A 55,506-nucleotide genomic window follows, 5' to 3' on the forward strand; every position below is an offset into this window, starting at 1 on the left:
TTTTGTTTGGGGGGTTTAAAATTTTTTTTTTGTGGGTTTTAAAATTTTTATTTTTTTTTGTGGTGTTGTTAATGTCGCTAACGACATTCCGAACGCGCCCCACCGCAATGGACGGGCGTGTGGGGCTACGCCCCGGCTTGCTGCCGCAGGTTGCACGAAAGCGTGCCGTCCTCGACGCTGGCGGTTCGTCGCCTGTACGTCACGAAGGACGGTTCACCGACACGCCGCCCGGCCTTGCAATGGAGCTTCCACGCCACGCCTCACGCAAAGGGCCGCAAGCAGCAGTAGGGACGCTTTCACCTTGTCGCTGGGCATTGTCCTTGCCCGTGTCAGGGCGCAGGCCGGTGAAGCCGTCGCGCGGGGATGCCGAGTCGGCCATGCCTCCATTCGGGAGCGGGCGGCCAGTACGTCCTTGTGTTGTTGTGAATCCTGGCGGTGGCTGGGCTTCATGGCCGCAACCTTCCAGCGAAAACAATTCCCCCTGCGCTGCGCGCATTCCTCGCGGGACAAATTCTTTTCGCTTCCAGGTTCTCCACGGTGTTGCGACCGCTGCGCGGTGCGGCCAGCCCATCCCCCGCCGGACGGATCACAACAAGGACGCACTGGCGCGACCTTGTTCAACCCGAAAGGAGAAATCATCATGGCTAACATCGGCACCTTCACCGCAGAGAAAGACGGCTTCACCGGCCAGCTCCGCACCCTGACCCTCAACTTCAAGGTCAAGCTGGTTCCCAACGACAAGGGCGAGAACGAAAGCGCCCCGGACTTCCGCCTGCAAGCGGCCGGCCACGACTTCGGCGCGGCGTGGAAGAAAACCAGCGAGGCCGGGCGGGATTACCTGTCGGTGGCCATCGACGATCCTTCATTCCCGGCGACGGTCTATGCCCGCCTGATCGAAGGCGAGAATGACACGCACGACCTCATCTGGTCGCGCAGCAAGCCCAAGGCGGCCTGACGGCCGCCCACCGCGCCCCGCCCATTGCGGCGGGGCGCGGTGCTGCTGATCGCAGCATCGCACGCACAGGGTTTCGGCAGTTGCCCCATGTCCCGCATGTCCAAGGCCAGCATTGCATTGGTGATGGTCGAATGGCTCGAAGCCCGTGGCAGTAGGAACAGCATGGCGTGTCGGCGCATTGCGCCGCCGGGCTTTCGGGCTGCGCCCCATGCCGCCAATGGCGTCATGTCCATTCGGCTTCAATCCCTCACGCCTTCGCGCCTGGCGGCGCTGCGCGCTCCGCTTGCGGGCATTCAGACGCGCTAGGGCGCGTCGCGCTCTTTCAGCACGGCCTCGAACTCCTGGCGCACCCGCGCCAGCAGTTCGTCGGCCTTGTGCGTGTCGTCGCCGGCGTAGGCCAGCGTCAACAGCGTCAGCGGATGCACTTCCATGACCTCGCACAGCTCGGTCAGCTTGTGCAGGGTCGGACTTTTCAAGTCGCGCTCCAGCGTACTCATATAGGTGCGGCTGGACACGTCGGAGAACGCTTCCTGGCTCAAGCCTCGCGCCTTCCTGACTGTCCGTATTGCCGTTGCCAATGAGTGTTTCGCTGTCACTAACTTGGTTTCCCCATAAAAACCAAGATGACAGCCCATTGCGCCCTATAGGGCTACAATCTATAGTGTTCATTCATGGCTGAAAGGCCCGCTTTCGTGCTTTTACGGAAATCCGCAGATGCGGATTCCGACAGAACCGGGGAATCGCATCCGTGTCTTTCCGGCTTCCGACAATTCCGCTTCGGCGCTTCTGTTCTTCTACGGATGCGATGGCTTGCACATCGGTGCTTCCACACGAATGCACGGATGCGTTTCGGCAGTTCTGCGCTTCGGCACCAAAGCGCATTCGCGCATCGTCGGTTTCGTGGAGAAGCTGCCCATGACCCTGCCGCTTGTCACCGCTGATGAACGCGCCCGGCTGCTGGCCCACGGCGCGGCGCTCGCCGCTGGTCAGCGGCTCGACCCGCTGCCCGTGGTGCGCTTGTTCACCCCGGACGCGCATGTGACCTGGCTGCTGGTGTCGCTCGACCCGGCGGATGGCGACACGGCCTACGGCCTGATCGACCTCGGTATCGGTATGCCTGAGCTCGGGATGGTCAAGCTGTCCGACCTGGCGGGCATCGTCGGGCCGCGCAAGCTGCCGGTGCGGCGGGATCGGTATTTCCAGGCGGTGCGCCCGTTATCGGAGTACGTCCGGCTGGCGCAGGAGAACGGCGCGATCACGGACTGATGAAAACCAGCGCGGCCTAGCCAGCCGGGGCGCATCGTGACTATTTCAATCTTGATCAAGACCGTGCAGGTCTGAATCCGCATTCTTGCACCGAAGTGGTGCGATCCTGTTGAAAACAGTCCTGATCTTGGGCGCGGGCTGCGGCACGGTGTTCGGTGCTGCGCGTCATTTTCCTGAAGGCGTAGCCGTCGCATTCAGACGATTTCCGCAACACGCAGAGCCAAATGGTCTTGACACCGACAGTTACAGCCTAACCAATTTTGATGACGACCTGATGGCATTTCGATAGTTCCCGCATCGCGGAAATCGTGGCGACGCATCCCAAACAGAGGGAGGTTTCGCCATGACTGATCGCAGCGCCGAACACTGGTATCCGACAGCGGCCTATCTCTACGTTCTGCACCTTGACGGCCCTGCGCTGGCGTGGGAATACCTGCGCCGAAATCCCGACTACCGCCGCGACTGGCTGCGCCGCCGCCGCCGGCCGGACACGGCGCAGGCGTGGGGCCTGCGCCTGCTGGAAGACCCAGCCCTGGATGCGCGCGACGCGCATCCGGCCTGGTTTCCCGATCACGATGCCGTCGTGCAGGTTTACCCGGACGATGACCCGCCACCCGAAGCCCATGCCTTCGAGTTCTGGCGCGTCCCTGGCCGCAAGCAACTGATCCACGACGGCAAGCGCCTGGTGCTGGTGTCGCATTGGCCCGGCTGCTGCCTGCGGCTCGCGCTCGCGCCGGGCCTGGAAGACGGCATGGCCTACCTCTACGCCACCCGCGCCTGCGCCACGCCCTGCGCGCGCTATCGCACGCTCGCGTCCGAGCTGGACGCATTGGCCGTGGCCACGGTTGCCACGCCTGCGGCGGCGGCCCGTTCCAGGCCCACGACGGCCGCGGTGCTGGAACTGCACACCTTGCAGACGCTCGACGCGACCCTGGCGGGCGCGTCATTGCGCGAAGTGGCCGAAGGGCTGTTCGGCGCCGATGCCGTCGCCGCCGACTGGCACAAGGACAGCGCCTTACGTGCCCGCGTGCGGCGGCTGGTACGTCGTGGCGATGCGCTGATGCGTGGCGGCTATCGCCGCCTGGCACAGCTTCCGCCGCCGTTGCAGTAGGGGGGGACGTTTCGCGTCCCCCGTAGATCGTCCCTTAGCAAGCAGCCTCGCTTTCTTGAAAGTGCCTCTAACCGGCCGCGTGGTGTGGCCGGGCTTGATGGAGGTACATCCCATGCGACCCGCTCCCTTGCGGCCTGCCGCCGCTGCTGTCGCTGCGCCTGCGCAGCCCCAACGCTACCTGACCAACGACGAAGCCGCCGAGTACCTGCGCCTGTCGCCACGCACGCTGGAGAAACAGCGCGTGATCGGCGGCGGCCCGAAGTTCCGCAAGTTCGGCCGCCGCGTCATGTACGCGGTGTCCGACCTCGATGCCTGGGCCGACCAGCGCAGCTACGAGGCGACTTCCGACCCGGAATATGCCGAACGCCACGCGGGCGATTACCGTGATGGCCGCTGATCGCTGGCGCGTGGGTGGCCGTCGCCATGTCCAGCCCGCCAGGGCAAGCCTTGCAGCGCGAACAGCTCGACCTGTTCCGCGCGCTGCCGGGCGACATGGCACCCCGCGACAGCCAGGACTTGATGGCCTTTCCGTTCTTCTCGCTGGCGAAGTCGCGGCGTACCGCGCCGATCGACTTCCGCGCCGGCGGCATCACCATCCGCGTGGAGGGTACGCAGGAGCACGGCATCGCAACGATATGGGATGCCGACCTGCTGATTTGGGCCGCCTCGCAGATCGTGGAGGCGCGCGACGCGGGCTTGCGCCCGTCGCGCTGGATACGCGCCACTCCCTACGAGATCCTGCGCTTCATCGGGCGCGGCACGTCTCTCAACGACTACCTGCGCCTGAAAGCCGCGCTCGACCGGCTGCAATCGACCACGGTGGCCACGTCCATCCGCGAAACCACGGGAAGGCGATTGCATCGCTTCTCGTGGATCAACGAGTGGAAGGAACTGGCCGATGCCAGCGGCGTGCCGCTGGGCATCGAACTGATCCTGCCGGACTGGTTCTATGCGGGCGTGCTCGATGCCGCCTTGGTGCTGACCATCGACCCAGCCTATTTCCGCTTGAAGGGCGGGATCGAGCGCTGGCTGTACCGCCTGGTGCGCAAGCACGGCGGCAAGCAGCCGGGCGGCTGGCAATTCGACTTCCGGCACCTGCACCGCAAGTCGGGCAGCGCTGCGCGCTTCTCCGACTTCGCTTACGACCTGCGCGTCCTGGTGGCGCGGCAGTCGCTGCCCGGCTACGTCCTGGGCATCGAGCGAATGCCGGACGACGGACAAGAACTGCTGACCTTCCGGCCCGTGCTGCACACGGCACGGGGATAACTCGTGGAAAAGGTGTGGACGGCCTCGTGCTATCAGGAGTACCGGGTATCGTGCTATCGGGAGTACGCCTATCGTGCTATCAGGAGTACGAAAACGCCGGAAAGCCAATAACGGCGCGGGTTTGCGGCCCCTCTAACTTCCCTAACAAGAAATACATAACTTTTAGTAGAAGCGCGCCGTTTCGGTGGACAACCGAGAAACGGCACGGCGAACAGCGTTTTGCACGGCAGGTAAAGCCCGGCTTTCCAGCAGGGAGGGCCGCGCCATGATCCTCGCTCTGCTCAACCAGAAAGGCGGTGTCGGCAAGACCACGCTCGCCACGCACATCGCGGGCGAACTGGCGATGCGCGGCCAGCATGTCGTCCTGCTCGATGCCGACCCGCAGGGTTCATCCCTGGACTGGACGCAGCGCAGAAGCCAGCAAGGCTTGCCACGGCTGTTCAGCGCCGTGGGCCTCGCACGCGAAACGCTGCATCAGGAAGCGCCAGAACTCGCCAGGCGGGCCGATCACGTCATCATCGACGGGCCGCCGCGCATCGCCGCCTTGGCGCGCTCCGCGCTGCTGGCGGCCGAGCGCGTGCTGATCCCGGTGCAGCCCAGCCCCTACGACCTCTGGGCCAGCTCGGAAATGGTTTCGCTGATCCGCGAGGCGCAGGTGTTCCGGCCGCTGCTCCGCGCGGCCTTCGTCATCAACCGGCGCGTCAGCACCACCATCATCGGGCGCGAGGCGCGGCAATCGCTCGCCGAACAGCCGCTGCCCGCGCTGCGCTCGGAGGTGCATCAGCGCATCGTCTTCGCCGACAGCGTGGCCGCTGGCCGGCTCGCACGCGAGACAGCGCCCGACAGTGCCGCCGCCCGCGAAATCACCGCCCTGGTGGACGAACTGCTGCGGTGGCCGACATGACAGCGCAGCAGCCACCCAACAGCAAACGCACGGGCAAGCGCGTCGGCATCGGCGCACGTCCGCCCGCGAATCCGCACGCCGAGGCGTGGATTCGTCAGGGCGATGCCGACGCGCTGGGCAAAGGCGACCTCTACACGGCCCGCCTCACGCTCGACATCACGCCCGCCATGCGGGCGCGCATCAAGGTGTCGGCCTTCACGCAAGGCGTGACCGTGGCCGACCTGCTGCGCGGCCTGCTGGAGCGGGAGTTTCCGCCGGAGAACACACCATGAACGCATTCGCTTGGCCTGCCGCGAACGCGGCACCGGCTGCGCCGCTGCCTGCGCTTTCGGCACTCGCCGGACAGGCCGGCAATGTGCCGCTGACGCGCGTTTCGCTGGCCTACCTCGAACATCGCTTCAAGCTCTACCTGCGCTTCGGCGAACCGGCGCGCACGCTTCAGCTCGACCGCTGGCGGCGCTGCGCGGTGTTCCTGCCGGGCGCGATGCTCTGCCGCATCCGCTGGCAGGCCAACGACTACGGCACGATCCGCTGGCAACTCATGGTGATGCAGGCTTGCACACCGCTGGACGCGGCGCAGCGCATCCCCGGTGTTCAGCCGGGCGCGCGCTTGCTCCTACACACCGAAGGCGATGCCAACGTGCGCGCCGTGCTGGAGCGCATCGACGGCATCGAGGCGCTGGGCATCGCTGCCATCGACGTGTCGCCGGCGTACTGGCGCACGCTGGGCAACCGTCTTGCGGCTCGCCTTGCGCTGCCCGAATACACCACCGAGCGGCATACCGCCTGGCTGGCCGGGAAGGTGCTGCCATGACCGCCCCGACCACCACACCCAACGCGCCCGACGTGGCGCCGCGTCCTCGCTCACGCCTGCGCGCTCGCATCGTGCTGGCGACACTGGCCGCCATCGGCTTCGCTGCGCTGGCCTGGGCGGCTTTCGTGTCGCCGCTGCCGCGTCTGACCTACAACCCGTCCGACAGCGTGGCGGTCGGCTGGTATCGCATTGACCCGTTCGACCCGCGCACCGCCTCGCTGCCACGTCCGTTGTCCGTGGACAGCATCGTGCTGGTGCCGCTTCCGGCCACGGCTGCCGCGCTCGCTGCGCAGCGCGGCTACCTGCCGACGCGCGTTCCGCTGCTCAAACGTGTGGGCGCGGTCGCGCCGCAACACGTCTGCATCGTCGCCGGTCAGGTACGCATCGACGGCGTGCCTTCGGCCGCCGTACTGCCCGCCGACCGGCTGGGCCGGGCGCTGCCGTCCTTGCAGCTTTGCCGCCGCCTTGAACCGGGCGAACTGCTCCTGTTGAGCGTGACGAATCCAGCATCGTTCGACAGCCGCTATTTCGGCCCGGTCAGCGCATCCGCCGTGATCGGCGTTGCGCATCCGGTGTGGCCGGAGATACGCCCATGATGGCCGCCGATTCGCTGCGCTCTGACGTGCCATCGGGCATGTCGTTCTGCTGGCTGCTTCAGTGTCGCTGCGCCTGTCGTGCCGGTGCATTCGCACCGCACGTCGCGCAGCATCCGGCGCAGCCGTCCAACGTTCAGGCGTCTTGCCTCGAACGCGCCCGGCCTGCGGCCATTGGCGCTTTCGCCGGCGCGCTGTCTGTTCACGCAGCAGCGCCGCCGGGCCGCCGTTGCCTGGAGCGACAGCGAAGGGCAAAGGCGGAAGGCAAGACAAAAGGACGCGGCACCTGGCCGCGTCGAAAGCCAGTCAGCACATGGGGGGAACGCGGCACGGAGCGGCTTCGCCACCGTGCCGCGTTTGGCGCGAGGGTCGCGCCAATGCTGGCATGTCCGCGTGCTTCGCACGACAGGACACGCCCAAGCTTGCGGGGAGCGCAGCCATGACCGACAGCCGCGACGACGACTTTCGCGTGCGCCCCAGCGCCCCGAAGAACCGGGGCAAGGGCCAGGGGCAGAGCTTCGTTTCCAAGGTGCTCAAGCAGGCCGGCAAAGCCAGCAGCGGCAAGTCGGCAGTACGCCGTCCTGGCGCGGCTGGCACCGGCCAGCGGCCCGGCTCTCGGCTCGGACGTGGCCACACGGCGGCGCGCTTCGCCGGGGCGAAGCTAATGCCCATGTCGCGGCGCGTGACCATCAAGACCTTGCTGGTCAATCACCAGCGGGCCAGCCCGCAATCGCTCGCCAAGCACCTGCGCTACATCGAGCGCGACGGCGCGGGTCGCGATGGCGAACCGGGCCGGGGCTACGGGCCACAGGCCGACGAAGCCGATCTGGACGCCTTCAAGGAACGCTGCGCCGACGACCGGCACCATTTCCGCTTCATCGTCTCGCCCGAGGACGGGGCCGAGCTGGACGACCTGCGCACCTACACCCGGCATCTGGTGAGCCGCATGGAAGCCGACCTGGGCACGCGGCTGGATTGGGTGGCGGTGGATCACTGGAACACCGACAACCCGCACACCCACCTGATCGTGCGCGGGCGCGACGACACCGGCAAAGACCTCATCATCGCGGGTGACTACATCGCCCACGGCTTCCGCCATCGCGCCGCCGAGCTGGCGACCGAGTGGCTGGGGCCGCGCACCGAACTGGAGATTCAGCAGACCTTGAGGCGCGAGGTGGAACAGGAGCGGTGGACGAGCCTGGATCGCACCTTGCAGCGCGAGACCGGCGAGGATGGCCGGGTGCATGTCGAACGGCTCAACGAGCCGAGGTTGCAACGCCAGCGCCTGCTGCTGATCGGCCGCCTGCAACGCTTGCAGCGCCTGGGCCTAGCCGACGAGGTGCAGCCCGGCACCTGGGCCATTCATGCCGATGCCGAGAAGACCTTGCGTGCCCTGGGTGAGCGTGGCGACATCATCCGAACGATGCAGCGGGCCATGAGCGGCCAGCCGCGTGAGCTGGCGGTGTTCGAGCCGGGCGACGATGGTCGCAGCCTCATCGGCCGCGTGGCCGCGAAGGGGCTTGCCGATGAGTTGCACGACCGAGGCTATCTGATCATCGACGGCACGGACGGTAAGGCCCACTACGTTGCACTGAACGCCCGCGACGAACTGGCGAACTATCCCACGGGCGCTGTGGTAGAGGTGAAGGGTTCGACTGAGGTGCGCACGGCCGACAAGAACATCGCCTCGCTGGCGAGCGATGGCCTGTACCGCACCGATCATCACCTGGTAATCGAGCAGGGCCGGGCTACGCCCGGACGCGACCCGCAGGAAGTCGTCGCCGCTCATGTCCGGCGGCTGGAAGCCCTGCGCCGGGCTTGCATCGTGGAGCGCGTGGCCGAAGGGCTATGGAAGGTACCGGACGACCTGGCCGAGCGTGGCCGCCAATACGACGCGCAACGGCTGGGCGATGTAGCCGTAGAGCTGAAATCACACCTTCCTATTGAACGGCAGGCCCGCGTCATCGGCGCGACTTGGCTTGACCAGCAACTGATCGGCGGTGGCCGTGGGCTGGGCAACTTGGGCTTTGGCGGTGATACCAAGCAGGCCATACAGCAGCGAGCCGATTTCCTCGAAGAACAGGGGCTGGCACAGCGCCGCGGGCAGCGCGTCATCCTCGCGCGCAACCTGCTGGGCACGCTACGCAATCGGGAACTAGTGCAGGCCGCGAAAGACATTGCGGCGGAAACCGGCCTAGAGCATCGCCCGGTGGCCGACGGGCAGCGCGTAGCCGGTATCTACCGGCGTTCCATTATGCTCGCCAGCGGGCGCTACGCGATGCTCGATGACGGCATGGGGTTCAGCCTTGTGCCGTGGCGGCCGGTAATTGAGCCGCGACTGGGACAACAGCTTGCCGCAAAGGTTATCGGCGGAAGTGCCTCTTGGGAACTTGGACGAAAGCCCAGTATCGGTATCAGTTAGATATCAAGGGAAGCTGAGTACCAGGCGCAGTCTGCTTGGCTGCTGTGATTCTTCTTAGAGATTCAATCAATGCCATAAACTCCTTGGATTGCCTCAGTGCTTCGCCTCCCGCAGTTTGCAGGTCCAAGACATCCGTAGCCTCGATCGTGAAGGCTGTGGGCACGCGCAGCAGCGAATGCCGGATCTTGTCGTCCGGCACGTCGTTCAGACTTACGCTTACTACGTAGATTTCTGCGTCGGCCGCAAAGGGGCTGTCCGCTTGGCCACGGGTGCGGACAATCTCGGAACGCCAGTGTTGCAGGTCGTCGTTAAGCATGGCCAGCGTCACCTGGGTCTCGCGAGCGCCGGCACCGAAGATCAGCGACTCAAGTACTTGCGTCGTGCTGGGAACTCGGTCGCTACTGTCCACTCTCTCGCTCAGTCCTCGTTCGGAGTTCACCGTCACCAACACGAGTCGGCGCAAGCTTCCGGGCTTGACCTCCGAGAAATTGGCGCTCATTGAGCCCGAAGCTACTAGCCGGTCTAGCATCAGACGTACGCCGAGGTTGTCGGAGACACCACCGTCCACGAGGTGGATATAGGGCCGATCGTGCGCATTGAGGTAGCTGTCTATGCCGCTTTGCAGGATGCGTGATCTGTAATTTTGCCCTCTGACAGGCAAAGATCGGAGAGGCGGCGGACAGGTATTGGCGTTGTTTCGCACCGTTACGGGCGACAGCACCAGCGGTACTGCCGACGAGGCCGCCACCGCGAAAGACAGCGGCGTTGCATCGAGGTCGGAACAGATTAGCCGGAATTGCTCGGTGGTGAAATCGAAAGGGGCACCGGTCGTGAGGTCGGTTGCCGTGATCATCAGTTCGGGCGCGCCCGGTCGTCGGCGCACGTCACCAAAGGTGCGGCCTTCAAAAAGTTCGTCCAAGCGTTGAGCCAGGATCTGGCTGCGCCCAAACCAAGGTGAAGTTAGTCTATAAAGACGCTCAGGCCACAGAGCTTCACGTATGAGTCGCCCCTCAAAAGGCACAAGCAGAAAATCCGGCTCGAAACGAGTCAGCGTGGCATCGCCGAAGGCCGCGAAGTGCGCGGCAAGGATGCTGCCCCCCGACACTCCGCTGACCAGGAACACCTGATCCAACAGAGTGGTCTCCTGGCCCTCTAGCGCGAAGCGTGTGGCCTTGAGTTCGCGCAGCACGCCCAGGCCGAAGGCCGCCGCCCGAGCGCCCCCGCCTGACAGTGTCACCGCTACAACCACCGGTTGGTTGACCTCCGACGGCCTGATGCGTTGGTCGTTCTCGGCGAGAGACATTAAGGCGGCGTCGGAAAGTGTCGGGTTGATCCAAGGACGGTAAGTGGAACACCCTGTCAGAACTACCGTTGCCAGCACACCGGCCAAACTCCATCGTGTGAATTTACACACCTCCAGGCGCTTTACCTCTGCAAGCAGCACCACGCAGCGTTTCGAATAGACAAGAACGAGAAACGCCGGCAATTTTGCGACGAAGCAGAGCCACTCCAGAATGCTGCAGACGTTACAAGAACGGCACCCTACGAATCCCCTTGATGAGGCTCCTCGCGATCCGCGCGAAGTTATGGAATAGCAGCTATTCACGAGCCAGCACTTCTCCAAGCGCTATTGATCCGTTCAAGGCAGGTGGTGATTGCAGACTTTGCATGCCCGAGCAGTGTGTAGGAGCCTTTGAAATCCGCGAGAGCGTTGCCGTGCTCGAAGCAGCTAGCAGCAGCCACCCGACGATCTGTTTGTTCATCTACTGCCTCAAACTCCAAACTAGCTCCCCCAGTTGTCACTGGTCCAACAAGCAACGTCGTTAGGGTGTTGACTGCTCTATTGGGCGTCTCAATGGTCGTAATTGCCACACGCACACGTATGCGGCCTGACGATGCGGGAGCTTCGGACTTAGTTTGGAGATGTCGCAGTTCACTGTTGACGTGATCGAGAAGCTCTCGCACTTGCTCAGCTTCAAGCCCACCTATGCGTCCAGTTGCCGTCACTACCTGAGCATCCTCGACTAATATTTCCCGGTAACGACTGGGTTCAAAGCCTGGCGCCTTGAAGAGCAGAACATTTTCGTACTTCGTTTTTCCCAATACATCGTAATCACCAAGAAACCCTGATCGAGTCATTCCGTTTGAAGCACAGCCAGATAAGGTTGCCGTGAGGCCTGCCAGCAGCACAAAATGGATTAATGAAATAGGGCGTTTCATATATATTTTCATTTATCCCATTTTCAGACAGACGATGCCAGCAACAACCAGCGCAATTCCAACCCAACGTATCAAGGAGGCGGTATCGCCGAACACATACACGCCCACGAAAAACGCGCCCAGCGAACCGATGCCGGTCCAGACCGCATAAGCTGTTCCTATGGGGATCTGTTTAAGAGATAACCATAGGAAAAAGCCGCTGGCTGCCATACAGGCAACTGCAATCGCCGGCCCCACGTAGCGCATCGCTGCATTGGCCGCACCCATCTTGAGGCCTAGTGGCCAACCGATTTCGAACAGGCCGGCAATCAGTAGAACCAACCATGGATTCCATGACAACGGGTTCATATATTTCTCCAAATCTATTCAGTGAAAATTGATTATCAAAGCATCAAAGCATCAAAGAATAGGCAGTAGGCGGTCAATTCGCTCTGCTTCTGATTTCTTCTTAAACTCTCTGATGGCGAGAATCTGTCTCCCCGATCTCTCCGGCCACGAGAGAGATCGGGGGAAGCGTGTGGACAGTTACGCTGAGGGATCAGACCGGTTGCACTGGTTGTTGTACCGCCTCGTGACTCCGTTTGCTGCCCGGCCACTTCATTCCGAACAGCACCTCGTAGAGCAACGGAATCAGGCCAAGCGTCACGAGCGTGCCAAGTGCGAGACCACCGATCATGCCGATGGCCATGCCCTTCCACAGCGGCCCCGCAAACAACATCAGGGGCACGAGACCCGCGATACAGGTCACCTTGGTCATCACGATTGGACGCAGCCGCTGCATCGCAGCTCCCACCAGGGCTTCATGTCGGGCGAGACCTTCCGAGAGGCCGTGTTCAATTTGTTCGAGCAGAAGAACGGCGTTGTTGACGATGATTCCGAACAGCGCAAGCACCCCGAATGTCGCCATGAAGCTGAAAGGAGTGCCTGTTGCCTTCAGTGCAATCACGACCCCAATCAACGTGAAGGGAATCGTTGCGAGAATCACGATCAGCTTGCGGAAGGAGTTGAACTGCCAGATGAATAGCAGCAACATCGCCAGAAGAGCGAACGGCATGTAGTGCGTGAGCGATGCATTCGATTCAGCCGATTCCTCAATTTCTCCACCAAGCTCTATGGCATAGCCTGCAGGTAGTTCAATTGCGGCGATCCGAGGTGCGAGGTGATCCACGATCTCTTGCGCGGTGTATGCGGTGTTCTGCCCCTGAACTGTGACTGTACGAATGAGATTGCGGCGCTGGATCACAGACGGCTCGCTAGCGAGCGTGACATCGGCCACTTGCGCCAGGGAAACCGGCTGGCCACCCGACGCTGGATAGATGGTCGTCGAACCAACGTCCGCAGTGCTGCGCCGATCATTGGACGTCCCGCGCATCACGATTGGCACGCTGGTATCGCCATCTCGGATCACAGAGATCGACTGGCCGATGTAGCGGGTGCCAAGCCAGGCAGCTATGTCGTCGGTGGTGACGCCAGCACGTCGCGCACGATCTTGATCGACCCGAACATCGAGACGGCCGACACGGGTATCCCAGTTGTTCTTGATGTTGGCCGTACCTGGCAGCTCCCGTAGCGCGGACTCAATTTTCGCCGCCGCATTCATCAGCACCTCATGATCCGGCCCACTGACCCGGTAGACGGCTGTGCCGGCTTCGGTAGTGCCTAGCGAGAACCGCTGAGGCTCTGCGCGTACATCTCCATGATGCTGCGCGAAGTAAGCCCGAGTTCGGGCAATCACGACGTCAATGTTGGTGCCTGCCTTGACCGTCACGACAAAGTACGCGATGTTCGATGCTGGCAATGGGGGATTGAGCCCAAGGATGAAGCGCGGCCCACCGTCAGCGACGTAGCCAATGTGATCCGTGATTTCGGGGTTGATTTCTTGATCACCGAGCCAGCCGCTCACTTCCTTCACTTTGGCAAGAGTGAGCCGTGAATCCGTTCCAGGGGCGAGCTGCACCGGTATTTGGAATTGAACTCGGTCGGACTTCGGCAAGAAGTCGTATGGCAGTGTCGTGAATCCGTACAGAGCTACGGCCAATGCACCCGTCATCACACCAACGTAGATCGCCTTGTGGTCAAGCACCCACTCAAGCAACTTGCGATAGCCGCGATAGAAGCGTGTGTTGTAGGTTTGCGCGTCATTCGCCGGTTGATGATGCACTTTGGTGAAGTGGTAGCACAGCAGTGGAGTGACGGTCAGACACAACAGCCAAGATCCGAGTAACGTGAGCGCGAGGACAATGACGAGAGAGCGCAGATACTCACTCGTCGCACTCTGGCCGAAGAAGAACGGGGAGAAGGCGATGACGATAACCAATGAGGACGTCAGCAGCGGCAGTGCGAGGGTACGACCCGCTTCGAGACAAGCCTGTTTGCGGTCTTCACCGGCTGCCAAGCGCCGTTCAATGTCTTCGGCAATCACGATGCCGTTGTCTACCAAGAGCCCCAAAGCGATGATGATGGCTGCCATCGAAACACTTTGCAGCTCGATGTTCAGCGCGCGCATCACGATCAGTGCCCCCAGAATGGTAAGCGGCACGATCATCCCGACGATGAATCCTGTGCGCCATCCCAGGAAAAGGACGACGACGCCGAGCACGATGACAATCGTTTCGATCATCACCTGGTTCATCTTGCCCATTTCACGTTTGACGACGTCTGCCTGGAATGTCACATAGGAGAGCTCGAAACCTGCGGGCAGAAGTTTCTCAAGCTCGGCCACACGGGATTTGAGGGCTACGCCGAATTGCTCCACGTTCTGGCCCGAGGTCATGGACACTGCCATCACTACGGCAGGCTGGCCCTTATAGACTGCAGCAGACTCGGGAGGATCTGCAGGTTGTACCTGCACGCGCGCAAGCTCTCCCAGTGAGATTGAAGGAGCAGGCGAAGCACCGCGCGCACCCTGAGCTTGCGCCATCATGATCGGCAACGCGCGCAGCGAAGCGGCGTCGCGAACCTCTCCACTAACAGCCAGCGAAGCGTTGATGCCACCGATGGCGATTTGCCCGCCTGAAAGCACGACGTTTTGTTTAACGAGTTGATCGATCACCCCTTGTGGGGTCAATCCAAGCTGGGCTAGTTTTGGTCGATCAAATTCGAGATAGACGCGCTCTTCCTGCAAGCCGTAGAAGCTGATGCGATCAACGCCGGGAAGCGCGTATAGGCGATCGCGCATCTCTTTCAACGACACACGCATTTCGCCCATGGAGTAGCCCGGCGCGGTCACCGCAATGGAGGCCACGGCAACACGGCCGAAGTCGTCGTTGACAAATGGCCCCAACGTACCCTGTGGAAGCAGAGGCTGAGCATCGGCAACCTTCGCGCGAACGCGCTGCCATATGGGGGCTAGGTCGGTGTACCGCTCCCAGATCGTGACCTGTATGACGGCCCCGCCCGCGCGAACGGTTGTGGTTACACGCTTGACCTCGGCCAGCTCCCGCAAACGCTCCTCGATCGGACGCGCGATCAACTGCTCAACACGTTCGGCTGGCATGCCAGGGTTCAGAACGGCAACAACCGCATCTCGAATCGTGACCGATGGCTCTTCCTGCGAAGGGAAATTGAGAAACGTGGCAATGCCGGCAACAAGAATGATGACCGCGGCAAGGTAGGTGAGTCTGCTGGCGCGCAGCGCCATTTCTGTGATCTTCATAGCGAAGTCTTCCTGTAGCGGGTCAGCGTCCGGCCAATTGGGTCGTGGCCTTGAGTGGGGTGACTTGTTGCTCGTTCGTCAGCCAACTCGCGCCAGCCGCGACTACCATCTCGCCGCGCTTCAGGCCGCCCACAACGCGAACGTTGTCGCCGCCTGGCTCGCTCTGGAATTGCACTTCCCGGCGGTGCACCTTCTTTCCGGTCACGTCATATACAAACACTGCGGCTTGTCCTGCTTTCTCACTGAGCACCAGTGCCGAATAGGGAAGCATCAGACGATCTGGTGAGGCATCCTTCGCTTCCGGTGCCTTCAGCAATACTTGAACGGCAGACCCGGGTCGAAGACTGCGCGCAAGAGTAGCATCTTGAGGAACGAGCACGACAGGTAAAAGTGAGCCATTTTCAGCACGCAAGCCGATGCGTTGTACCGAAGCACGAACGGGACTTGCTGACTCGCTCAGGCGCAGTTCGGCGACCTGCCCAATTTTGATATTTGCCGCCTGGGTCGTCGATGCAGTCGCAAGGACTTCTACGCCGCTGCGTAGTCCATCCACTTGAAGCACCGGCGCTCCGGCTGCAATATCTGTGAACGGCAGAGCGAGTTTCTCCGCGACGACGCCGTCGAATGGCGCATGAATGGCGGCCCCCCTTCGCGCACGCTCGGCAAGGCCGAATGCGGCCTTTGCATTGCGCACCTGGCCTTCAGCTGCAACCAACTGTGCTTTCACACTCTCGAATGCAGCCGGGGAGATTACGTTGCCCTCAAGCAGCCCCCTTTGCTGCGTTGTCTGCACGATTCTGTCTGCCAATGCGGCTTCCGCAGCAGCGAGTGTCGCCCGAGCCTGTTCTAGGCGGAGTTGCTCGGGCTGAACATCCAACTCAGCCAGAAGCTGTCCGCGAGAGAAGCGATCTCCCACGTCCACATGAAGCTTGCTGATACGCCCGCCAGTCTCGAACCCCAAGGTACTCCGCTCACTGGAGCGAGCTAGACCACTCAATTCAATGCGATTGGCCACAGAACCTACATCCCCCACCGTGAGCAGCTTGACCGCTCGCGGTGGATCGGAAGCAGGCTCCTTCTGACTACCACAGCCGGCAAGCGATGCGAGCAGAACAAACGCGAGGCCGACTTTCTGCATTTGCCAGGACTGGGATTTAAAGGGAGTGCAAGACACGGGAAGGCCTTTCATCAGCGTTTATCAATAGGGGTGAGTTCCAGTTCGCCGCGGGCGAGCGCCTGGAGGGTGTGCATGAGTCGAGAAAGGTCTTCGGCAGCAAACGTCGGAAAACCCATCATTTCGGCGAGGAAGACTCCGTCCAAGGCAAATAGAACGATTCCGGCGATATCGGTGCCGCGTGGAGATTTGCTCGCGTTCTCGTACTGCCTGCGGTACCAGCCGCGCACAGGCTCAAGCAGCGTGGGGTCTTCAGCCACGGCCGCCAGCAATGCAGCGCTCATCTTTTGCATCCCGCCGTCAGGCATAGCCGAGACCTGGCTGGATAGCCAAGGGTCTGGATCGCCGACGAATGGCAGCTCTCGCTCTTCCTGCCCGCCATTAAACGCCGAGACCTGGTCATCAATAATCGTGAGGAGCAGATCGCGCTTGGTCTTGAAGTGGTACAGGAACGCACCTTTGCTCATTCCTGCCCGTGCAACGACCGCGTCAAGCGTTAGGTGCCCGGCACCTCCCTCCATGACTACGTCACGCGCAGCTTGAAGGATGCGCTCCCGTGTTTGTTGCGCTTTCTTAGAGATGGAGGGGGCTTCAGCGCCGTTGTCCGCCGAATGCGACTCCTCTGGGCTTGATTTCATACGAGTTGCCATGGTGAAACTCCAAAGATGCTTGATTTTTGAACCGTCTGGACGGTATAGTACACGCCATGAACTATGCCCGTCAAGACGGCCTCCTCAATTCACAACCTAGTGGCTCAACATGTCCGATCCCTACGCCCGCCGCGGCCTTACTGCTGTTGCATTCCTATCGATCACGCTTCTCGCCGCGTGCAGCCACTCGCCTCACAGGGTGGAGACATCACGCGTTGAGGTTCCGGCCAAATTCATGAACGAAGCGGGTCTGGCTGTGCAGCAGGTGCCAGCACAAGCACTCCCGGCCGAGTGGTGGACGGCGTACGGTGATCCGCTGATTGACGCGCTGGTGCGCAACGCGCTGGAGCACAACACCGATCTCGCTATTGCAAGAGCGCGGATTGATGAAGCTGTGGCGATCACCCGACGTACACGCGCTTCAATGTTCCCTAGCTTGGCGCTCACGCCCCAAGCAACGCGCGCGCGCGACTTTTCTTTGGCACCGACCATCAGCAGCGATGCCAGGCTTCCGCTGTCGGCTTCATGGGAAGTTGATCTAGCGGGCCGCCTCTCGCATGCCGCTGATGGCGCACGGATGGACGCAGTTGCTGTCGAACAGAACTGGTTCGCGACACGTTGGCAGATCGCCTTTGAGACAGTGTCCGCTGCACTGCAGCAGCGGCAGGCGGCAGAGCTGGAAGATCTGGCAAAAGAGCGACTTCAAGTCGCCGAGCGCCTTGAGCGTCTGACAGAGCAGAAGTTCAAGGCAGGTCAAGCTACGGGCTTTGACATTGAACGCACGCGTTCCGAGGTCATCGCCCTCCGGGTGGAGCAAGAGCAGTTGCGACGCGTACGCGGCGAAGCAACGCATGCCTTGGATGTGCTCGTTGGCCGGATTCCGGGGGCGCTTGGCAGCGGTCCTGCGCTTGCCTCTCTCACCATGCCCGATTGGACTCCCAGAAGCGTGCCAGGCGAATTGCTGCAGCAGCGCCCCGACGTCAGAGCCGCGCAGGCGCGTCTTGCAGCGGCGACGGCGCGATGGAACGCAGCAGAAGGCGAGCGGTTCCCCAAACTTGTGCTCGATTTGAGTGGTGGGCGCCAACGCTTCGAGAACAACGGAACACGTGTGGCAGGGAACATTTTCTCTCTGGGCTTGGGTGTGACGCTTCCGATCTTTGACGGTGGAGCAATACAAGCGGGAATCGACGAGGGCTCAGCACGCAGTCGCGGCGCACAGGCTGACCTGGAACGCACGGTTTTGCTTGCGCTTCAGGATGTGGAGAACGCTTATCTGGGCTGGCAGACCCAGCGGACTTCTCTGCAGCATCAGGTCGATGGTCTTGTCGTCGCTGATCGACTCCTTGACCGCAGTCGACGCCTCTTTGAGGCGGGACAGGTGGATGCGACCGTTGTTGCAGAAGCGGAGCGTGGCACCTTGTCCCAGCGAGCGGCTCTGGTCCGTGCTCGCGCCGACGCAGCCGTGCAATGGGGTGTTCTCGCTAAAGCGCTTTCTGGTTCGCCAGAGCATGTGAATCTGCAATCTTCACCCTGAGTCCTTGAGTTGGAAGAACGCAGCATGGCAGCGAGTTTTAAATACTGAATAGATCGACGATTAGTAGGGGACGCATGGAAATTCGACATCTACGTTGTTTTATGGCGCTCGCCGAGGAACTTCACTTCGCTCGCGCCGCTGCGAAACTGCATATTGAGCAGTCCCCACTGTCTCGCACGATCAAAGAACTCGAAGAGGAGTTAGGAGCACAGCTCTTTATTCGGAACACGAGAAGCACGCGTTTGACACGAGCTGGGTTGATGCTCATGGAGCACGCACCTCGGGTGTTCGCATCCTTGCAACAGGCGCGGGACTGCGTGAAGGCAGCAAAAAATGGCTTTCATGGACAACTCCGCGTCGCCTTGTCAGACGGCGCAACACTACTGTGCTTACCAGCCCTATTGGCGTTGTGTCGCGAGGAGGAGCCCGAGGTTGAGATTCGCTTTTTTGAGGTGCCACTATCCCAACAAATCAAAGGATTGCACGACGACCTGTATGACGTCGGCTTTGCACAGTCCGACGACGTAGGTGATGGAATCGTCGCACTTCCCGCGTGGACTGACACGCTTATGGTGGCGCTGCCAGCTCGGCATCCGTTGCTGGCTCTTAAGCGAATTCCATTGGATGAACTGCTGCGCTACCCGCTAGTGCTATCTGATCCTCAAGTGTGCGAGGGCCACGCCAAGCACATTGAGCGAGTACTTAGCCGGGCTGAAATGCAGCCTCTAGTTGCCGAGCGGGTTACCACTTTCGACCTGATGATGGCGTTGGTATCTGCCGGTTTTGCACTCGGACTTACAGGGGCTGCACACATTGCAGCCTCCCGAGAGCCAGGAGTCGTGGCGAGGCCGCTTTCGACACGCGTACCACCTTTGACGACCTATCTACTCAGACTTGAAGGCGATCCGTTTGACGAGCTTGCGCGCTTCATTCAGCGAGTACAGGCCATCGAATTGCCAGAGTTTCTCAGGTCAACAAAAAGCCGAAATCCCGATCTTCCGGAGGAATTGATGCCATGAGACTCGCCATCACGCTCGTCGCTGCAATGCTAGTCGCATGCGGTCAATCTGATAAACCGCACAAAGCCACTAGTGCAGAAAAGAAAACCCCGACAGTAGAAGAGCTGGTGGCAGACCCGGAACAGCTCAAGAAGTTGCGCCAGCAATGCAAGACGGATCGGCCTACTTTGGGCGAACTGCTTTGCAACCGGGTAGCGGAGGCAACACGTAAGCGGTTCTACGGTGACGGAAAAACGCCATACACACCGCCCAAAGAATCCCCCAAATTCTGAAATTCAGCAATTCAGCAATTCAGCAATTCAGCAATTCAGCAATTCAGCAATTCAGCAATTCGCTAGTCTGCCTGAATCTTCTGTTCGGCACGCTGATATTCGCCGGCGCTTACGGAGTCACTCCCTGGCTAGACACAGCGCGAATTCATTCTTTCTTATCGACCTTTCTGCCCCAAACGGTCTTTGACCGGCACTAAGCCAGCACCGATCCTGACGCCTGCGGCACATTTCTAAGCCGCGTTTCCCAAGGGAATCAGCGTAGGAGAGATTGGAGGCGGGGCTATGCAAGGTACGAATGTGCTGTTCGGTCAGATAGCCGTGGTATTCGGCATCGTGATCGCGGGTGTGTGGGGCGCCACACAATGGACGGCAGCAGCCCTTGGCTATCAGGTACGCCTTGGCTCCCCCTGGTTTGATTTCCTCGGCACACCGATCTACCTCCCGTGGAAGCTGTTTGAGTGGTGGTTCTTCTTCGATGCCTACGCGCCACGCGTTTTCGACACGGGCGGTGCCATAGCGGGTGGCAGTGGCTTGCTGGCGGTGGTGGTCGCAGTCTGCATGTCGATCTGGCGCTCTCGTCAATCACGCCTAGTCACGACCTATGGCTCGGCACGCTGGGCAAGTACGGAGGACATTCGCAAAGCCGGCCTTACGCAGCCGATCGGCGTGTTCCTCGGTCAGCACGATGGCAAGTACCTTCGGCATGAAGGCCCGGAACACATCCTCACTTTCGCGCCCACGCGCTCAGGCAAAGGCGTCGGCCTTGTGGTGCCGACGCTGCTTTCTTGGCCTGCATCCGCCGTAGTCCACGACATCAAGGGCGAGAATTGGCAGATCACCGCAGGTTGGCGCTCACGCTACTCACACTGCCTGCTGTTCAATCCGACCGATGCGAAGTCGGCGGCCTACAACCCGCTGCTAGAAGTTCGGCGCGGCGCACATGAAGTGCGTGACGTACAGAACATAGCCGACATTCTGGTCGATCCAGAAGGCGCGCTTGAGAAGCGCAACCATTGGGAGAAGACTTCGCACGCGCTGCTGGTCGGGGCCATCCTGCATGTGCTCTACGCGGGCGAGGACAAGACGCTGCGCGGCGTCGCCAATTTCCTCTCCGATCCGGCCAGCCCCTTCGAGCTGACCTTGCACCGGATGATGACCACACAGCACCTCGTGAACGTGGAAGGTGGTGGCCCGCATCCAGTCGTCGCTTCGGCGGCGCGCGAAGTGCTCAACAAGTCGGACAACGAGCGTTCCGGCGTGTTGAGCACCGCCATGTCGTTCCTGGGCCTCTACCGCGACCCCACGGTGGCCGAAGTCACCTCGCGCTGCGACTGGCGTATCGCCGACCTGATCGCGTCCGAGCATCCGGTGTCGCTTTATCTGGTAGTGCCACCTTCGGATATTTCGCGGACGAAACCGCTCATTCGCCTGATCCTCAACCAGATCGGCCGACGGCTCACCGAATCGCTCGACGGCAGCGACGGCATCGAACGCCGCCACAAGCTGCTGCTGATGCTCGATGAGTTCCCGGCGCTGGGCCGCCTGGACTTCTTCGAGACGGCGCTTGCCTTCATGGCGGGCTACGGAATCCGCAGTTTTCTTATCGCCCAATCGCTCAACCAGATCGACAAAGCCTACGGCCAGAACCATTCGATTCTGGATAACTGCCATGTCCGCGTGACGTTCGCCACCAACGATGAACGCACTGCGAAACGGATCTCCGAAACGCTTGGCACCGCTACCGAACTGCGCGCGCAGCGCAACTATGCCGGGCACAGATTGGCACCGTGGCTGGGGCACCTCATGGTGTCGCGGCAGGAGACGGCCCGCCCGCTACTGACGCCCGGTGAAGTGATGCAGCTTCCGACTGAGGAAGCTGTGGTGATGGTGTCCAGCGTGGCACCGATCAAGGCCAAGAAGCTGCGCTACTACGCCGACGCGAATTTCAAGAACCGCGTTTTACCGCCGCCTGTGCTCGCGGCCGGGCAATACGCGGACGCGCCACCGGCCCGGCCCGACGACTGGAGCGGCCTATCGATCCCAGCCGTGTCAACGGTCCGGGCTGCGGGCCTGTCCGGCGATGGCACAGGCACCGCCGATGACGGCGGCCCACGCCGACAGCCGGAGCTATCCGAAGTCAGCGAATACAGCCCCGAACCGCTGCTCGCCGGCCATGACCTGACTCTGCTCGATGACGACGACGACCTGCCGCTGCCGCTTCCCGGCCAGCTCGACCCGGCCATGCAGCGCACGGCCCGGCTGGCTTCCCTCGACCCCAACGACGGAATCGACTTATGAGCCAATACCGCCTCAATCTGTTCATTCAGCCCGAGCACGCCAAGCGTCTCGAAGAACTGGCCGCCAAGAAAGGCGTGTCCAAGTCGTCCATTGTCGCGGCGGCGCTCGCGTCGTGGCTATCGCCCGATGCTGGCGACCAGCGCGAGGCGGCCATCGCCAAGCGGCTCGATCGCCTGTCGCGGCAGGCCGAGCGCATGGAGCGCGACCAGAACATCCAGATCGAAACACTGGCGCTGTTCATCCGCTACTTCCTGACCGTCAGCACCCCGATTCCCGAAGCCCATCAGGACGCAGCTCGCGCCCAAGGCAAAGCGCGTTTCGAGCAATTCGTGGAGCGGCTCGGCCGCCACCTGCTGCGTGGCCGCAGCCTGGTGCGCGACGTTGTGGAAGAACTGCACCCAGACCCGGCGCGAATGGATGACGCGGAGGCACTGGCTGAAGCGCAGGAGCGTGCCTCATGAGCGCCATTCCGCAAACCCCGCCCGAACTCTCATCCGCCGCAACCTCTCTGGATCGCCGTATCCAGATGCTGCGCACGGCAATGGGGCCAGTCATCGCCGCTGCGCTGGCCGACCCCGACGTGGTGGAAATCATGCTCAACCCCGACCGCACCCTATGGGTGGATCGGTTGTCATCGGGCCGCATGCCGCTGGGCGTGGAGCTGTCCCAAGACGATGGCGAACGCATCATCCGGCTGGTGGCTGCGCACGTCGGCGCAGAGGTGCATCGCGGACGGCCGCTGCTGACCGCCGAGCTGCCCGAAACCGGCGAGCGGTTCGAGGGCATCTTGCCGCCCGCAGCGCCCGGCCCAGCCTTCGCGCTGCGCAAGCGCGCCGTGAGCATCATCGGGCTGGATCGCTATGTGGCCGACGGCATCTTGACCACAGGCCAGGCCGAGTTCCTGCGCCGCGCCGTGCGTGAGCGCCAGAACATCCTGATCGCCGGGGCGACGAGCAGCGGCAAAACCACACTCGCCAATGCCTTGCTTGCGGAGATCGCCGCCACGGGCGACCGCGTGCTTGTGCTCGAAGACACCATCGAGCTGCAATGCGCAGCCCGCGACCATGTGCCGCTGCGCACCCGCGCTGGCGTCGTGTCTATGACCGAGCTGGTGCGGGCCACGATGCGCCTGCGCCCCGACCGCGTGATCGTCGGCGAGGTACGCGGCGGCGAAGCCCTGGACTTGGTTAAGGTGTGGGGCACCGGCCACCCCGGCGGCATCGCCACCATCCACGCCGGTTCCGCGCTGGGCGCGCTGCTGCGCCTCGAACAGTTGATTCTTGAAGTGGCGGTGAACCCACCGCGTGCGCTGATCGCCGAGGCGGTCAACGTCGTGATCCACATCGCCGGGCGTGGCCGCAAGCGCCGCGTCGAAAGCATCGCCCGTGTCGTCGGTTTCGACGGCACCGGCTATCGCCTGGCGGACGCGCTGGAAACACCGTTTCCCGAGCTGATGCCGGTTCCTCTCGCAGCCGATGCCGCTGCGCCTTCCTCGTCCCTTGACCTACCTGGAGAACTGCCATGACGCAGATGCACGTTCACGCTTTCCGTAATTCCGTAAATCCGGTTTCAACCATCGCACGCCTGCGGCGGCTGGCCGGCCCCGCGCACCACGGCCTGCTGCTGGCCGCAGTCATGCTGATGACGGCGGGCACGGCGAAGGCATCCGGCTCCTCGATGCCGTGGGAAGGCCCGCTGCAATCCATTCTGGAGTCGATTCAGGGGCCGGTGGCACGCATCGTCGCGGTCATCATCATCATCGCCACGGGCCTCGCGCTCGCCTTCGGCGACACGTCGGGCGGCTTTCGCAAGCTGATCCAGATCGTGTTCGGTTTGAGCATCGCGTTCGCCGCGTCCTCGTTCTTCCTGTCGTTCTTCAGCTTCTCCGGCGGGGCTGTCGTATGAGTGGCCCGGATAGCTTCGCGGCCGGCTTCGAGGTGCCGCTACATCGCTCGCTGACCGAGCCGCTCTTGATGGGCGGCGCACCGCGCACGGTGGCGATTGCCAACGGCACGCTAGCCGCTGCCGTCGGGCTGGGCCTGCAACTCTGGATTCCTGGCGTAGTGCTCTGGATCGTCGGTCACTCGCTGGCCGTGTGGGGCGCGAGGGTCGATCCGCAGTTCATGCAGGTCTTCGCCCGGCACATCAAGCACAAGCCGCTGCTGGACGTGTAGGAGACGCCGCCATGCTTAACCTTGCCGAATACCGCCAGCGGCCCGCCTTGCTGGCCGACTGGCTTCCCTGGGCTGGGCTGATCGCGCCGGGCGTGGTGCTGAACAAGGATGGCTCGTTTCAGCGCACGGCGCGCTTTCGCGGGCCTGATCTGGACAGCGCCACGCAGGGCGAATTGATCGCCACGACGGCACGGCTAAACAACGCGTTGCGCCGGCTGGGTTCGGGCTGGGCGCTGTTCGTGGAAGCCGAGCGCCAGTCGGCCGCGGACTATCCGCATTCCGACTTTCCCGAACCGCTGTCCTGGCTGGTGGACGAAGAACGCCGCGCTGCCTTTGAGGAATCGGGGAACCACTACGAAAGCAGCTATCACCTGACGCTAGCCTATCTGCCGCCGGAGGAATCCCGCGCTCGTGCAGCCAAGCTGCTCTACGAGCACGCGCCGGGCGATGGTGTGGACTGGCGCGGTCGGCTTGACGCCTTCCTGGCAGAAACGGATCGGGTTTTCGACCTGCTCGATGGCGTGATGCCAGAAATCGTCTGGTTGGACGATGCCGCGACGCTGACTTATCTTCACGCCACGGTGTCCACGCGGCGCTACCGGCTGGCCGTGCCCGAGGTGCCTTTCCACCTCGACGCACTGCTGGCCGATTCCGCCCTAGTCGGCGGCCTTGCGCCCATGCTGGGTGACCAGCATCTGCGCGTGGTGTCGGTGCGGGGCTTTCCGACCTCGACCTGGCCGGGCCTGCTGGACGACCTCAATCGCCTGGGCTTTGCCTATCGCTGGAGTACCCGGTTTCTCTGCCTCGATAAAGCCGAGGCGGAAAAGGAGCTGGGCCGCCTGCGTCGCCAGTGGTTTGCGAAACGGAAGAATGTCATTGCGCTACTGCGCGAAACCATCTTCCAGCAGGAATCGCCGCTGGTGGACACGGATGCCAGCAACAAGGCGGCCGACGCGGATGCCGCCTTGCAAGAGCTTGGCAGCGATCAAGTCGCCTTCGGCTACCTCACCGCCACGGTGACGGTGTTCGATGACGACCCTGCCGTAGCCGACGAAAAGCTGCGCATGGTGGAACGTGTCATCCAAGGACGTGGCTTCGTCACCATCCCCGAAACCTTAAATGCAGTCGATGCGTGGCTGTCGTCCATACCAGGCAATGCCTATGCCAACGTGCGCCAGCCCATCGTCTCGACGCTGAATCTGGCGCACATGATGCCGGTGTCCGCCGTGTGGGCTGGGCCGGAGAAAAACGCCCATCTCGACGGCCCGCCGCTGATCGTCACGCGCACGGATGGCGCGACGCCGTTCCGGCTGGTGACGCACATCGGCGACGTGGGGCATACGCTGGTCGCGGGGCCGACGGGCATGGGAAAATCTGTCCTGCTGGCGATGCTCGCCTTGCAGTTCCGCCGCTATGGCGGCTCGCGCATCTTCGCCTTCGACATGGGGCGATCCATGCGGGCGACGGTGCTGGGCCTGGGCGGCGAACACTACGACCTCGGCGCGGACGGCGCCATTGCCTTTCAGCCCTTGGCCCGTATCGACAGCGAAGGCTATCGCACCTGGGCCGCCGAGTGGATCGAAGGCCGCCTGCTGCATGAAGGCGTGACCGTCGGCCCCGACGAGAAAGCCGCCATTTGGTCGGCGCTCGGCAGCCTCGCTGGTGCGCCGGTGGAGCAGCGCACGATGACCGGGCTTTCGGTGCTGCTGCAATCGAACGCGCTGCGGCAGGCATTGTCGCCGTATGTGCTGGGCGGCGCGCACGGCAAGCTACTGGATGCCGACCGCGACCGGCTCGGCAGCGGCGACGTGCAGGGCTTTGAGATGGAAGAGCTAATGCACAGCCCCGCCGCCGTGCAAGCGGTGCTGCGCTACTTGTTCGCCCGCTTCGATGCACGTTTCGACGGTGCTCCCACGCTGCTGATTCTCGATGAAGCCTGGCTATTCCTTGATGAACCGTCCTTCGCGGCACGCATCCGGCAATGGTTGAAAACTCTGCGCAAGAAAAACGTGTCGGTGATCTTCGCCACGCAGTCGCTTGCCGACATCAAGGATTCGACCATCGCGCCCGCGATCATCGAAAGCTGCGCGAGCCGGATTTTCTTGCCCAACCCGCAGGCGACCGAGCCGCAGATTCGCACGGTCTACGAGGGCTTTGGCCTCAACAGTCGGCAAATCGAAATCGTCGCCACCGCGCAGCCCAAGCGCGACTACTACTACCAATCGCGCCTGGGCAATCGTCTGTTCGACCTCGACCTGGGGCCAGCCGCGCTCGCCTTCTCGGGCGCATCCACACCGCAAGACCAACGCGACATTGACCGAGTGCTGACGCAGGCCGGCGCTCCCGGCTTCGCCGGTGCGTGGCTACGCCATCGCGGCCTCGATTGGGCCGCCGACCTGCTGCCGTCCTCGCCGTCGGCGGCTTCTTTCCTCGCTACTCAACCCCTGGAGATTTCGCCATGAAGACCCGTGTACTTTCCGTTTCGCTCGCCGCCGCGCTGGCCGGCTCGCTGATGCTCGCTCAGCCAGCGGCGGCGCTCACTTTCGTTGATCCCGTCAACTTGGTGCAGAACACGCTGACTGCCATCCGCACGCTGGAGCAGATCAACAACCAGATCAACCAGCTCCAGAACGAAGCGCAGATGTTGATGAACCAGGCGCGCAACCTGGCGAATCTCGACTTCAACATCGTCAACCGGCTGCGCTCGACGCTCGCCACGACTGAACGCCTGATTGCCGAGGCGCAAGGGCTGGCCTACGACGTGCAGAGCATGGATGCCACGTTCTCGCGCCTGTACCCGGAGCAGTACGCCGCCACCATCAGCGGCGACCGCATGGCACAGGACGCACGCGAACGCTGGAAGAACACGCTCGACGGCCTGCACACCGCGATGCGGATGCAGGCGCAGGTGTCGCAGAACCTGACGCAAGACGAAAGCGCGCTGGCCGACCTCGTGAGCCAAAGCCAATCGGCCACGGGTGCGCTGCAAGCGATGCAGGCAACGAACCAGCTTCTCGCCTTGCAGGCCAAGCAGTCCATCCAGGCCCAGCAGCTCCAGATCACACAAGACAGGGCGGCCTCGCTGGAGCTGGCGCGGCAGGCAGCGGCCACCGAGCGCGCCCGCGAAGTGCGGCGGCGCTTCCTGGGCACCGGCACGCCGTACACACCGCAGTCCGTCAACTTCTACAACAACTGACGGGAGGCGGCCATGCGATGCGTTCCTGTCCTGCTGGCCGTGCTGCTGACCGCATGTGGCCAGCAGCCGGCTGAAGACCTGACCGCCACCTTGGCCGCCGATCCCGTGCGGCTCAAGGCGCTGCGCGCCCAATGCGCAGCCGACCGGCAAACCGCAGGCGAAGACACCTGTCGCGCCGCTGCCGAAGCCTTCCGGCGGCGCTTCTTCACCGGCCAGACTGGGCCGGACGAATACCGGACGCTGGCAGAACTGCCGCCGATTCCGGCGAGTTTCGACACGCCAACCGACGACGCGCCGGAAGGTGATGCGTCGCTCGCCGCTGCGGAGGACACGCCATGAACGACGTAACGATCATCGACAGATTCCTCGATACCTTCTCGCGCTACATCGACTCCGGTTTCGGTCTGCTGCAAGGCGAAGTCGCGTTCCTGACGGCCACTCTCATTGTCATCGACATGACCATTGCCGGTCTGTATTGGGCCATGAGCCATGCGACCGGCCAGGGCGAGGACGTGATCGCCAAGCTGCTGCGCAAGGTGCTTTACGTCGGTGCCTTCGCCTACATCATCGGTAACTTCAATTGGCTGTCGAGCATCGTGTTCCGCTCGTTCGCCGGGCTAGGCATCACCGCCACTGGCTCGGCCATAACGATGGAGAACTTCTTGCAGCCGGGTCGGCTTGCCAAGACCGGCATCGACGCCGCTGCGCCGATCCTCGACCAGATCGGTGACATGGCCGGCTTCCCCGAAGTGTTCGTGAACCTCGACCCCATCGTGGTGCTGTTCATCGCTTGGCTGGTGGTGATCCTCTGTTTCTTCGTGCTCGCGGTTCAGCTTTTCATCACGTTGATCGAGTTCAAGCTGACCACGCTTGCCGGCTTCGTCTTGATCCCGTTTGCGCTCTGGAACAAAACCTCGTTCCTCGCGGAAAAGGTGCTCGGCAATGTGGTTTCGTCAGGCATCAAGGTCTTGGTGCTGGCGGTAATCGTCGGCATCGGCTCGGGCCTGTTCGCGGAGTTCCAGGTTCATCCCGACGAGCCTTCCATCGACCATGCGCTTGTCGTGATGCTGGCTTCGCTTGCCTTGCTGGCGCTGGGCATCTTCGGCCCCGGCATCGCCACGGGCCTTGTGTCCGGTGCGCCGCAGCTCGGCGCGGGTGCGATGGCGGGCGCTGCCGTCGGCGCGGTAGGCACGGGTGTTGCCATCGGTGCCGCCGCGACCGGCGTGGGCGGTGCCGTCATGGCGGGCGCACGCATGGCCCCGGCCGCCGCAAAGCTGGCCGGGAGCGGCGCACGCGCCGCCACGTCGGCGGCCAGCAGCGCCAAGTCCGCATTCCAGGCCGGTTCCGCCGCTGCGGGCGGCGGGGCTAAAGGCGCGGCTGCGGGCCTCGGCAATGTCGCCAAGACCGGCGCGCAAGCGGCAGGCCGCCGAGCTGCATCGGGCGCTTCCGCTGCCGGTCAGAAGGTGGCCGACTCCTTCCGGGCAGGATGGAACGGTGCGGATGTCGGCGCTGCCGGTTCCGGCCAGGCCGCCGCAGGCGAAGGCGCAGCCAGCGCGCCGAAGCAAGAGCAACCCGCCTGGGCAAAGCGGATGCACCGCCGCCAGCAGATCACCCATGCCGCAACCACCGCAGCCCACACGCTGCGCAGTGGCGACGGCGGCGGCTCAGGGCAAGGCCCAAGCCTGCGCCCCGATGCGTGACCCGATACCTGACCACCAAGGAGAACCCTATGCGATTCAAACGCCCGCAGGTGCGCTATGCCGACACGCCGCAGCCTGCCACCCCGTACCAATCCGCCGCGCAGGTGTGGGACGAGCGCATCGGCTCGGCCCGCGTCCAGGCCAAGAACTGGCGTTTTATGGCCTTCGGCTGCCTCACGCTTGCGCTGCTGATGGCCGGTGGCCTGGTGTGGCGCTCGGCGCAGTCCATCGTCACCCCTTACGTCATCGAGGTCGATCAGTCGGGGCAGGTGCGCGCCGTCGGCGAAGCCGCCACGCCGTACCGGCCCGCCGATGCGCAGATCGCGCACCACCTGGCGCGCTTCGTGACGCTGGTGCGCTCGCTGTCTATCGATCCCATCGTGGTGCGGCAAAACTGGCTGGACGCCTACGACTACACCACCGACAAAGGCGCGGCGGTGCTCAACGACTACGCCAGCAAGAACGATCCTTTCGCCCGTGTTGGCCGCGAGTCGGTGACGGTGCAGATCACCAGCGTGGTACGCGCCAGCGATGCCTCGTTCAACGTCCGTTGGACGGAGCAACGGTTCATCAACGGTGCCCCCGCCGGGACCGAGCGATGGAACGCGGTGCTTTCCACCGTCCTGCAAACCCCGCGCACCGAACAGCGCCTGCGCAAGAACCCGCTGGGTATCTACGTCAACGGCCTGTCGTGGAGCCGCGAACTGGATTCTTCTGAAGGAGCCAAGCCATGAACCTGTCTTTCCGCTTATACGCTTTCGCGCTGACCGTGGTGGCCCTGTCGGGCTGCGCTTCGCAGGGCAAGCCGCCTCCGTCCATTTCGCTCGATGAGCCGGTGCAGGCACAGCCGCTGCCGGAGCCGCCTGCTCCAGTGGAAGTCGTCGCCATGCCCGAGCCGCTGGCGCTGCCAGCGCAGTTGAAGCCGCTGCACGAGTTGGACGCGGCCCCGGCTAAGCCGGAGCCGGCCGATGAGAAGGTGCGCGTTTCCCGTGCCAATGCCGAGGCGCGCATCGCGCCCACGCGCGAGGGCTACGTCAATGCGATTCAGGTGTGGCCCTTCACCGATGGTGCGCTCTACCAAGTCTATGCCGCGCCGGGACGCGTGACCGTGGTTTCCTTGCAGCCGGGCGAGGAACTAGTGACGGTCGCAGCCGGCGATACCGTGCGCTGGATCGTCGGTGACACGTCCAGCGGCAGCGGCGACGCGATGCGCATCAATGTGCTGGTCAAGCCCATCCGCTCAGGCCTCAAGACGAATTTGGTCATCACCACCAGTCGCAGAACATACCTGCTGGAACTGACCTCGACGGAAAAGGCATGGATGGCGTCGGTGTCCTGGGACTACCCAAAAGACCGGATGTTGGCCTTGCAGCGCCAGTCGCAGGCGGCTAGCGCCGCCGCACCGGTCGATACCGGACTGTCGCTGGAGAAGATCCGCTTCCGATATTCCGTCTCAGGCAGCAATCCGCCGTGGAAGCCGCTGCGCGCCTTCGACGATGGCGAGAAGGTCTATATCCAGTTCCCGCCGGGAATCGCCCAAGGCGAGCTGCCACCGCTGTTCGTCATCGGCGCGCAGGGCGACGGACAACTGGTGAATTACCGTTTTCGCTCGCCTTACTACATCGTGGATCGGCTGTTCGGCGCGGCCGAACTGCGCCTGGGCGGCGACAAGGGTGACGTGGTGCGTATCGAACGCACGGATGGCTTGGCGCGGAGGAACTGACCATGAGCCAGGACGACACTCCCGACCTCGCCACGCCGCATGCGGGCAAGGTGGCACCCGAGGCAGTTGCGCTGCGCGCCCAACCGCGCCCGGTCACGCGCCTGAACCGGCGCACGCTGGCCATCCTCGTCGGCGGTCTCTCGGTCGCTGTGCTCGGCGCGCTGATGTGGTCGCTGCAACCGCAGCGGCGCGGTGCAGGCGAGCAGACCGAGCTTTACAACGTCGATCGCGTCTCGAAGTCCGAAGGGTTGGACGCGCTGCCGGCGGACTACTCGAAGCTGCCGCCCCCCTTGGCGGCATCCGTGCCGGAGTTGGGGCCGCCGCTGCCAGGCGATCTTGGCCCGGCCATTGTGAAGTCGCAGCAGCCGGTGACGGCCGCCTACGCGGCCCCCGGCAACGACCCCAACGACGCGTTGCGCAAGGAAGCCGAAGCAGCAGCGGCATCGGCGGTGTTCTTCCGCTCTGGTTCGCAGAAGGCCGCGCCGGTGGCGCAGACACAGGTAGCCGCTGCGCCGGGCTTCACCGCCAATGCGGCCTTCGACCCGCTGGCGGCCGGGCCTGCGTCGACGGCGGCCCAGCCCGCCGACCCGACCGCCGTGCAGAACCGGCAAGACCAGAAAGAGGCATTCCAGAAAGCCGGAACCACGGAAGCCCGTGATTCCGGCAACCTGACGCTGCCGGCGTCGCCGTATCAGGTCATGGCCGGAACGGTGGTCGCCGGGGCGCTGGTGACGGGCATCAAGTCGGACTTGCCGGGCGATGTGATCGCCACAGTGACGGAGCCGGTCTATGACACGGCTACCGGCAAGTTCCTGCTGATCCCGCAGGGGTCACGCATCCTGGGCAAATACAACAGCCAGGTCAGCTACGGGCAGAGCCGCGTGCAAGTGGTGTGGAACCGGATCATCCTGCCCGACACGTCTTCGCTCAAGCTCGACAACTTGGCCGGCACCGATCCGGCCGGCTACGCCGGCTTGGAAGATGATGTGGATTGGCATTGGGATCGCGTCTTTGCCGGTGCGGCACTGACGACGCTACTGGGCATCGGTGCCGAACTGGCTGCGCCGGAGAACCGGCAGGACGGTGATCGCGTCATCATCGCCGGCCGCGATAGCGCCCAGGACAGCATCAATCAGGTCGGTCAGGAGATGACCCGGCGCAACCTCAACATCCAGCCCACCTTGACGGAGCGCCCCGGCTTGCCGGTTCGCATCATCGTCAACCGCGATCTGGTGCTGCGGCCGTACCAGCCACTTTTCTTCAACAGGGGGACTTCGCGATGACGACGCGCAAGCTACGGCTCGGGCCGCTGCCGAAAACGGAATCCACGAAGCTGACTTTTGCTTGCCCGGCCAGCCTGAAAGCCGACCTCGACCGCTACGCTACGCTGCACGCGCAGACCTACGGCGAGGCGGTCGATGCCACGGTGCTAATTCCGCACATGCTAGAAGCCTTCATGGTCGGAGATCGGGGATTCAGGAAGGGAGGCGCGGGCAAGGCCGCGCCGCCGAAGCCAAGCTGATGATGCCGGTTTCCGCTGGCGGCCATCCCTCAAACGCGCAGCCCAAGGCTGCGCGTTCTTCATTCTGGAGGACGGCGACCGATTGGGCTATGAAGACCAAACGCGGCTACCGCCTGCAGGCAACCGCCCCCGATGCAGCACGCTCGGGCTTTCTACCGCGAAGCTCCTATGTGGCTCCCAGCCCACAACGCCACAGCCCCGCAAGGCGGCCCGAAGTAGAGCCAAACCCGCACCCCATATAGACTTCCGGCCATCAGGCTGATTTCAACAATCGCTTGACTGCGGACATTTTTTATTGCGCAGGCGCAGGGTCGTTCAAGGATCACTGGACTGGTGGTTCGCTGCTCCTTGAACGACCTTGCGCCAGCGCAAGGGCCGGGGCGCGGAGCGGGGGTTGGGGTGAGGGGAGGCTTCTAGCAAGCAAACCCCAAACAAACCCAAAGGGGTAGGGCCGAAGCAGGCCCAAACCTAGGCCCAAACCCAAATCCCAGAAACAAGAAAGGGGCCCATAGGCCCCTTTCCAATCAGCAGCAGTACCGCAGCAGCTTACTTGCCGCGGTTCATCGTGGCGCTGCTCTGGCCGGTGGCCACTGAGCGCTCACCCGCGAACGGGTTCAGCTTGCGGATCATCCACGGGTACTTCGGCCAGTTGCCGGCCAGCCACGGATGTGCCGGCTGGTTCAGCTCAAGCACGCGGCGGGCGTCGTCGGCCAGGGTCTTGTTGCCCAGGTTGGTGTAAGCCTCGCCGAGCAGCGCGACTGCGTCGTACTGGAAGGCGCTCTGCGGGTAGGTCTCCAGCAGGTAGTTGGCGCGGCCAACCACGGACACCCAGGCACCACGGCGGGCGTAATACAGGGCATCGTCCAGCTCGTGCTGGGCGAAAACGTCGCGCAGTTCGACCATGCGCTGGCGCGCATCGGCGGCATAACGGCTGTTCGGGTAGCGCTCGGTGACGATATTGAAATCGGCATAGGCCTGGCGCGGGGTCGACAGATCGCGGCGGCTCGGGTCCAGCGACCATACGCGGCGCAGGAAAACCGTATCGCGGTTGCCGTTGGCAAGACCGCGCAGGTAGTACAGGTACGCGATGTTGCGGTGGGTGGGGTAGGTGCGGATGAAGCGGTCGATGCTCGACACGGCGTCATCGTTCTTGCCGGCCTTGTACTGGGCGTAGGCGCTTTCGATCATCGCCTGCTCGGTGTACGGGCCGTACGGATACTGCGCAATCAGGCGCTTGAAGCTGGTTTCGGCGCCGGACCAATTGCCGCCCTCCATCAGCTTGTGGCTCTTTTCAAACAGTTGTTCGACCGGCGCACCTTCATCGGCGTCCTTCTTGGCGCCGCGATGGCAGCCAGTGGCGACGAAGACCAAAACCAGCAACAGGGCGGTGAGGCGGACGGGCGCGGACAGCAGCGAAGAGCGTCGGATCATGGGTTCAGGGCAGGACGCGGCAGGAATACGAAGGGGCGATGATAGCCTAGTGGCCTGTCCTGCGACTGACTGTTGTCGTCAGGACCCCATAATTTCGTCTACAGCCGGTCTTTACCCATGTCCGAGAACACCTCTTCCAGCCCGCGCCACGCGCAGGTTCCCGATTCCGCAGCAGGCCGTCGCTTCGACGCGGTCCTGGCCGAATTGTTCCCCGAATTCTCCCGTTCGCGCCTGACCGAATGGATCAAATCTGGCGCAGTTCTGCTCGACGGCGAGCCCGTCCGCCCGCGCGATCCGGTCCGCGGCGGCGAAATCGCCACCCTGAATGCAGTGCTCGAAGTCGAAGTCCATGCCCTGCCGGAGGACATCCCCCTGTCGGTCCTGTACGAGGACGAACACGTGTTCGTGATCGACAAGCCGGCCGGCCTGGTGGTCCACCCGGGCGCCGGCAATCCGACCGGCACCCTGCTCAACGCCTTGCTGTTCCGTGACCCGCAGATTGCCAAGGTGCCACGCGCAGGCGTGGTCCACCGCCTGGACAAGGACACCAGCGGGGTGATGGTGGTGGCCCGTACCGTGCAGGCGCAGACCGCGCTGGTCGAGCAGCTGTCCGCACGTGAGGTGCATCGCCAGTACCTGGCCGTGGTGGTTGGCGCGCTGGTCTCCGGCGGCACCGCTGACGCCCCGATCGACCGCCATGCGCGTGACCGCCTGAAGATGGGCGTGCGCGAGGATGGCAAGGAGGCGGTGACCCACTATCGCCTGCGCGAGCGCTTCCGTGCCCATACCGCGCTGGAATGCCGCCTGGAAACCGGCCGTACCCACCAGATCCGCGTGCACATGGCGCACCTGAAGCACGCCATCGTCGGTGACCCGCTGTACGGCGGCTCGTTGAAGCTGCCCAAGGGCGCCACCGACGAGCTGGTCGCCGCGCTGCGCGGGTTCAAGCGCCAGGCCCTGCACGCCGAAACCTTGGAATTCACCCATCCCATCACCGGCGAGAGCATCAGCAACACCGCACCGGTGCCGGCCGATCTGCTGGCGCTGATGAAGGCGCTGCGCGAGGACTCCAAGGCCTTCGCCGACCGCGAGCGAGGCCGCTGGTAATGGCCGAGGCGAGTCCGCTGTGGCTTGCTGACTGGCCCGCGCCCCCGGGGGTGCGGGCCTTCACCACGATGCGCCATGGCGCCGGCGGCTCGCAGCCCCCGTTTGACAGTTTCAACCTGGGCAACCGGACCGCCGCCGATGGCGACGATCCGGCCCAGGTGCAGCGTAACCGCGACGAATTGCAGCAACTGGCGAAGCTGCCATCGGCTGCGCATTGGCTGCGCCAGGTACATAGCAGCGTGGCGCTGCGTTTCGACGCGCCGCCGACGGCACAGGGCTTGGACGCCGAGCCAACCGCCGATGCCTCGGTAACCTCGGTACCGGGCGTGGTGCTGGCCATCCTCACCGCGGACTGCCTGCCGGTGGTATTCGCCGCCCGCGATGGCAGCGAAGTGGCGGCGGCCCATGCCGGCTGGGGTGGACTGGCGCGCGGCATGCTGGAAAACACCCTGGCCGCCATGCACACGCCCGCCGAGGCGCTCGTAGCTTGGATAGGCCCCGCGGCCGGTCCGGCCCTTTACGAGGTCGGCATCGACGTGCGCGAGGCCTTCCTGGCGCATTCCAGCGCCGCTGAGCGCCATTTCGTCGCCACCCGGCCCGGTCACTGGCTGGTGGACTTGCCCGGGCTGGCGCGACAGCGGCTGGTGGCCGCAGGCATGCAGTCAGCCGCGATCCATGGTGGCGACCTGTGCACCATGGCCGATCCGCAGCGCTGGTTCTCGCACCGCCGCGACCGTCGTAGTGGCCGTATCGCCACCCTGGTGTGGATGGAACCATGAGCTTGCCGCTGTTTGCGCAGGTGCTGGGCCCTGCGTTCGAACAGCTGGCCCCGCAGGTACGTGCGCTGCATTCGATCCCTGCGCGTCAGCGCTGGAGCGGGCAGGGAGAGGTGCTGCGCGGTACGCATTGGCTGGTAGCGCCCTGCGCCTGGCTGGCGCGGCTGCCGCCGACCTCGAGCGTGCCGGTGACGGTGGAATTCGTGGTCGATACGGCCGGAGAACGTTGGAACCGACGCTTTGGTTCCGCGCACATGGCTTCACGGCTATGGCAGCGCGATGGGCGGCTGTTCGAGCAGTTGGGCGCGGTGCGCTTCCGCTTTGGACTGCGCGAGGAAGCTGGCCAGATACTGTGGCGGGCCGAGCGAGCCTGGGCGTTCGGTGTGTTGCCCTTGCCGACGCGCTGGTTCGCGCAGGTGCATTGCCGCGAGCGTGAGCATGCTGGGCGCTATGAATTCCTGGTGGATGTGTCGATGCCGCTGATCGGCCGGCTGATCCGTTACGAAGGCTGGTTGTTGCCGGAGGATGCGCATGGCTGAGCCTGCGGTGATCGTGTTTGATGGTGTCTGCGCGCTGTGCAGCCGCTGGGTGCGCTTCCTGCTGCGATTCGACGGGGCCGGCCGCTACCGGTTCGCGGCGATGCAGGGCGCGCAGGGGCGCGCGCTGTTGGCCGCGCACGGGCTGGATCCGGACGATCCTTTGTCGTTCCTGTTGGTCACCGAAGGTGTGGCGTATACCGACACCGACGCGATTCTGCGGGTGGTGACTGGATTGGGCGGGGTTTGGCGCTTGGCTGGGCTTGCGCGGGTGTTGCCGGCTGCCGTGCGCGATCCGGCGTACCGCTGGTTGGCACGGAACCGGTATCGCTGGTTTGGGCGGCATGAGAGCTGTTTTCTGCCGACGGCGGAGCAGCGCGGGCGGTTTTTGGATTGAGTGGGGTGGGTTCTGCTTGCTAGGAGCTTCCCCTCACCCCAACCCCTCTCCCGTATACGGGAGAGGGGCCAGCAATGCGTCGGCTGCTAGTGCACTACGAACGCAAGCGATGCGAGCCCCTCTCCCGCCTGCGGGAGAGGGGTTGGGGTGAGGGCAAGCTCCTGCCTTTGGCTCCAGCCCTAAACCCCCTCCAGCGCCAACAGATAATCCCGCCGCCAGCGATGGATATCATGCGTACGCAGGTGCTCCATCATCGCCCGCCAACGCTCGATGCGTTCTGCCCGTGGCATGTTCGCTGCCGTCGCAATCGCATCGGCCACACCATCCAGATCATGCGGATTGACCAGCAGCGCCTGCTTCAACTCATCCGCTGCACCGGCCAACAGTGACAGCACCAGAACACCCGGATTCTCAGGGTCCTGCGCAGCGATGTACTCCTTGGCGACCAGGTTCATGCCATCACGCAACGGCGTAACCAAACCCACAGCCGCCTGCCGGTAAAATCCGGTCAACGTGCTGTGTGCGTAGTTCTGGTTGACGTAACGCAGCGGGGTCCAATCGGCCTCGGCATGGCCGCCGTTGATATGCCCGGCCAGCCGCTCCAGATCACTGCGCAGCTTGCGGTATTCGTTGACGCTGCCGCGCGATACCGGCGCTATCTGCAGGAAAGTCATATCGCCTTTCTGCTGCGGATAACGTTGCAGATAACGTTCGAAACCATGGAAGCGTTCCGGTAAGCCCTTGGAGTAGTCCAGCCGGTCCACGCCAATTGCCAGCTTGCGGTGCTGCAGGCTTTGTCGCAGATCGCGCACCGGCTTGTTACTTGCCGCGCTGCGGGCCTGTCGCGCGATGTGCTCGGTATCAATTCCGATCGGGAATGCGGAGGTGCGAACGCGGCGCCCGTCCGGTGCCTTGATCCAGTCGTTGTCGATCAGCGTGCCGCCACCGAACAGGCGCACATAGGATTGAAACCGGTCCACATCACGTCGGGTCTGGAAGCCGAGCAGGTCGTACGAATACAGCGCTGAGAACAGCGAGCGATGGTCCGGCAGGGCCTGGATGAGATCGGCCGAAGGCACCGGCACATGCAGGAAGAAACCAATCCGACAACCGACACCGCGCTCGCGCAGCAACGCGGCCAGCGGAATCAGATGGTAGTCGTGGATCCAGACCGTATCGTCATCGCGCAGCAACGGTGCCAGCGTATCGGCGAACAGCCTGTTTACCTTCCAATAGCCCTCGCGCTTGCGCCGGTCGTAATCGACCAGGTCCAACCGAAAATGCAGCAGCGGCCACAAGGCGCGATTGGCGAAACCGTTGTAGTAGTTGTCCAGATCGGTTTTGGAAAGATCCATCGTCAAGTAGCGGATCGGCCCGTCCTGGGCTTCATGCAGGGCGCCGCTATCGACATTGACGCTGCGCCCACTCCAGCCGAACCATAGTCCGCCACGTTCGCTCAGCGCCGCAAGCAGGCCGGTTGCCAGCCCGCCGGCGCGGTTTTCGCCTGGTAGCGCTACACGATTGGAGACGACAACCAGTCGGCTCACGATGCTTCCTGCCAGCTGCGCGACAAACGCATCGCCGCGATCACCAGCCCCACATGCGAGTAGGTCTGCGGGAAGTTGCCCCAGGCCTTGCCATCGAAGCTGAGGTCTTCGGATAGCAGGCCCAGATGATTGCGCTGTTGCAGCAGTATCTCGAACATCTCGCGCGCTTCGTCCATGCGCCCGATCGCGGCCAGCGCATCGATGTACCAGAACGTACAGATGGTGAAGCTGGTCTCCGGTGTGCCGAAATCATCCGGGGCGGTGTAGCGGTACAAGGCATTGCCATGCTTCAGGTCACGGCCTATAGCCTCGACCGTGGCGATGAAGCGCGCGTCGTTGGCGTCGATGAAGCCGATGTCGGCCAGCAGCAGCAAGGATGCATCAAGCCGGTGACCGCCGAAGGTATCGGTGAAGTGACCAAGCTGTTCGCTCCACGATTCGTGCATGATCCGCGCGTGGATCTGCTTGGCACGCTCGCGCCAGTAGATGGCGCGGCCATCAAGTTTCAATCGTGTTGCGATCTTGGACAGGCGATCACAGGCCGCCCAGCACATCGCGCTGGTATAGGTATGCACTTCGGTGCGACCACGGAATTCCCACAGTCCCGCATCCGGCACGTCATGCAGGGCGAAGGCCTGTTCGCCAAGAGGCTCCAAGCGCGCGAAGGTATGTGAGTCGCCCGGGTCCTGCAGGCGTTGATCGAAGAACAACTGGGTGGAAGCCAGCACCACGCTGCCATAGACATCGTGCTGGCGCTGCACCCAGGCCAGATTGCCGCGGCGTACCGGACCCATGCCGCAGTAGCCGGACAGCGAGGCTACTTCTTCCTCATCGAGCTTGGCCTCGAAGCCAATGCCGTACAGCGGCTGCAGGCTGCCGTCGGTGCTGGCCAGGTTGAAGATGTAGCCCAGGAACTGCTCCATGGTACGGGTGGCGCCGAGCCGGTTGAGCGCGCGCACCACGAAGGCGGCATCACGCAGCCAGCAGTAGCGGTAGTCCCAGTTGCGGCTGCTGCCCGGCGCTTCGGGGATGGAGGTGGTCATCGCCGCGATGATCGCGCCGCTGTCTTCGTACTGGCACAGTTTCAAAGTGATGGCGCTGCGGATCACCGCGTCCTGCCACTCCAGCGGCACCGACAGATAACGCACCCATTCGCGCCAATAGCTGCGGGTGCGTTGCATGGCTTCCTGCACGTAGCCGCTGAGCGAGCGGTTGAGTGATTCGTCCACGCCAAGTACCAGGTGCACGCGATGGTTGAGCACGAAGGGTAGGGCATCGCGGACGAAGCGTACCGGTACATCGGCGGTCAGGCGCAGTACCAGATCCGGCAACAGCCAACGGATGTGATTGCTGCCCCAGGTGGTTTCCGGCTGGTGCGCGCCCCAGTCGGCCAGCGGCCGTGCGCGCACGATGATGCGTGGATTTCCGGACAGCGGGGTGACCTGACGGATAAGGCTGACCGGCCGGTAGAAGCGGTCGTTCTGGCGCCAACGCGGGGCAAAATCGATGATCTCCACCGCGCCGCCATGGGTGTCGCGCAGCACCGTGCGCAGGATGGCGGTGTTGGTCAGGTAGGACTGCTCGCTGTCGAGGAAGTCCTCCAGCTCGATGCCGAAGTCACCGCCAGGGTGCTGGTTGGGGCCGAGCAGGGCACAGAAGGCCGGGTCGCCATCGAAGCTGGGCAGACAGCTCCAGACCACGCGCGCCTGCTTGTCTATCAGTGCGCCGAAACTGCCATTGCCAACTACGCCAAGATCGAGGGTGGCGTCTTGCATTGCATTCTCCTTGTTGCGCGAGCGCCGCTGGCGTCGCTGTTTCCTCCGGGTTGGTCAGGTAATGGCTGCGCGCAGCCAAGCGTGTACGGCGGGGATGTCCGGTAGCGCTGCAACGGCCACGCTCTCGTTGCGTTGGCCGACAAGCACGCCAATGCCGCCGAGCTGCTGGGCGGTGTGGAAACCGTGTTCGTCGGTGAGGTCGTCACCGATGAAGATCGGGCGTCGGCCTTGGAACGGCGGGTGCGGCATCAGCTGCTGCAGGGCGCGGCCTTTGTCATGGCCGCTGCCGACGAACTCGATCACATGGTCGCCCGGTTGCAGGCGCACGCCGGGAAGTTGCGGTAGCTGGGTGTTGGCGAATGCGATGATCGCAGCGCCTGCGTCCGGCGCTTTGCGCCAATGCAGGGCCAATGCCTGGCCTTTGTTTTCGATCAACACGCCGGGATGTGCGTGCGCCAGCTGCATTGCGCGTTGGTGAAGTGTATGCAGCCACGCCGCCGTGTCTGTTTGTTCGGGTTCTGCATCTGCGGAGGTGAGCAGTTGCGCGCCATGCAGCCCGGCCATGGGCAGGCGCAGGGGTGCGAACATGGCTTGCAGTTGGCTGACAGGGCGGCCACTGAGCAGCGCCAGCGCGCCGTCGAGACGTTGCTGCACGCTGGCCAGCAGCGTGAGCAGGGACGGATCGGGCGCTACCTTGTCCGGATGGTCAGCAAAGGCGAGCAGGGTGCCATCTACGTCGAGAAACAGTGCGTCGTCATCTGCCAGCGCCGGAGGGGGCGGTCGCTGTAGGTCATCAAGCATGCGGCCACTATGCCGCAGCGGTTGTTACAGGAAAGTCATTTGGGGCTGAGTGGTTGCTGTACGTGCCTTCAGAGCGCCCTCACCCCAACCCCTCTCCCGCAGGCGGGAGAGGGGCTAGTGCACTACGAGCGCAAGCAATGCGAGCCCCTCTCCCGCAAGCGGGAGAGGGGCTAGTGCACTACGAGTGCAAGCGATGCGAGCCCCTCTCCCGTTTACGGGAGAGGGGTTGGGGTGAGGGCAAGCTTCTGCTCTTCACCCTGCAAACAAAGCATCACTTGCTAACCGCAAACTCGATCCGACGGTTCTGCGCACGACCTTCTTCAGTGTCATTGCTGGCGCGCGGTCTTTCCTGGCCATAACCCTTGGCGCTGAGCGTATCGGCGGCAACACCCAGCTCGCCCAGCTTGGCGACAACCGCATCGGCGCGTTGCTGGCTCAAGGTCACATTTGCTGCGGCATCGCCCGTGTTGTCGGTATGCCCACCTACCTCGATCTTGGTGCCTGCAGGTGCCTGCTTGATCGCGTTCGCCGCGCTGGTCAAGGTCTCCAGGCTGTCGCGGGTGATGGTGGCCGAACCTGTGTCGAAGTAGATGTTCATCAGGTTCAGGGCCTTGATCAGGTCATCGCCGCTGAAACCCGCTTTGAGCCCGGACAATGCCGCTGCCGCACGATCCCACAATCCACTGATCTCGAAGCCGCCGAACAGGCCACGCAGCTTGTCGCTGATGCTGAAACGATCGGCTTCGGACATGCCGCTGGTATCGATGTTGAGCTTGTCGCCATCGAAGCCGAACTTCAGGCCCTTGGCTTTGAGCTCCGGCAGCGCAGCGATAAGTTTGTCCATCCATCCAGCCGGCATGGTTGCCGGATCGACGGTGATGTTTCCGGACAGATTGCCCTCACCGAAGTTGGCTTTCAGCGCATCCCACAAACGGGTCTTGTCGGCGTCGCTGGCGACCTGGCCGCTGACCGTGACCTTGCCGTCCACATTCTCAAACCCAAAGCGTGGGTTGGCTTGTGCGACCGGTGCAGCAGGCTGCGTGCTGGCAGCCGGTTGCATCGGGGCCGGGGCAACAACTTCTTCCTTCTTGCAGCTGCGGAACAGCAGGAAGGCTGCAAGCAGCAGGATCAGTGGAAGCAGCCATTTCCAGAAGCCACCGGAGCTTCTGCTGGCTACGGTGCCACCGCCACTATAGCCGGCGGTGGGTGTGCTGGTTCCAAACCAACGCTCGTAGTCGGCCGGACGGGAAGTGGGGATCTTGCCGCCTTGGGTCAGCTGGCCGACGATCTTCGGCAACAGCCACGCACCGGCCATGTTGACTGCCGCGGCGGGAATGCCGAGCTTGCTGGCGATGCCGCTGGCCAGGTTCTGGCCGAAGCCGGCACTGAACTGGTCTGGTTGCAGTACGTTGTCGCCGGGCGTGGAGCCTATCCACGAAGCGAGCAGCCCATCAAGACCTGCATCGGTGAAGCGTTTCTGCAGGCCGGAAAAGCCGCCGTTGGCGGGATCGAAAATGGTATCGACAAGCTGGCGCACGAGGCGCCCTGCGTTGTCGCCGAGATGAAAGCGGCTGGCCGCTTCACGAATCAACGACTCGAACATATACGCCTCCGCAAGGGATGAACCGGGCTGGAATGAGCCGGCAGGCGTAAGGAGCGCCTAGCGCTGTTAAAGCTGGATGAATTCGTGGTTGGGGGTTCATGGGCTAGAAGCTTCCCCTCACCCCAACCCCTCTCCCGTGAACGGGAGAGGGGCTCGGATTGCTTGCGCTCGCAGTGCACTAGCCCCTCTCCCGCTTGCGGGAGAGGGGTTGGGGTGAGGGGAAGCTCTAAGCAAGCAATCCCCCCGAAAGACACCCAATCAGAACGTAAACCGCACCCGCCCATACCAATACGCGCCATTGCTGCCGATCGGCGACAACACGTCATACGGCAGGTTGCCGAAGTAGTAGATGTCCTCGTTCGACTTGTCCGGGTAGTTATCGGTCAGGTTCTGCCCGCCGATCGCTACGTTCCACTGAGGGGTGATGCGGTATTCCACTTCCGCATCCAGCTGCCACTCGGCCTGGTAGGTCTGGGTCGGGATATAGCCACCACCAAAATCGAACACACGCTTGGCGCTGCCATGGCGGCTCACGCGGCTGCTCAACGACCAGTTGTCATTGGCCCAGCTGGCGGCGAACTGCGCGCGGGTACGCGGTGCAGCGTCGGTCAACGTATTGCTCTCTTCCACGCCAAACAGCACGTAGTCCGGGTTCAGCGTCAGCAATTGCGAGGGCGTGGCGACGACGTTCTTCAATTCGGTCTTGGCATAGCTCCAGGTGCCGGTCAGCAGCAGCTCGCCGTCGCCCAGCGACTGCCGCCAGTTGCCGACAAACTCTGCACCACGGGTACGCGTATCGGCAGCGTTGACGAAGTAATGCGCGCTTTCCAGCCCGCCGATGCCGAACTGCTGCTGCACGAAATCGGTCAGCGCATCGCCGGTGATGCTTTCCGACAATGCGATACGGTCATCGATATCGATCTGGAACAGGTCCAGCGACAGGTCGAAATGGCTGCCGATCTGGCTGGTGAAGCCCAGGCTGTAGTTGATCGACTTTTCCGGCTTCAGGTCAGTAGCGCCCAAGGCACGTGCGATCGGATTGTTGACCGACAGCAGGCGGCCCTGCACCAGCTGGCCACCAGCGGTGTAGCCGGTCGAAGTTGATTCGTAGCCGATCTGGCTCAGCGATGGTGCGTGGAAGTTGTTGGAGACCGAGCCGCGCAGGGCGAAGGCCGGGGCAAACGCGTAACGCGCGCCGATCTTGCCGGTCAGCTCGCCGCCGAAATCTTCGTAGTGCTCATAGCGCGCGGCGATATCGGTGGAGAACTTCTCGCCGAAAGTGGACGACAGGCTGGTGTAGGCGCTGATCACATCGCGCGACAGATCGGCTTCATCCTGCGGCGTCAGGCCACCACCGGCCTGCGAACCAGTCGGGCGGTCGGTGTAAGGACCGGCGGCATAGCTGGCCGGGTCGCCAGCGCCGGTTTCGTAGCGCTCGTGGCGGCCTTCGATGCCAAAGCCGAGGCTGTGGGTGTCATTGGCACGCACGAAGATGCGGCCGAAATCCAGGTTGGCCACGGTCTGGGCGAAGCTGAAATCCGCGGTCTTGAAGCTGGTTGGGCTGGTCGGGCCAAGCGAAGCGTTGAGCGAGTTGCGCAGGCGATAGGTGAACTCGTTGCGGCCGTGGTCGAGGCTGGCATCGTAGTTCCAGTCGCCCAGTTCGCCACGGGCACCGGCCACCAGCTGTACGTCCAGGTTCTCACCTTCGGAGATCGGGCGGTAACCGTTCGGGTACAGCTCCTTCCAGTTGGCCTCGCCATCCGGGTAACGGAAATAGTTGGCACCTTCGGTGTCGCGTTGGTTGTAGGTGCCGAAGGCATAGGCCTTGGAGGCAGTGCCGAACGGAATTTCGGCATTGAACCAGGCATTGAGGTCCTTGCTGGCGCCATCGCCCAGCGAGTAGTTGCGCTTGCCGGCCAGGGCCAGATTGTCCGGGGTCTGCGCTTCCCACGGCGGGATCTGGTCGAAACCGGCGCGGTTGGTGGCTTCGCGGTTCTTCAATTCCAGGCCGACGCGCAGGAAACCGCCGTCGTCGGTCAGCCCGGTGCCGACCTTGGCGCTGAAGAAGCTGGTCTGGCCATCGGTGAGGGTGCGGTCGATCGGCTTCAGGTCGGTGTGGTGCGCGCCGAAGCTGGCCTCGATGGCGCCGCCTTCCGGGGCGTCGTCGAGGATCACGTTGATGACGCCGGCTACCGCATCGGAGCCATACAGCGCGCCGGCGCCGTCACGCAGCACTTCGATGCGCTTGATCGCACTGACCGGAATCGCATTGAAATCGACCGGCGTGGTGCCCTTGCCGATCTTGCTGTCGGTGTTGACCAGGGCACTGTTGTGGCGGCGCTTGCCGTTGATCAGCACCAGCACATGGTCCGGCGACAGGCCGCGCAACTGCGCAGCGCGAACATGGTCAGCACCGCCGGAGTTGGACTGGCGCGGGAAGTTGAACGAGGGCAGTAGTGCCTGCAGCGCGCTGCCCAGCTCACCGTTGACCACGCCGGCCTTGCGGATGTCCTCGGCGCTGAGCACGTCCACCGGCGAGGTGGATTCCAGCACGGTGCGATCCACGGCGCGGGTGCCGGTGACGATCACCGTGTCCAGATTGGTGGCCTGCTGGGCGTTCTGGGCAAAAGCGGGGGAAGACAGCGCCAGCGCGATGGCCAGGCCTAGCGGGGCCGAGGTGGGGCGGGACATGGGAACTCCGGGAATACGTTGGGGAAGGGCAGGGAGAGGGATTGCGGATGACGTCAAGACTTACATCCATCCGGATGAAGCGATATATTATCTTCGCGTTAACAGCGCCTGGGATGCAAGTCCTGCTGGCAATTGGCTGATAACCAAACGCGATATCCCTTGCGGTGCCTTGGATGCCACCGTGTTGCTCTTGCCCGGAGGTTTTCCATGAAGTTGCACGCTGTCCTGTTGCCCCTGCTGTTTGCCGTTGCCGCCAGTGCCAACGCTGCCCCACCTGCTGCGGAGCCGGCGCCGAGCGCGCAGCTGCACGGCGATGCCGCGCGGCCGGCCGAGGCCGGCGGTTGGGTGCGTAGCGAGTTGTATTTCGGCGTGGGCGAGGAAACCGGGCCTTCGGCCCGTGAGCAGACCGACGTGATCAGCGAGGCGCAATGGCGCGCCTTCCTCGACAAGGAAGTCACGCCGCGTTTTCCCGATGGCCTGACCGTGTTCGATGCCTACGGCCAGTGGCTGTTCCGCGGCGCGCCCGAGCCGAACCGGCTGCGCACCAAGGTGCTGGTGATCCTGCATGAGGACAGCGCGCAGCGCCGCAACGACATCGAAGCCATCCGCCTGGCCTGGAAGCAGGCTACCAAGCACCAGTCGGTGCTGTGGTCGCGGCAGCCGGTCGAGGTTTCGTTCTGATCAGCACTGGATCGGCTAGCCTGAGGGCAGCTTCCAGTCGCAGATGAGCGCTTCGATGATGCCTCTGATATCCGTATCCCTCTGCCGAGATGCAGCCTGTGGCCTGCTGGTCGCAGTGGTTTCGCTGTTGGCAGCGCCAGCATTCGGGGCAGATGACAGCCAGATCCGCTTCGAAGTCGCAGCTGGCGTGAGCGCGCATGCGCGATTGCTGGACGATGGCAGCGTGGAGGTGGGTACCAATCGTTCAAAGGGCCGGCAGGTGCTGCCGGCGTCCACGGATGAGGAAGGCGGCGGCACGCGCCTGGGCCACGCTGACTACAACTTCGACGGCTATCAGGACCTGGACACCAGCGCGACGCTGGGCCAGGTCAACGAATCGGTCACGGTTTACCTGTTCGAGCCGGCCAGTGGGCAGTTCCGCGCGTTGGCCGCACCCGAGGCGCCGGAGATCAGCTGCGAAGGCTTCTGGTCGCTGACCCCGGACCCCGCCACACGCACATTGAGCAGCAGTTGCCGCAGCGGGCCAATGTGGTACAGCGACATTTACCGCTACCAAGGCAACCAGATCTACCTGTACCGCTCGATGCGCAATGCCTTCATCGACACCGAAGGCCTGGCGCAGGTGGTGGATCTGGGGCCAGTGGAAGATGCCGAGATACTGACGGTCTGGAGCACCTGGGACGCGGCAGGCAAACGGCTTGAGAGCGCGCTATGGAATGCATTCGATCCGCCTCTGGAAGATGTCCCTATGCAGGGCCGCAGCGCATCGGTGGTGCCGGTAAAGCTGCCGCTGTACAGCAGGGCGGGCGACACCACCACCAAGCGCTACCTGCTCAAAGGCGACCGCGTCGAGCTTATGGACGAAGCCGATGGCTGGCTGCAGCTGCGCTATCGCAATCCCAGCCGTGGCCCGGTGCTGGGCTGGGTGAAACTGCCCACCAACGAATGATCTGTTCCATCCGCACGCATTTTCCCGGCGTTACCATCGCTCCGCTTTCCTGACGATATCCCCCATGAATTCTTCCGCATCCGCATCTCGTCCACGTTGGTTCGTCCCCAGCGATCTGAATGGCTTCTTCGGTCTGGTGGTCGACAACCTGTCGATCCTCGGTTTCATCGCGATGGCGCTGGTCGGCATCTTCCAGTTCCCGGCCGACGTGGTGTTCGGCCGCATGTTCCCCGGCACCGCCTTTGGTGTGTTGATCGGCAACCTGATGTACACGGTGATGGCACGCCGTCTGGCTGCCCGCAGCGGCCGCGATGACGTCACCGCGATGCCGCTGGGGCTGGATGCACCGACCAGCATCGGCATGGCACTGCTGGTGCTGGGCCCGGCCTTCGTTGGCTTCAAGCAGCTGGGCATGGACCCGCAGGCGGCGGCGATGACGACCTGGAAGCTGGGCATGGCCTCGCTGGTGGTGATGGGCCTGCTCAAGCTGGTGCTGTCCTTCGTCGGCGATGCGGTTACCCGCCACGTGCCGCGTGCGGCGCTGCTCGGCTCGATCGGCGGCGCGGCGCTGACCCTGCTCGGCTTCCTGCCGCTGATCGAAAGCATGCGCCAGCCGCTGGTTGGCCTGGTCACTCTGGGCGTGCTGCTATACGTGCTGGTCGCTCGCGGCGTTGTGCCGCTGCGCTTGCCGGGTGTGCTGTTCGCGCTGCTGGTTGGTGTGGTGCTGTATTACGGACTGGGCGCGGCGGGCGCACTGACCGGCTTCCAGTGGCCGCCGGCTATTTCCTTCGCCGTGGCGCTGCCGCTGCCGACACTGGGCTTCGTCGAAGGCCTGCCGTTGACCGTGCCTTATCTGTCACTGTTGCTGCCGTTTGGCCTGCTGATGGTGGTGGGCGGCATCAATGTGGCCGAGAGCGCGCGCGCTGCCGGTGATGACTACCGCACCCGTGACATCCTGCTGGTCGAGGCCATTGCTACGCTGGTGGCCGGTGTCTGCGGCGGTGTCGCACAGACCACGCCGTATATTGGCCAGCCGGCGTACAAGCGCTTGGGCGCACGCACTGGCTACACGCTGCTGACCGGTCTGTTCATCGGCATCGGCGGCATGTTGGGCGTCGTCGCTGGGTTGGTGCAGTGGCTGCCGGTGGCGGTGCTGGCACCGATCATTGTTTTTGTCGGCCTGGACATCACCGTGCAGGCTTTCCAGCAGACCAAACGTGAGCACGCGATTGCGGTCGCGCTGGCCTTCCTGCCGGCGATTGCCTACCTGATCAACATCAAGTTCGGCACCTGGGTAGCACCGGATGCGGCGGCAGCCATGTATGGGGCGGTCGACGGCCATGGCCTGTCGGATGTGGCCACGCTGCAGTTGCTTGGCAATGGTTTCATCATCTCGGCGATGATCTGGGCAGCGGCACTGGTTGCCTTGATCGAGCGTCGCGCTGGCGTGGCGGTAAGCTTGCTGTTCGTGGCTGCCGCGCTGAGTGCGTTCGGCGTGATCCATTCCACCGATCCGCGCGGCGGCATTTACCTGCCGTGGCAGCTGGAAGGCCTGCGTCAGGCCATCAGCTTGCAGGTGTCTGCTGCCTATGCGGTGCTGGCGGTCGTCATCGGCCTGATGTCGCTGCAGAAACAGCGTTGATGCACGAGGCTTGAACCGCAGGGGAACCCGGCGGGATAAACAGGGTCACACCATCACATGCAACGAAGGTGCAAGTGATGCAGAAGCGCAAAGCAGTGTGGCCCTGGGCAGTGGTTGGCGTCGTCGCGGTTGGCGGCGCTGCATGGTGGATGTTCCGTGATGATGTAGCGCAGCTGCGCCAGTCCGTGCCGGCCGTTTCGACGCCGGCTGACGGCCCAGCGACGCCGGCAATCCAAGCGCCAGGCGCGACGCAACCCGCGGCCGCAGCAAAGTATCCGCTCGATGTCGCAGCCGATCCGGCCTTGCCAGCACTGGCAGATAGCGATTCCTCCAGCTGGCAGGCATTGAGCGGCTTGTTCCCGGTAGAAGCCCTGGCCGTGCTGCTTCGCGAAAATCTGATCCAGCGCGTGGTGGTGCATGTGGACAACCTGACCCAGCCCAGCCTGCCCGGTTCGGCGATGGCGCTGCGGCCGCTGCCTGGCACACTTTTGGTGGAGCAGGGCAGTGCCGGCGGCGAGCAGCTTGCCGCCGCCAACGCCGCGCGCTATGCCCCATTTGTTGATGCTTTTACACAGGCCGATGCGGGCGCCGTCGCGGCGGCCTACACCCGTTTTTATCCCTTGCTGCAGCAGGCCTATCGCGACATCGGCCACCCTGACGGCCATTTCAATGACAGGTTGGTGGCGGTGGTCGACCACCTGTTGCAGACCCCCGAGCCGGCCCGGCCGCTGGCGTTGGAGCCTGATGGCAAGGGCCGCTATCGCTTCGTCGACCCGGCCCTGCAATCGCTGTCGGTAGGCCAGAAAGCCTTGCTGCGCATGGATGCCAGCCAGCAACAAGCGGTAAAACAGCAGCTGCGGACCTTGCGCGCGGCGATCACGCGGGGCTAAGTAGCGCCAGCGCTTGCGTTGGATCAAGGATGCGGCCAAACAGGCCAGTGATACTGGCCTTGGATTTCGATTGCAGCTGAACAAGGGCGCTATTCACCCTTGAATCACGCCGTTGCAACCGCATCTGAATCAATATCGCCAGCAATGCTGGCCTCCCAACTTTGAGGAAGAAGACCCATGCGGATGGATAAGCTCACCTCCAATTTCCAGAAAGCCTTGGCAGATGCCCAGTCGCTGGCGGTTGGCCGTGATAACAACATCATCGAGCCGGTGCATGTGCTCAGCGCGCTGCTCGATCAGCCCGGTGGCAGCAGCCGGCCCTTGCTGGCCCAGGCCGGCGTCAACGTGCCGGTGCTGCGCGAGCGGCTGACCGAGGCGCTGGATGCCTTGCCCAAGGTGTCCGGCCAGGCCGGCAGCCTGTCGATGGGCAACGATCTCAATCGCCTGCTCAACAACACCGACAAGCTGGCCCAGCAGCACAACGACCAGTTCATCGCCAGCGAGTGGTTCCTGCTGGCGGCAGTGGACGATGGCGGCCCGGCCGGCATGGCCCTGCGTGCTGCTGGTGCCGATAAAAACAAAGTAAAAGCCGCGATCGACAAGCTGCGCGGCGGAGAAACCGTGCAAAGCGAAAACGCCGAAGAGCAGCGCCAGGCGCTGGAAAAGTACACCATCGACCTGACCGCGCGTGCCGAAAGCGGCAAGCTCGACCCGGTGATTGGCCGCGACGAGGAAATCCGCCGCACCATCCAGGTGCTGCAGCGCCGTACCAAGAACAACCCGGTGCTGATCGGCGAGCCCGGCGTGGGCAAGACCGCGATTGTCGAAGGTCTGGCCCAGCGCATCATCAACGACGAAGTGCCCGAAGGCCTGCGCGGCAAGCGCGTGCTCTCGCTGGATATGGGCGCGTTGATTGCCGGTGCCAAGTTCCGCGGCGAGTTCGAAGAGCGGCTGAAGGCCGTGCTCAACGACCTGTCCAAGAACGAAGGTCAGATCATCCTGTTCATCGACGAGCTGCACACCATGGTCGGCGCCGGCAAGGGCGAGGGCGCAATGGATGCAGGCAATATGCTCAAGCCGGCGCTTGCGCGTGGCGAGCTGCATTGCATCGGCGCCACCACGCTGGACGAGTACCGCCAGTACATCGAGAAGGACGCTGCGCTGGAGCGCCGTTTCCAGAAGGTGTTTGTCGGTGAGCCCACTGTCGAGGACACCATTGCCATCCTGCGTGGCCTGAAGGAACGCTACGCGGTGCACCATGGCGTGGAGATCACCGATCCGGCCGTGGTTGCGGCTGCGACGCTGTCGAACCGCTACATCACCGACCGGCAGCTGCCGGACAAAGCCATCGACCTGATGGACGAGGCCGCCTCGCGCATCCGCATGGAGATCGACTCCAAGCCGGAGGAACTTGATCGTCTGGAGCGTCGTCTGATCCAGCTCAAGATCCAGCGCGAAATGCTGAAGAAGGAGAAGGACGACGCCTCGCGCAGGCGCCTGGCCGATCTGGAAGCCGACATCGACACGCTGGAACGCGAGTTCTCCGACCTCAACGAAATCTGGAAGTCGGAGAAGGCTGCGCTGCAGGGCGCAACCAAGATCAAGGAGCAGGTCGAGAAGGCCAAGCTGGATCTGGAAGCCGCACAGCGTCGCCAGGATTTCGCCAAGATGAGCGAGATCCAGTACGGCCTGCTGCCGAACCTAGAAAAGCAGCTCGCTGCCGCGCAGGAAGTGGACCGCAAGGACTTCCGGCTGGTGCAGGACAAGGTGACCGATGAGGAAATCGCCGAGGTCGTCTCGCGCTGGACCGGTATTCCGGTCAGCAAGATGCTCGAAGGCGAGCGCGACAAGCTGCTGCGCATGGAAGACATGCTGCACAACCGTGTGGTTGGGCAGGAAGAAGCAATCCGCGTGGTCTCCGACGCGGTGCGGCGTTCGCGCGCTGGCCTGTCGGATCCGAATCGCCCGAGCGGCTCGTTCCTGTTCCTGGGCCCGACCGGCGTGGGCAAGACCGAGCTGACCAAGGCGCTGGCCGACTTCCTGTTCGACTCGCCTGACGCGATGGTGCGAATCGACATGAGTGAGTTCATGGAGAAGCACAGCGTGTCGCGGCTGATCGGTGCTCCCCCGGGTTATGTGGGCTACGAAGAAGGTGGCTACCTGACCGAGGCGGTGCGTCGTCGCCCGTACAGCGTGATCCTGCTGGACGAAGTGGAGAAGGCGCATCCGGATGTGTTCAACATCCTGCTGCAGGTGCTGGACGACGGTCGTCTGACCGACGGCCAGGGCCGCACGGTGGACTTCCGCAACACCGTCATCGTGATGACCTCGAACCTGGGCTCGCACCAGATCCAGGACATGAGCGGCGACGACAGCCCGGAAGCCTATACGCAGATGAAGGCGGCGGTGATGGGCGTGGTGCAGGCGCACTTCCGTCCGGAATTCATCAACCGCCTGGACGACATCGTCGTGTTCCACCCGCTGGACAAGCAGCAGATCAAGCAGATCGCACGCATCCAGATGCGTGGGCTGGAGAAGCGGCTTGGCGAGCGTGGCCTGAGCCTGGAGGTGTCGGATTCGGCCTTCGATGTATTGGGCAATGTTGGTTTCGACCCGATCTATGGCGCCCGTCCGTTGAAGCGTGCGATCCAGGCCCAGCTGGAGAACCCGCTGGCGCAGAAGATTCTGTCTGGCGAGTTTGTCAGCGGCGACACCATCAAGGTGGAAGCCGGTGGTGGCGGGCAGTTGCAGTTTGGCAAGGGCTGAGAGTCGGAGCCAAAGCTGCAAAAGCTCTAAGAGCTGCCCTCACCCCAACCTCTCTCCCGCATGCGGGAGAGGGGCTAGGATCGTGTCGGCGGCTAGTGCATTAGCCCCTCTCCCGTTTACGGGAGAGGGGTTGGGGTGAGGGGAAGCTTCTAGCTAGGTATGCGGGCTTTTCGAAAATGCATCAGCTCACAACGCCCCCTCACAAGTAACCCCTGCAACCGTCCACCGGTTGCCATCCATCCTCGGCTATCGTCAGCGGTCACTCCTTAGCGAGCACTCCGATGACCGATCCGCAGTGGAAGCCTGAAACCATCGCCGTGCACGGCGGCTATTCCCCTGATCCAACCACGCGCGCTGTCGCGGTGCCGATCTACCAGACCGTTGCCTATGCCTTCGACGACACCCAGCACGGTGCCGATCTGTTCGACCTCAAGGTGCAGGGCAATATCTATACCCGCATCATGAACCCGACCACCGATGTGCTGGAGAAGCGCATCGCGGCGTTGGAAGGCGGCATCGGTGCGTTGGCGCTGGCTTCGGGCCAGGCCGCCATCACCTACGCCATCCAGACCATTGCCGAAGCCGGCGACAACATCCTGGCTTCCAGCGCGTTGTACGGTGGCACCTACAATCTGTTCGCGCATACACTGCCGCAGTTCGGCATCCAGACCCGCTTTGCCGACTACCGTGATCCGCAGGCCTTTGCGGCCTTGATCGACGAGCGCACCAAGGCGGTGTTCGTCGAGTCGATCGGCAACCCGCGCGGCAACATCACCGATATCGAAGCCATCGCCAAGATCGCCCACGCCCATGGCGTGCCGGTGATCGTCGACAACACCGTGGCTACGCCATATCTGCAGCGCTCCTTCGATTTCGGCGCCGATATCGTCGTGCACTCATTGACCAAGTATCTCGGCGGCCATGGCACCAGCCTTGGCGGCGCGATTGTCGATTCGGGTCGTTTCCCGTGGGCCGAGCACAAGCAGCGCTTCCCGCGTCTCAATACGCCGGATGTGAGTTACCACGGTGTGGTCTATACCGAAGCACTTGGCCCTGCGGCATTCATCGGCCGTGCGCGGGTGGTGCCGTTGCGCAACATGGGCGCGGCGATTTCACCGTTCAACGCATTCCAGATTCTGCAGGGCATTGAAACGCTGGCGCTGCGTATGGATCGGATCAACAGCAACACGCTGGCGGTGGCCAATTATCTGCAGAAGCACGCGAAAGTCGCCTGGGTGAACTACGCCGCATTGCCGGATCACCCGGAGCATGCGCTGGTGCAGAAGTATCTGCGCGGGCATGGCTCGGGTGTGCTGACCTTCGGTTTGCCGGGTGGGCGAGAGGCTGGAGCGCGCTTCCTGGATGCGCTGCAGTTGTTCACGCGTCTGGTGAATCTTGGGGATGCCAAGTCATTGGCTACGCATCCGGCGTCCACCACGCATCGGCAGTTGGATGCGGCGGAGTTGGAGAAGGCAGGGGTGACGCTGGATACCGTGCGTCTGTCGGTGGGCATCGAACATATCGATGACTTGCTGGCCGATCTGGAGCAGGCGTTGGCTGGGGCTTGAGGTATAGATCAAGAGCTGGGTCTGCTTGTTAGAAGCTTCCCCTCACCCCAACCCCTCTCCCGCGCGCGGGAGAGGGGCTAGAGCACTACGAGCCGCAGCATTGCTAGCCCCGCTCCCGCATGCGGGAGCGGGCCGGTGCACCAACAGTCGACGCGATCCGAGCCCCTCTCCCGCGCGCGGGAGAGGGGTTGGGGTGAGGGCAGCTTTCAGCTCTTACCAAGCAACCGTAAACCGCTCGCCAACATGCTTAGGCGCATCCAGCTCATCCACCACCGCCACCGCCAGATCCGCTGCACTGATCGTGCCCGGGCCATCGCCGGTGCTCAGCGGGGTCTCGCCGCCAACCCGGTACTTGCCGGTGCGCTCGGTCGCGCTACCCGGGTGGAAGGCAACCGGCGGGCTCAGCTGGGTCCAGGCCAAGGCGGTCTCATTGCGCAGCTCGGTCAGCGCATCACGTGCGGCACTGGCGCCGGGATAGATCGCGGCCGGGAAGTTGGGCGAATCAACCAACTGGGTGCCGTCCGGCGCATACAGGCTGCCAGCACCACCAATCACGATGTAACGCTTCACGCCTGCGGCCTTGGTGCCGGCGATGATCGCGCGGGTGCCGCGCAGGAACTCGTTGTACAGGTCCGGGTTGGCCCAGCCGGCGTTGTAGGCGCTGATCACCGCATCGGTACCGGCAACGGCGGCATGCACTTCATCGGCATTGAGCACATCGGCCTTGACCACCTGCAGCTTCGGGCGGGCTTCCAGCTTGGCCGGGTCGCGGACCAGCGCGGTCACGTCATGGCTGCGGGCCAGCAGTTCGTCGAGTACGGCCTTGCCGACAAAGCCGGTGGCACCGATCAGGGCAACTTTCATGGGAACGTCCTTGGGTGGGAATGTGGCCAGTGTCCGCCGATGGCGGCGGCAGCGGCAGTCGCAAAAAATCACAACCACCTTGAAGCTGTGCTTCACAATGGAGGAACGGAGGTTTCCCATGGACAGCGTCAAACGGATGGCCTTGTTTGCCCAGGTGGTGCAGCACGGTTCGATGAGTGCGGCGGCGCGGGCGCTGGGCATGAGTACATCGGCGGTGAGTCAGCAGGTACGCGCCTTGGAGCAGGACGCGGGAGTGGCCTTGCTGCACCGCTCGACGCGGCGGCTGGCGCTGACCGACGTGGGTAGCCGCTACTACGCTGCCTGCGCGCGCCTGCTGGATGCGGCCGGCGAAGCCGAGGCGGAGTTGTCGGCTGCCCGACAAGCACCCAGCGGTGAGCTGCGGCTGTCGGCGCCGCTGGGTATGGCCGCACATATCGGCCCGGCCTTGGGAGCTTGGCTGCAGGACAACCCGCAGCTGCGCCTGCACCTGTTCTTCGACGATGGTTGGACCGACCTGTTGCAGGCACGCATCGATGTGGCGTTGCGCTTCGGCCAGCTGCCGGACAGCGACTGGATGGCGCAACGCCTGGGCAGCCTGCAACGCTGGCCCTGCGCGGCGCCGGCATGGCTGCAGCGGCATGGCGTTCCCGACGATCCGTTGCAGGTGCCGGCGGCCGAATGGCTGGGCATGCCGCAGGTGCCGGGGCTGGTCTGGCGGCATCGCGAAAACAGCGAGGAGCGGTTGGTGCCCGCGCACCCGCGCATTGCCAGCCAGAACCAGCCGGCGGTGCTGCGCCTGTGCGAGGCCGGCCTGGGCGTGGCCGTGCTGACCTGCCTTGATGCCTCGCCGCTATTGGATGCAGGCAGCCTGCAGCGGCTGCTGCCGGAGTGGGAGGTGCCGCCATTGCCGGCCTGGGCGGTTACTCCGCATCGACAGACCCAGCCAGCCAAGGTGCGCCATGCCATCGACCTGCTGCAGGATTACCTGGCGCGCGTGCCGGGTGAGCCGGCAGC

At 63.5% G+C, this 55,506-nt stretch carries 52 protein-coding genes (1 of these 52 only partly in view); 38 read left to right on the plus strand and 14 right to left on the minus strand.

Going from position 1 to position 55,506, the window contains the following annotated elements; all coding sequences use genetic code 11:
* Nucleotides 1-640: 640 nt before the first annotated feature.
* Both ACVOLZ_RS08035 and ACVOLZ_RS08040 read left to right on the plus strand, forming a co-directional pair.
* Entirely contained in the window at nt 641-955 is a 315-nt protein-coding gene (locus ACVOLZ_RS08035; protein ID WP_004883051.1) for a DUF736 domain-containing protein, read from the plus strand.
* Between the two features lie 87 nt (nt 956-1,042).
* Nucleotides 1,043-1,261: a hypothetical protein gene (locus tag ACVOLZ_RS08040; RefSeq protein ID WP_103790875.1), complete on the plus strand. Its 219-nt coding sequence runs from the start codon at nt 1,043-1,045 to the stop codon at nt 1,259-1,261.
* On the opposite strand, the gene ACVOLZ_RS08045 is transcribed toward ACVOLZ_RS08040, so the two are convergent.
* Nucleotides 1,258-1,590 carry a helix-turn-helix domain-containing protein gene (locus tag ACVOLZ_RS08045; protein ID WP_004883052.1) on the minus strand — a complete coding sequence of 111 codons (333 nt, stop codon included), beginning with the start codon at nt 1,588-1,590 and terminating at the stop codon, nt 1,258-1,260. The genes ACVOLZ_RS08040 and ACVOLZ_RS08045 overlap by 4 nt on opposite strands.
* A gap of 79 nt (nt 1,591-1,669) precedes the next feature.
* Between ACVOLZ_RS08045 and ACVOLZ_RS08050 the strand changes: the two genes are divergently transcribed.
* The 9 genes from ACVOLZ_RS08050 (at nt 1,670) to ACVOLZ_RS08090 (ending at nt 9,331) form a co-directional block, all read left to right on the plus strand.
* Complete coding sequence (locus ACVOLZ_RS08050; RefSeq protein WP_004883053.1) at nt 1,670-2,221, plus strand: DUF2958 domain-containing protein; 552 nt, start codon at nt 1,670-1,672, stop codon at nt 2,219-2,221.
* Nucleotides 2,222-2,564: 343 nt separating this feature from the next.
* Nucleotides 2,565-3,332, plus strand: coding sequence for a DUF2285 domain-containing protein (locus ACVOLZ_RS08055; RefSeq protein WP_004883055.1), 768 nt, complete (start codon nt 2,565-2,567; stop codon nt 3,330-3,332).
* 112 nt (nt 3,333-3,444) lie between these two features.
* Nucleotides 3,445-3,729 carry a helix-turn-helix transcriptional regulator gene (locus ACVOLZ_RS08060; RefSeq protein WP_004883058.1) on the plus strand — a complete coding sequence of 95 codons (285 nt, stop codon included), beginning with the start codon at nt 3,445-3,447 and terminating at the stop codon, nt 3,727-3,729.
* 14 nt (nt 3,730-3,743) lie between these two features.
* Nucleotides 3,744-4,598: a replication initiator protein A gene (locus tag ACVOLZ_RS08065; RefSeq protein ID WP_028699137.1), complete on the plus strand. Its 855-nt coding sequence runs from the start codon at nt 3,744-3,746 to the stop codon at nt 4,596-4,598.
* A gap of 265 nt (nt 4,599-4,863) precedes the next feature.
* Complete coding sequence (gene parA, locus ACVOLZ_RS08070; RefSeq protein ID WP_004883061.1) at nt 4,864-5,502, plus strand: ParA family partition ATPase; 639 nt, start codon at nt 4,864-4,866, stop codon at nt 5,500-5,502.
* A complete protein-coding gene (locus ACVOLZ_RS08075) occupies nt 5,499-5,774 on the plus strand; it encodes a hypothetical protein (protein ID WP_004883063.1) in 276 nt (91 codons plus the stop codon). Before parA ends, ACVOLZ_RS08075 begins: the two co-directional genes overlap by 4 nt.
* A complete protein-coding gene (locus ACVOLZ_RS08080) occupies nt 5,771-6,316 on the plus strand; it encodes a DUF2840 domain-containing protein (protein WP_004883064.1) in 546 nt (181 codons plus the stop codon). Before ACVOLZ_RS08075 ends, ACVOLZ_RS08080 begins: the two co-directional genes overlap by 4 nt.
* On the plus strand, nt 6,313-6,912 hold the full coding sequence (locus ACVOLZ_RS08085) for a S26 family signal peptidase (protein WP_004883067.1): 600 nt from the start codon (nt 6,313-6,315) through the stop codon (nt 6,910-6,912). The genes ACVOLZ_RS08080 and ACVOLZ_RS08085 overlap by 4 nt, the downstream gene beginning before the upstream one ends.
* A 436-nt stretch (nt 6,913-7,348) precedes the next feature.
* On the plus strand, nt 7,349-9,331 hold the full coding sequence (locus tag ACVOLZ_RS08090; RefSeq protein WP_004883068.1) for a relaxase/mobilization nuclease domain-containing protein: 1,983 nt from the start codon (nt 7,349-7,351) through the stop codon (nt 9,329-9,331).
* Here the strand turns inward: ACVOLZ_RS08090 and ACVOLZ_RS08095 are convergent.
* The 6 genes from ACVOLZ_RS08095 to ACVOLZ_RS08120 form a co-directional block, all read right to left on the minus strand.
* Nucleotides 9,324-10,778 carry a patatin-like phospholipase family protein gene (locus ACVOLZ_RS08095; RefSeq protein ID WP_196636953.1) on the minus strand — a complete coding sequence of 485 codons (1,455 nt, stop codon included), beginning with the start codon at nt 10,776-10,778 and terminating at the stop codon, nt 9,324-9,326. The two genes, ACVOLZ_RS08090 and ACVOLZ_RS08095, sit on opposite strands and share 8 nt — an antisense overlap.
* 155 nt (nt 10,779-10,933) lie before the next feature.
* Nucleotides 10,934-11,563, minus strand: a complete 630-nt coding sequence (locus ACVOLZ_RS08100) for a DUF3313 family protein (RefSeq protein WP_023123863.1) — start codon at nt 11,561-11,563, stop codon at nt 10,934-10,936.
* Entirely contained in the window at nt 11,564-11,899 is a 336-nt protein-coding gene (locus tag ACVOLZ_RS08105; protein ID WP_004883073.1) for a DMT family transporter, read from the minus strand.
* Between the two features lie 190 nt (nt 11,900-12,089).
* Nucleotides 12,090-15,206 (minus strand): efflux RND transporter permease subunit, encoded by a 3,117-nt coding sequence (locus ACVOLZ_RS08110; RefSeq protein WP_004883075.1) that lies wholly within the window; start codon nt 15,204-15,206, stop codon nt 12,090-12,092.
* A 22-nt stretch (nt 15,207-15,228) separates the two neighbouring features.
* On the minus strand, nt 15,229-16,395 hold the full coding sequence (locus ACVOLZ_RS08115) for an efflux RND transporter periplasmic adaptor subunit (protein WP_023123862.1): 1,167 nt from the start codon (nt 16,393-16,395) through the stop codon (nt 15,229-15,231).
* Nucleotides 16,395-17,030, minus strand: a complete 636-nt coding sequence (locus ACVOLZ_RS08120; RefSeq protein ID WP_481515727.1) for a TetR/AcrR family transcriptional regulator — start codon at nt 17,028-17,030, stop codon at nt 16,395-16,397. Before ACVOLZ_RS08120 ends, ACVOLZ_RS08115 begins: the two co-directional genes overlap by 1 nt.
* A 109-nt stretch (nt 17,031-17,139) precedes the next feature.
* Between ACVOLZ_RS08120 and ACVOLZ_RS08125 the strand changes: the two genes are divergently transcribed.
* The 16 genes from ACVOLZ_RS08125 to ACVOLZ_RS08200 all read left to right on the plus strand — a co-directional run bounded on the left by ACVOLZ_RS08125 (nt 17,140) and on the right by ACVOLZ_RS08200 (nt 32,468).
* Nucleotides 17,140-18,564 carry an efflux transporter outer membrane subunit gene (locus ACVOLZ_RS08125; protein ID WP_028699135.1) on the plus strand — a complete coding sequence of 475 codons (1,425 nt, stop codon included), beginning with the start codon at nt 17,140-17,142 and terminating at the stop codon, nt 18,562-18,564.
* Nucleotides 18,565-18,638: 74 nt separating this feature from the next.
* Nucleotides 18,639-19,583 (plus strand): LysR family transcriptional regulator, encoded by a 945-nt coding sequence (locus ACVOLZ_RS08130; protein ID WP_004883081.1) that lies wholly within the window; start codon nt 18,639-18,641, stop codon nt 19,581-19,583.
* Nucleotides 19,580-19,855: an EexN family lipoprotein gene (locus ACVOLZ_RS08135; protein ID WP_004883082.1), complete on the plus strand. Its 276-nt coding sequence runs from the start codon at nt 19,580-19,582 to the stop codon at nt 19,853-19,855. Before ACVOLZ_RS08130 ends, ACVOLZ_RS08135 begins: the two co-directional genes overlap by 4 nt.
* A gap of 282 nt (nt 19,856-20,137) precedes the next feature.
* Nucleotides 20,138-22,153, plus strand: coding sequence for a conjugal transfer protein TraG (locus tag ACVOLZ_RS08140; RefSeq protein ID WP_004883083.1), 2,016 nt, complete (start codon nt 20,138-20,140; stop codon nt 22,151-22,153).
* Nucleotides 22,150-22,614, plus strand: a complete 465-nt coding sequence (locus tag ACVOLZ_RS08145; protein WP_004883086.1) for a ribbon-helix-helix protein, CopG family — start codon at nt 22,150-22,152, stop codon at nt 22,612-22,614. The genes ACVOLZ_RS08140 and ACVOLZ_RS08145 overlap by 4 nt, the downstream gene beginning before the upstream one ends.
* A complete protein-coding gene (gene trbB / locus ACVOLZ_RS08150; RefSeq protein WP_004883088.1) occupies nt 22,611-23,678 on the plus strand; it encodes a P-type conjugative transfer ATPase TrbB in 1,068 nt (355 codons plus the stop codon). The genes ACVOLZ_RS08145 and trbB overlap by 4 nt, the downstream gene beginning before the upstream one ends.
* Nucleotides 23,675-24,058: a TrbC/VirB2 family type IV secretion system protein gene (locus ACVOLZ_RS08155; RefSeq protein WP_004883090.1), complete on the plus strand. Its 384-nt coding sequence runs from the start codon at nt 23,675-23,677 to the stop codon at nt 24,056-24,058. Before trbB ends, ACVOLZ_RS08155 begins: the two co-directional genes overlap by 4 nt.
* Nucleotides 24,055-24,327, plus strand: coding sequence for a VirB3 family type IV secretion system protein (locus ACVOLZ_RS08160; RefSeq protein ID WP_004883097.1), 273 nt, complete (start codon nt 24,055-24,057; stop codon nt 24,325-24,327). The genes ACVOLZ_RS08155 and ACVOLZ_RS08160 overlap by 4 nt, the downstream gene beginning before the upstream one ends.
* An 11-nt stretch (nt 24,328-24,338) precedes the next feature.
* Entirely contained in the window at nt 24,339-26,789 is a 2,451-nt protein-coding gene (gene trbE / locus ACVOLZ_RS08165; RefSeq protein ID WP_004883099.1) for a conjugal transfer protein TrbE, read from the plus strand.
* Nucleotides 26,786-27,523 carry a P-type conjugative transfer protein TrbJ gene (gene trbJ, locus ACVOLZ_RS08170; RefSeq protein WP_004883101.1) on the plus strand — a complete coding sequence of 246 codons (738 nt, stop codon included), beginning with the start codon at nt 26,786-26,788 and terminating at the stop codon, nt 27,521-27,523. Before trbE ends, trbJ begins: the two co-directional genes overlap by 4 nt.
* Before the next feature lie 12 nt (nt 27,524-27,535).
* A complete protein-coding gene (locus tag ACVOLZ_RS08175; protein ID WP_004883103.1) occupies nt 27,536-27,862 on the plus strand; it encodes a hypothetical protein in 327 nt (108 codons plus the stop codon).
* Nucleotides 27,859-29,223 carry a P-type conjugative transfer protein TrbL gene (gene trbL, locus ACVOLZ_RS08180; RefSeq protein ID WP_004883106.1) on the plus strand — a complete coding sequence of 455 codons (1,365 nt, stop codon included), beginning with the start codon at nt 27,859-27,861 and terminating at the stop codon, nt 29,221-29,223. Before ACVOLZ_RS08175 ends, trbL begins: the two co-directional genes overlap by 4 nt.
* A 29-nt stretch (nt 29,224-29,252) precedes the next feature.
* A complete protein-coding gene (gene trbF / locus ACVOLZ_RS08185) occupies nt 29,253-29,957 on the plus strand; it encodes a conjugal transfer protein TrbF (RefSeq protein ID WP_004883108.1) in 705 nt (234 codons plus the stop codon).
* Complete coding sequence (gene trbG, locus ACVOLZ_RS08190; protein ID WP_004883112.1) at nt 29,954-30,946, plus strand: P-type conjugative transfer protein TrbG; 993 nt, start codon at nt 29,954-29,956, stop codon at nt 30,944-30,946. Before trbF ends, trbG begins: the two co-directional genes overlap by 4 nt.
* Nucleotides 30,947-30,948: 2 nt before the next feature.
* Nucleotides 30,949-32,229: a TraB/TrbI/VirB10 family type IV secretion system protein gene (locus ACVOLZ_RS08195; RefSeq protein ID WP_004883119.1), complete on the plus strand. Its 1,281-nt coding sequence runs from the start codon at nt 30,949-30,951 to the stop codon at nt 32,227-32,229.
* The gene (locus ACVOLZ_RS08200; RefSeq protein WP_004883121.1) at nt 32,226-32,468 is read left to right on the plus strand and encodes a DUF2274 domain-containing protein; all 243 of its coding nucleotides are present in this window, start codon (nt 32,226-32,228) and stop codon (nt 32,466-32,468) included. The genes ACVOLZ_RS08195 and ACVOLZ_RS08200 overlap by 4 nt, the downstream gene beginning before the upstream one ends.
* Before the next feature lie 546 nt (nt 32,469-33,014).
* Here ACVOLZ_RS08200 and ACVOLZ_RS08205 read toward each other — a convergent pair.
* Nucleotides 33,015-33,899 carry an outer membrane protein assembly factor BamD gene (locus ACVOLZ_RS08205; RefSeq protein WP_481515728.1) on the minus strand — a complete coding sequence of 295 codons (885 nt, stop codon included), beginning with the start codon at nt 33,897-33,899 and terminating at the stop codon, nt 33,015-33,017.
* Nucleotides 33,900-34,016: 117 nt separating this feature from the next.
* Here ACVOLZ_RS08205 and rluD point away from each other — a divergent pair, with 117 nt between their 5' ends.
* Genes rluD through ACVOLZ_RS08225 form a run of 4 tightly spaced genes read left to right on the plus strand, consistent with a single transcriptional unit; the run spans nt 34,017 to nt 36,715 of the window.
* Nucleotides 34,017-35,006, plus strand: a complete 990-nt coding sequence (gene rluD, locus ACVOLZ_RS08210) for a 23S rRNA pseudouridine(1911/1915/1917) synthase RluD (RefSeq protein WP_481515729.1) — start codon at nt 34,017-34,019, stop codon at nt 35,004-35,006.
* Nucleotides 35,006-35,785, plus strand: a complete 780-nt coding sequence (gene pgeF, locus ACVOLZ_RS08215) for a peptidoglycan editing factor PgeF (RefSeq protein ID WP_481515730.1) — start codon at nt 35,006-35,008, stop codon at nt 35,783-35,785. Before rluD ends, pgeF begins: the two co-directional genes overlap by 1 nt.
* A gap of 2 nt (nt 35,786-35,787) precedes the next feature.
* The gene (locus ACVOLZ_RS08220) at nt 35,788-36,321 is read left to right on the plus strand and encodes a DUF4166 domain-containing protein (RefSeq protein WP_481515773.1); all 534 of its coding nucleotides are present in this window, start codon (nt 35,788-35,790) and stop codon (nt 36,319-36,321) included.
* Entirely contained in the window at nt 36,308-36,715 is a 408-nt protein-coding gene (locus ACVOLZ_RS08225; protein ID WP_481515731.1) for a thiol-disulfide oxidoreductase DCC family protein, read from the plus strand. Before ACVOLZ_RS08220 ends, ACVOLZ_RS08225 begins: the two co-directional genes overlap by 14 nt.
* 179 nt (nt 36,716-36,894) lie before the next feature.
* Here ACVOLZ_RS08225 and otsA read toward each other — a convergent pair whose 3' ends face one another.
* From otsA to ACVOLZ_RS08250, 5 genes are all read right to left on the minus strand, one after another.
* Nucleotides 36,895-38,262 carry an alpha,alpha-trehalose-phosphate synthase (UDP-forming) gene (otsA, locus tag ACVOLZ_RS08230; RefSeq protein ID WP_481515732.1) on the minus strand — a complete coding sequence of 456 codons (1,368 nt, stop codon included), beginning with the start codon at nt 38,260-38,262 and terminating at the stop codon, nt 36,895-36,897.
* Complete coding sequence (locus ACVOLZ_RS08235) at nt 38,259-40,037, minus strand: glycoside hydrolase family 15 protein (RefSeq protein ID WP_481515733.1); 1,779 nt, start codon at nt 40,035-40,037, stop codon at nt 38,259-38,261. The genes otsA and ACVOLZ_RS08235 overlap by 4 nt, the downstream gene beginning before the upstream one ends.
* Nucleotides 40,038-40,091: 54 nt before the next feature.
* A complete protein-coding gene (gene otsB, locus ACVOLZ_RS08240) occupies nt 40,092-40,838 on the minus strand; it encodes a trehalose-phosphatase (RefSeq protein ID WP_481515734.1) in 747 nt (248 codons plus the stop codon).
* Between the two features lie 271 nt (nt 40,839-41,109).
* Nucleotides 41,110-42,441 (minus strand): OmpA family protein, encoded by a 1,332-nt coding sequence (locus ACVOLZ_RS08245; RefSeq protein ID WP_481515735.1) that lies wholly within the window; start codon nt 42,439-42,441, stop codon nt 41,110-41,112.
* Nucleotides 42,442-42,699: 258 nt separating this feature from the next.
* Complete coding sequence (locus ACVOLZ_RS08250; RefSeq protein WP_481515736.1) at nt 42,700-45,132, minus strand: TonB-dependent receptor plug domain-containing protein; 2,433 nt, start codon at nt 45,130-45,132, stop codon at nt 42,700-42,702.
* Nucleotides 45,133-45,339: 207 nt separating this feature from the next.
* On the opposite strand from ACVOLZ_RS08250, the gene ACVOLZ_RS08255 reads away from it, so the two are divergent.
* The 6 genes from ACVOLZ_RS08255 (at nt 45,340) to ACVOLZ_RS08280 (ending at nt 53,628) form a co-directional block, all read left to right on the plus strand.
* Nucleotides 45,340-45,813, plus strand: coding sequence for a DUF3574 domain-containing protein (locus ACVOLZ_RS08255; protein WP_481515737.1), 474 nt, complete (start codon nt 45,340-45,342; stop codon nt 45,811-45,813).
* 58 nt (nt 45,814-45,871) lie between these two features.
* Entirely contained in the window at nt 45,872-46,762 is an 891-nt protein-coding gene (locus ACVOLZ_RS08260) for an XAC2610-related protein (RefSeq protein ID WP_481515738.1), read from the plus strand.
* Nucleotides 46,763-46,826: 64 nt separating this feature from the next.
* Complete coding sequence (locus ACVOLZ_RS08265) at nt 46,827-48,404, plus strand: hypothetical protein (protein ID WP_481515739.1); 1,578 nt, start codon at nt 46,827-46,829, stop codon at nt 48,402-48,404.
* 77 nt (nt 48,405-48,481) lie between these two features.
* Nucleotides 48,482-49,294 carry a DUF3014 domain-containing protein gene (locus ACVOLZ_RS08270; RefSeq protein WP_481515740.1) on the plus strand — a complete coding sequence of 271 codons (813 nt, stop codon included), beginning with the start codon at nt 48,482-48,484 and terminating at the stop codon, nt 49,292-49,294.
* Nucleotides 49,295-49,471: 177 nt separating this feature from the next.
* Entirely contained in the window at nt 49,472-52,060 is a 2,589-nt protein-coding gene (gene clpB / locus ACVOLZ_RS08275) for an ATP-dependent chaperone ClpB (RefSeq protein ID WP_481515741.1), read from the plus strand.
* A gap of 281 nt (nt 52,061-52,341) precedes the next feature.
* A complete protein-coding gene (locus ACVOLZ_RS08280; protein WP_481515742.1) occupies nt 52,342-53,628 on the plus strand; it encodes an O-acetylhomoserine aminocarboxypropyltransferase/cysteine synthase family protein in 1,287 nt (428 codons plus the stop codon).
* A gap of 213 nt (nt 53,629-53,841) precedes the next feature.
* Here ACVOLZ_RS08280 and ACVOLZ_RS08285 read toward each other — a convergent pair whose 3' ends face one another.
* Nucleotides 53,842-54,492 carry an NAD(P)-dependent oxidoreductase gene (locus ACVOLZ_RS08285; protein ID WP_481515743.1) on the minus strand — a complete coding sequence of 217 codons (651 nt, stop codon included), beginning with the start codon at nt 54,490-54,492 and terminating at the stop codon, nt 53,842-53,844.
* 118 nt (nt 54,493-54,610) lie between these two features.
* Here ACVOLZ_RS08285 and ACVOLZ_RS08290 point away from each other — a divergent pair, with 118 nt between their 5' ends.
* Nucleotides 54,611-55,506: the 5' portion of a LysR family transcriptional regulator gene (locus ACVOLZ_RS08290; RefSeq protein ID WP_481515744.1), read on the plus strand. It continues 31 nt past the right edge of the window; the window shows 896 of its 927 coding nt (coding positions 1-896); it begins with the start codon at nt 54,611-54,613; its stop codon lies beyond the right edge, outside the window.

The organism is Stenotrophomonas sp. STEN020 (assembly GCF_056760195.1).

What these genes read in the sequence shown, in the direction of transcription:
- ACVOLZ_RS08035 (WP_004883051.1), top strand. Translation starts at nt 641, where the DNA reads ATGGCTAACATCGGCACCTTCACCGCAGAGAAAGACGGCTTCACCGGC.
- ACVOLZ_RS08040 (WP_103790875.1), top strand. Translation starts at nt 1,043, where the DNA reads ATGTCCCGCATGTCCAAGGCCAGCATTGCATTGGTGATGGTCGAATGG.
- ACVOLZ_RS08045 (WP_004883052.1), bottom strand. Translation starts at nt 1,590, where the DNA reads ATGGGCTGTCATCTTGGTTTTTATGGGGAAACCAAGTTAGTGACAGCG.
- ACVOLZ_RS08050 (WP_004883053.1), top strand. Translation starts at nt 1,670, where the DNA reads ATGCGGATTCCGACAGAACCGGGGAATCGCATCCGTGTCTTTCCGGCT.
- ACVOLZ_RS08055 (WP_004883055.1), top strand. Translation starts at nt 2,565, where the DNA reads ATGACTGATCGCAGCGCCGAACACTGGTATCCGACAGCGGCCTATCTC.
- ACVOLZ_RS08060 (WP_004883058.1), top strand. Translation starts at nt 3,445, where the DNA reads ATGCGACCCGCTCCCTTGCGGCCTGCCGCCGCTGCTGTCGCTGCGCCT.
- parA (WP_004883061.1), top strand. Translation starts at nt 4,864, where the DNA reads ATGATCCTCGCTCTGCTCAACCAGAAAGGCGGTGTCGGCAAGACCACG.
- ACVOLZ_RS08075 (WP_004883063.1), top strand. Translation starts at nt 5,499, where the DNA reads ATGACAGCGCAGCAGCCACCCAACAGCAAACGCACGGGCAAGCGCGTC.
- ACVOLZ_RS08080 (WP_004883064.1), top strand. Translation starts at nt 5,771, where the DNA reads ATGAACGCATTCGCTTGGCCTGCCGCGAACGCGGCACCGGCTGCGCCG.
- ACVOLZ_RS08085 (WP_004883067.1), top strand. Translation starts at nt 6,313, where the DNA reads ATGACCGCCCCGACCACCACACCCAACGCGCCCGACGTGGCGCCGCGT.
- ACVOLZ_RS08090 (WP_004883068.1), top strand. Translation starts at nt 7,349, where the DNA reads ATGACCGACAGCCGCGACGACGACTTTCGCGTGCGCCCCAGCGCCCCG.
- ACVOLZ_RS08100 (WP_023123863.1), bottom strand. Translation starts at nt 11,563, where the DNA reads ATGAAAATATATATGAAACGCCCTATTTCATTAATCCATTTTGTGCTG.
- ACVOLZ_RS08105 (WP_004883073.1), bottom strand. Translation starts at nt 11,899, where the DNA reads ATGAACCCGTTGTCATGGAATCCATGGTTGGTTCTACTGATTGCCGGC.
- ACVOLZ_RS08110 (WP_004883075.1), bottom strand. Translation starts at nt 15,206, where the DNA reads ATGAAGATCACAGAAATGGCGCTGCGCGCCAGCAGACTCACCTACCTT.
- ACVOLZ_RS08115 (WP_023123862.1), bottom strand. Translation starts at nt 16,395, where the DNA reads ATGAAAGGCCTTCCCGTGTCTTGCACTCCCTTTAAATCCCAGTCCTGG.
- ACVOLZ_RS08120 (WP_481515727.1), bottom strand. Translation starts at nt 17,030, where the DNA reads ATGGCAACTCGTATGAAATCAAGCCCAGAGGAGTCGCATTCGGCGGAC.
- ACVOLZ_RS08125 (WP_028699135.1), top strand. Translation starts at nt 17,140, where the DNA reads ATGTCCGATCCCTACGCCCGCCGCGGCCTTACTGCTGTTGCATTCCTA.
- ACVOLZ_RS08130 (WP_004883081.1), top strand. Translation starts at nt 18,639, where the DNA reads ATGGAAATTCGACATCTACGTTGTTTTATGGCGCTCGCCGAGGAACTT.
- ACVOLZ_RS08135 (WP_004883082.1), top strand. Translation starts at nt 19,580, where the DNA reads ATGAGACTCGCCATCACGCTCGTCGCTGCAATGCTAGTCGCATGCGGT.
- ACVOLZ_RS08140 (WP_004883083.1), top strand. Translation starts at nt 20,138, where the DNA reads ATGCAAGGTACGAATGTGCTGTTCGGTCAGATAGCCGTGGTATTCGGC.
- ACVOLZ_RS08145 (WP_004883086.1), top strand. Translation starts at nt 22,150, where the DNA reads ATGAGCCAATACCGCCTCAATCTGTTCATTCAGCCCGAGCACGCCAAG.
- trbB (WP_004883088.1), top strand. Translation starts at nt 22,611, where the DNA reads ATGAGCGCCATTCCGCAAACCCCGCCCGAACTCTCATCCGCCGCAACC.
- ACVOLZ_RS08155 (WP_004883090.1), top strand. Translation starts at nt 23,675, where the DNA reads ATGACGCAGATGCACGTTCACGCTTTCCGTAATTCCGTAAATCCGGTT.
- ACVOLZ_RS08160 (WP_004883097.1), top strand. Translation starts at nt 24,055, where the DNA reads ATGAGTGGCCCGGATAGCTTCGCGGCCGGCTTCGAGGTGCCGCTACAT.
- trbE (WP_004883099.1), top strand. Translation starts at nt 24,339, where the DNA reads ATGCTTAACCTTGCCGAATACCGCCAGCGGCCCGCCTTGCTGGCCGAC.
- trbJ (WP_004883101.1), top strand. Translation starts at nt 26,786, where the DNA reads ATGAAGACCCGTGTACTTTCCGTTTCGCTCGCCGCCGCGCTGGCCGGC.
- ACVOLZ_RS08175 (WP_004883103.1), top strand. Translation starts at nt 27,536, where the DNA reads ATGCGATGCGTTCCTGTCCTGCTGGCCGTGCTGCTGACCGCATGTGGC.
- trbL (WP_004883106.1), top strand. Translation starts at nt 27,859, where the DNA reads ATGAACGACGTAACGATCATCGACAGATTCCTCGATACCTTCTCGCGC.
- trbF (WP_004883108.1), top strand. Translation starts at nt 29,253, where the DNA reads ATGCGATTCAAACGCCCGCAGGTGCGCTATGCCGACACGCCGCAGCCT.
- trbG (WP_004883112.1), top strand. Translation starts at nt 29,954, where the DNA reads ATGAACCTGTCTTTCCGCTTATACGCTTTCGCGCTGACCGTGGTGGCC.
- ACVOLZ_RS08195 (WP_004883119.1), top strand. Translation starts at nt 30,949, where the DNA reads ATGAGCCAGGACGACACTCCCGACCTCGCCACGCCGCATGCGGGCAAG.
- ACVOLZ_RS08200 (WP_004883121.1), top strand. Translation starts at nt 32,226, where the DNA reads ATGACGACGCGCAAGCTACGGCTCGGGCCGCTGCCGAAAACGGAATCC.
- ACVOLZ_RS08205 (WP_481515728.1), bottom strand. Translation starts at nt 33,899, where the DNA reads ATGATCCGACGCTCTTCGCTGCTGTCCGCGCCCGTCCGCCTCACCGCC.
- rluD (WP_481515729.1), top strand. Translation starts at nt 34,017, where the DNA reads ATGTCCGAGAACACCTCTTCCAGCCCGCGCCACGCGCAGGTTCCCGAT.
- pgeF (WP_481515730.1), top strand. Translation starts at nt 35,006, where the DNA reads ATGGCCGAGGCGAGTCCGCTGTGGCTTGCTGACTGGCCCGCGCCCCCG.
- ACVOLZ_RS08225 (WP_481515731.1), top strand. Translation starts at nt 36,308, where the DNA reads ATGCGCATGGCTGAGCCTGCGGTGATCGTGTTTGATGGTGTCTGCGCG.
- ACVOLZ_RS08235 (WP_481515733.1), bottom strand. Translation starts at nt 40,037, where the DNA reads ATGCAAGACGCCACCCTCGATCTTGGCGTAGTTGGCAATGGCAGTTTC.
- otsB (WP_481515734.1), bottom strand. Translation starts at nt 40,838, where the DNA reads ATGCTTGATGACCTACAGCGACCGCCCCCTCCGGCGCTGGCAGATGAC.
- ACVOLZ_RS08245 (WP_481515735.1), bottom strand. Translation starts at nt 42,441, where the DNA reads ATGTTCGAGTCGTTGATTCGTGAAGCGGCCAGCCGCTTTCATCTCGGC.
- ACVOLZ_RS08250 (WP_481515736.1), bottom strand. Translation starts at nt 45,132, where the DNA reads ATGTCCCGCCCCACCTCGGCCCCGCTAGGCCTGGCCATCGCGCTGGCG.
- ACVOLZ_RS08255 (WP_481515737.1), top strand. Translation starts at nt 45,340, where the DNA reads ATGAAGTTGCACGCTGTCCTGTTGCCCCTGCTGTTTGCCGTTGCCGCC.
- ACVOLZ_RS08260 (WP_481515738.1), top strand. Translation starts at nt 45,872, where the DNA reads ATGCCTCTGATATCCGTATCCCTCTGCCGAGATGCAGCCTGTGGCCTG.
- ACVOLZ_RS08265 (WP_481515739.1), top strand. Translation starts at nt 46,827, where the DNA reads ATGAATTCTTCCGCATCCGCATCTCGTCCACGTTGGTTCGTCCCCAGC.
- ACVOLZ_RS08270 (WP_481515740.1), top strand. Translation starts at nt 48,482, where the DNA reads ATGCAGAAGCGCAAAGCAGTGTGGCCCTGGGCAGTGGTTGGCGTCGTC.
- clpB (WP_481515741.1), top strand. Translation starts at nt 49,472, where the DNA reads ATGCGGATGGATAAGCTCACCTCCAATTTCCAGAAAGCCTTGGCAGAT.
- ACVOLZ_RS08280 (WP_481515742.1), top strand. Translation starts at nt 52,342, where the DNA reads ATGACCGATCCGCAGTGGAAGCCTGAAACCATCGCCGTGCACGGCGGC.
- ACVOLZ_RS08285 (WP_481515743.1), bottom strand. Translation starts at nt 54,492, where the DNA reads ATGAAAGTTGCCCTGATCGGTGCCACCGGCTTTGTCGGCAAGGCCGTA.